Origin of the sequence: Photorhabdus laumondii subsp. laumondii (genome assembly GCF_003343245.1) — a bacterium.
Classification (GTDB): Bacteria; Pseudomonadota; Gammaproteobacteria; order Enterobacterales; family Enterobacteriaceae; genus Photorhabdus; species Photorhabdus laumondii.
Genome location: NZ_CP024901.1, coordinates 5,247,408 through 5,305,078 on the forward strand (window position 1 = coordinate 5,247,408; position 57,671 = coordinate 5,305,078).

Sequence of the window (57,671 nt, forward strand, 5' to 3'; positions counted from 1 at the left end):
GCAGCCAACAAAGAGGCAACTTGAAAGATGACGGATATAGATATTCTTTTAACTATAAAATACCCTATACTTATTAATATTGAAAATAAATATTAATCTTGGATTTAATTGTTTATAAATCAGTTCAATTTTAATAATTAATCCTTTAGGCATTAAATAATTTATTAAACTTTAAATGACAATTTTAAATCCTATATTATCCATTAATTTTAAATATAAAACAGATACTTACTCTATTACCTATTTTACAATCCCCCAATAATTACACTAAAAAAACAAAAAAGTATGAAGTGTAAATAGCTGCTGAAAACCCTCTACCAACCATTTAACCTAACTTAAATTTCAACATTAACAATATACCCTATGCCAATGTTTCTGCCTCATTTCTGCAATAAAGTCAGAGCAGTCTGTCATAAATACCTCCAGCCAGACACAACAGACACTAAACCCGAAGTTACAATTCTACCAGTAGAGGAAACATGATGACTATTTGGACATTGAAACAAATTGTTGCACTAGCACAAGCAAATTCATCGCCTTACAGAGAACTTTACGCTGGTCTAAGTCCTGAAAGCGCCACTCTGTTGGATCTGCCGGTCCTTTCTCATGAAAGATTAATGGAAATTGTTCACAACAAAGATGCCATCCGTTTCTTTAATACCGATACGAGTGCAGGCATTATCTATCAATCCTCTGCCACAACCTGTCTTTCCTACACAAATATTTTAACCCGCCCCCGCGTTATTGAACTTTTCCCTCATAGATTGATCTCAATAAAAAACACGACTTGAGGTAATCTTTATGTTTTCAACCAGCGCCGAACAATGGGCAAATGACACGTTTCAACATGCGGAATTAGGTGATAAACGCCGTACCAACCGCCTGGTGAAAGTGGCCTGTTCGTTGGCTAACCATATAGGACAATCGCTCGTGCAATCTCTTGACTCTCCTGCCGATGTTGAAGCGGCCTACCGACTGACCCGAAATTCCGCCATTGCGCCTCAGGCCATCGCCGAAGCCGGATTTACCGCCACCGTCGCTCACGCTCAACGTTATCATTGCCTGTTAGCGCTGGAAGACACGACAACCCTGTCATTTTCCCATGCGTCGGTCGCCGATGAACTCGGCTATACCACCTCAAAGGAAAAATCCCGGGGCATGCAGGCACACTCGGTGTTGTTATTTGCGCCTGAAGAACAACAGGTCGTGGGGTTGATAGAGCAACAGCGCTGGTGTCGAGATGTCAGTGATTATGGCAAAAGCCGACAACGCGATACACGCCCTTATGAAGGGAAAGAGAGTTATAAGTGGGAACGGGCCTCACAAGCCGTCGACAGCCGGTTAGGGGAGCAGATGGCCAACGTGATTTCTGTCTGTGACCGTGAAGCCGATATCATCGAATATCTGCGTTATAAAACGAGCCAAAAACAACGTTTCGTCATCCGTTCGATGCAAAACCGGCGTATAGAGGAAAGTCAGGATAAACTTTATGACTTTATTAGCCGGTTACAGAGTGCTGGAGAACGATTAGTTCAGGTCAGACAGAAAGGCGGGCGTCAGGCGCGTGTCGCGCATTGTGATATCAGTTATGCCGAAGTGACGTTGAAAATCCCCGAAGGAAAAAGCGGTGAGGCGGTGCGGATATTTTATGTCGGTTGCTACGAAAAAGGTCCGGAGGATGGGCTTTGCTGGCATCTTCTGACCTCCGAACCCGTCAACAGTCAGGAAGACGCCCATAAAATATTCAGTTATTACGAGCGCCGCTGGCTGATAGAAGAATTTCACAAAGCGTGGAAAACGGGCGGCACGCAGGTAGAAGCGCTGCGTATGCAAAGCAAAGATAATCTGGAGCGCATGATAGTGCTGCTGGCCTTTATTGCGGTACGAATACACCAGCTGCGTTTTATGGGTCTGAACAAAGAAGAGGCAGAGAAAGAGAGCTGTGAGACAGTATTAAGCCCCCTGGCGTGGAAATTACTGTGGTCAAAACAAGAAAAACGCCGTGTGCCGAAAAAAGCCCCGAGTTTGCATTGGGCCTTCATCAATCTGGGAAAACTGGCCGGCTGGTACGATTCCAAACGCACGGGTCGAGTCGGATGGGAACGACTTTGGGAAGGCTGGTTTCGGCTGCAAACCCTGATAGACGGCTATTTGCTGGCTAAATCAGTTGATTTGGAGATCTGATCAAGAGACAGGCCACAACGGGGAAGCCTAAAGCTTACGCTAGTACCTTATATCACGCCTACCTTGCTTATATGAAAGGCAATAACCTGAATAAACCGATTTCTGTAACCCGTTTATGGATATGCCGGGTGCATTGGCAGAGTACGATCAGCATTACCTGCGCAAGATATAGGTTATCAAAAGTAGATGTGTTATGAAAATAACATACTTGATCCAATAAAATACAATAGTACTGTAAAGGCAATTCTTAGTTTTCTTTCTGGAAGAGTATTGGCTAATTTTGCTCCTAACAATGCTCCTGGTATTGTTGGTATTATGAATAACCATAGATAATTATAATTTAAAAAACCTATATTTCCAGGTGGTAAGTTATTTTTATTTAGGCCGAGTGATATCATAAATATTAGTACAAATACAGAATACAACCAGACTACAACAGTTGTTGTCCCTATTGATTTTTTAATATCTAAGCCAATGCTCTCATAATAAGGAACAACAAATGAAGCTGCCCCGGACAAAGTTGATATTAATCCTAGTAAAAAACAGCCAATATAACGAAATGACCAGCCAAGATCTCTATTTGTATTATTTTGTTGGGTATTAGAAATTAATTTTTGTGTTGACCTAATCGCCAAAATTAGTGTTGCTAAAGAGAAGACATATATAACCGATCGGCTTGAAACAACAGTCATGGTAAAACAACCTAGTATTGAACCAATTATAATTAGTGGAGCAGACCATTTTAGAACATTCCAATCAATATGGTTGTATTTGTGATGTTTAACAATAGCAACTAGACCAGATATCATTAGAGAAGCTATCATCGTTGTGATGCTAGTTTGCATGATATAACTAGAATTTGGGTTAGCATAAGATAAAAATAAATAAATTGTAGGAGTAAAAATCAAACCCGCTCCCCCACCAAAAAGCCCAGATAGTATACTTCCAGCAAATGCAGATATTATAATTAATATATCTATATACATACACGCACCTTACATTAACCCGAATTCTGGATAAGAAATTGACGAAAAACCTGTTCCAAGAGCAAAGTTTTGGTACACACCAAAAACAGCTCCGAGGTGGAATGGGCTATGGACAACTTAGTTGAAATTTTCTGTGATGTCGATGATTTTTTTCCATTTTTTCATCTCTCGATGAGAACAATTTTATCTCGATAGCGGGCATCGTTTACGCCTCCGACAAGATCACATGTATCCCAGTGAAATCATGACCATTTTGATCCTTTTTCTGTCACATTACCGTGATTTTAAAAATTTTTATCTAGAACACATTTGGAAATATCGCCACGCAGCAGAAGTTGCAGCGTCTTGATTTTAGAGATTTGATTACACCCTTCTGTAGCGAAATCAATTCCACCTTCTATGAAGGCAGATTTTTACTATAGGATAAGCCAATCTCTGCACGAAATAGCTCTACTAAATATTGAATTATCATTTATAACATCTAGCATAGAATAGCTATTTTGTATCAATTCAAGCCTTACTAATTCTGGATCTGTTTTATCTTGAAATAACCTAGTTGCAGTGTGAAATCCTCGATTTATACCAAGACCATGTCTAAAGTCTGTGCTAGCTAAACTATCTCCGACAGCGCAAGCTGTTACTGAAGAAATTTGATTATGTAATGAATTATTATCATTCGAAAAGATAAGATTAATTTTTGTTGTTACTTTATTTGTTGATAACCATCTCTCGGCTCTAGATGGTATAAAAATAACTCTAATTTTCATTAAATCTAAAAAGTTTTCTTCAAGATTAGCATATGTGTTTTCTATAGTTACTCTTTTATTTATTATCCTACGAACGACTAAAGCAAGACTGTCTGCCTCTGACCAATTGAAACCTTGCAAGTGATTAATGAATTCTAATCCATTAATACCAGAAAGTTTATTTCTTCTAATCATATTGAATAAGTCAACTGCTCTTTTATATAGAAAATGATCTTTCTTAAGAGATGTTATTTTTTCTAAGAATGGTGGTAATTTTATTGAAAAAGGTGTTGTATCAAATTTTAGAAATGGTAATTTGGTACTCCTGTGATTTATAGAATACCCACATTCTTCAAAAAATTCACTAAATTTATCAGACGGATATGAGAATTCAGCTACAGATGAGTTTCCTTCGCTAAAAAAGATTGTATTTTCATGACAGTCATGAAATTCAGTTTTTTTATTTTCAACATGAGACATTTCATGTTCTGGCCAGGTCATTTTTAGAGCTGAACCGTATTCATGCTCACTTTCGAATTGAATGCCTATTGTTTTATTCATTAAGATGGAATGGTATCCAGTTGCATCTACAATTAATTCCGGGTTTAAATTTTTTAAAATACTATTATCATCAAAGTGCTCTGTAAAAATAGAAATTGAAACAATATCCTTGTCAAAGGACATATCTTTTAATCCTACCATGAAAAAACGATTTTTATAAAATTTTTCCATATTTTCTAGAATAGTGGATTGTATGTTTTTTATACTCATGTGATCTAAATCACTATACTTCTTCCGATTATCTTCATAATCTTCTTTAAGTACTCCATAAGGACACTTTTTCACTATTTTTGGAAGATAAGAGAGAGAAAAAAGCTTTCGATGAAATTGTACAACCATTGATCTTTCCGCCCAGCCTTTAAAGGTGTAAGCAGAAATAAATCGCTTATCTAAGATCAATACATTTTCCGCAAAATTATTTTCTAATATTTTAAAAGCAGAAAATAGACCTATTGGGCCAGCCCCTAAGACAATAACCGTTTCGTATTTATTATTCATATATACCCACTTATTCCATAAAGGCCCGTTGCTGTTCCGCATTGAACTTGTGTGGTACGCCGGTCGGTTTTTTATAACTAAATCCATTGTGTGGTGCTCATGCCGGGAACGGTGTAATTGATATCCCACCACGCTTCGACAAGACGGATAACAGCCTGTGTGGTGGGCAGAAGATTCGCGGTCAGATAAGCGATAAGTTCCTGAGTCTGTGTTTCGCTGAGATAGCCCTGAGAATCGCCATTGTCGGGCTTGAGTTTGCGGTGATTAAGGTAATCGCTGATATGACAATTAACGGTCGTTTCATGAAGACGCAGAGCCTGAGCGATCATCACTGAACTCCAGCCCTCAGAGGCCAGCAGGATCGCTTTGATACGATCACATTCCCTCTTATCACGGCAGGTGTGATGGAAGTGTTCAAGTTCGGCTTTTTGTTCATCGGTAATGAATATTTTCATGACTGATACCATGAGCCTTAGATACGTTTCTTAGTACTTTTTAAAAACTCTTGAATTTTATATAACTCAATTAGAGCATTCTTTAATCTCCCTTGGATCCACATTATAAGATTAAATACTGAACTCACCATGCTCTCCATTTAAAAATAATATCATGGGTAAATCGATTTTCTTTTTGAAATAGCACCCATTTATAGAAAATGGCGTGTTCATAAGTAGATTTTTTTATATATTAAAAAACATGCCTTCATTTTAAATCATTTCAAAAAAAATTAATACTGTTTTTATATGAATTTGCTTTTTTAATTTCAAGTATTTATTTTTCATTTTATTAATTATGCCAATTTATTATTAACTTTTAATATATTTACAGAAAATTAATATTTTTAATTATTAACCGTCATTCCGCACCTAATTCCTAATTTAAAATAAGTATTTCTCGACCAACTAGCCGGCTTTCATGGGACATACAGCTGCCTTTCTGTACTTCAAAATGAAATTTCACTATTCTGTGCTAACTCACACTCTCTGCGGTGATATGGCTTTCTGATATTCCTTGGTAGATTGTCCTGTCAGGAGGAGATTGGGAACAATTTGTAGTACTGAATCACCGGCGCTTTATCTGGATAAACGAGGTACCACCGCCTAAAATGGAAGACGTGTCGATTCTTAACAATATTCTGGAGGATGAATACAGAAAGTTGTCACTAAAATGTATTCATACAAAACACTATGACCCAAGATCATAAACTACAAGTCGAAGCTATTAGATGCGGTACGGTGATTGACCATATCCCGGCTCAGGTCGGCTTCAAACTACTCTCTCTGTTTAAGCTAACTGAAACCGATCAACGCATTACCATCGGCCTGAATTTACCTTCCAATCGACTAGGTAAAAAAGATCTCATCAAAATCGAAAATACATTCCTGACAGAGCAGCAAGCTAACCAACTTGCTATGTATGCACCGAATGCTACGGTGAACTGTATTGAAAACTATGAAGTTGTGAAGAAACTTCCCATTAACTTGCCTAAGTGTATCGATAACGTATTAGTCTGCCCTAACAGCAACTGCATCAGCCACAATGAACCCGTAGAAAGCAGTTTTCGAGTCAAAGTGACAGTGGAAGATGTGGTGCTAACCTGCAAATACTGCGAGAAAGAATTTGACCGCAATGTGGTGATTCTCAACGATTGAACGATCTATACCCGTTATCTTTCAAGTTGCCTCTTTGTTGGCTGCACTCGCTCACCCCGGTCACATAGTTCGCTATGCTCCCGGGGACTCGCTCCCTTGCCGTCGCGATGCATCTTGAAATCCATAGGGTATATGTCAGTTGCTGAGGCAGAAGCGGGCACTATAATAGTACCCTTGATGAAATATTTATTCAGTTATCACATTAACAGGAGAACCTATGTCATACGAGATTAATACCAATAAAGCCCCAGCGGCAATTGGTCCATATGTTCAGGGGGTTGATCTAGGCAATATGGTCATCACTTCCGGCCAGATCCCAGTCAATCCAGAAACAGGTGATGTCGCAGAAGATATCGCCGCTCAAGCTCGTCAATCACTGGAAAATGTTAAAGCTATCGTTGAAAGAGCAGGTCTCACTGTAGGTGACATTGTTAAAACAACTGTCTTCGTTAAAGACCTGAATGACTTCGGTACCGTTAACGCAACTTATGAAGCATTCTTCAAAGAACACAATGCATCTTTCCCAGCCCGTTCTTGTGTTGAAGTAGCCCGTCTGCCAAAAGACGTTAAAATCGAAATCGAAGCTATCGCGATTCGTAAATAATCCCTGCCCTGTTTTCTACAACCCCTTGGTTAGTTACTGACCAAGGGGTTGTACTTTTCACTGAACCTTAAAATATTAAGTCTCCATTCTTTGTTTCAGATCAAATGAGATCGTGATTATCCCACTCAAAATTACTATATATTGTGTTTAAATATAAAAATAAGACTATATATAGCAACATCTATCTTCAAACTGGATATCAAAACGAGAATAGTTTGCCCTTCGGATAACATTCTCAAGGAGTCATATTGTGAAAACTGTTGTGATAAAACGGGATGGTCGCCAGGTACCATTTGATGAAACACGTATCAGAGATGCCGTAAAACGGGCCACTTCTGCCGTTGGCATGACGGATGATGAGTATTGTATCCAAGTTGCATCCGCAGTAACGCAATCAATGGCTGACTACAGGCAAGTTGATGTACAAGATATTCAGAACGCAGTAGAACATCAATTGATAGCAAACAAGCATGATCACCTTGTCCACCGCTATATTCAATATCGTCACGATAGGGATACTGTCCGAGAATTACACAGCCGACTTAATCAAGAAATCCGTGGCTTAGTTGAACAGAGTAACGTTTCCCTACTCAATGAGAACGCCAATAAAGACAGCAAAGTGATTCCAACTCAACGGGATCTGCTGGCCGGGATTGTTGCTAAAAATTATGCCAAACAATATATTCTGCCGCGTAATGTGGTATTAGCCCACGAAAAAGGCGAAATCCACTATCATGATCTCGATTATTCCCCCTTTTTCCCAATGTTTAATTGTATGTTGATCGATCTGAAAGGCATGCTAACTCATGGGTTCAAAATGGGTAATGCTGAAATAGAACCACCAAAATCCATTTCAACCGCAACGGCGGTAACGGCTCAAATTATCGCTCAGGTTGCCAGCCATATTTATGGCGGTACCACCATCAATCGTATAGATGAAGCATTGGCCCCCTTCGTTAAAGCCAGCTATGAAAAACATTTGGCGATTGCCGAAGAGTGGGATATCACTGATAAAAAATCTTATGCCGAAGTACGAACAGAAAAAGAGTGTTATGACGCTTTTCAATCACTGGAATATGAAGTTAATACACTGCATACCGCCAATGGGCAGACTCCTTTTGTCACTTTTGGCTTTGGTCTGGGTACATCAAAAGAATCCCGTCTAATCCAACAATCTATTCTGCGTAACCGCATTGCTGGTTTGGGTAAGAACCACAAAACAGCGGTGTTCCCCAAACTGGTATTTGCTATCCGTGATGGCCTGAATCACAAACTCGGTGATCCTAACTATGATATCAAGCAACTGGCTCTCAAATGTGCCAGTAAGCGCATGTACCCAGATATTCTTAACTATGATCAAGTGGTTAAGGTCACAGGCTCCTTTAAAACCCCAATGGGTTGTCGCAGTTTCCTCGGTGTTTATGAGGAAAGGGGGGAACAAATTCATGAAGGACGCAATAACTTAGGGGTTATCAGTTTGAACCTGCCTCGGATAGCTATCGAAGCCAAAGGAGATGAAAAACATTTCTGGCAATTACTAAACAAACGTCTGGCACTGGCAAAGCAAGCACTAATGACCCGTATTACCCGCTTGGAAAGTGTCAAAGCACGAGTTGCACCCATCCTTTATATGGAAGGTGCCTGCGGGGTTCGCTTGAAAGCCGATGATAATATCGCTGAAATCTTTAAGCATGGCCGGGCCTCTATCTCCCTAGGCTATATTGGTATTCATGAGACCATTAATGCATTGTATGGCAATCAAGTTCATCTATTTGATGATCAACAATTACGTGTAAAAGCACTCTCAATTGTTGATCATCTGCGAAAAGCCACTGATCAATGGAAAAAAGAGACAGGTTATGGTTTCAGTTTGTACAGCACACCAAGTGAAAATCTATGTGACCGTTTCTGCCGCCTTGACACCGCTGAGTTTGGCGTGATTGAAGGAGTGACAGACAAAGGTTATTACACCAACAGTTTCCATCTTGACGTTGAAAAGAAGGTCAATCCTTATGACAAATTGGATTTTGAAGCGCCTTATCCATCACTAACAAATGGTGGCTTTATCTGTTACGGCGAATATCCTAATCTGCAACATAATCTAAAAGCACTGGAAGATGTCTGGGATTACAGCTACTCACGTGTCCCTTATTACGGTACCAATACCCCCATCGACGAATGCTATGAATGTGGATTCACCGGTGAATTCTCCTGTACCAGTAAAGGGTTTACCTGCCCACGCTGTGGCAATCATGAACCTTCCAGAGTATCAGTCATCCGCCGCGTCTGTGGTTATCTGGGAAGCCCTGATGCCCGCCCATTCAATGCAGGTAAACAAGAAGAGGTGAAACGCAGAGTAAAGCATCTGACAAATGGGCAATTAGGCTAATTTAAGGCAGGCTGATAACGTGAATTACCACCAATACTACTCTGTTGATGTGGTCAACGGCCCCGGAACCCGCTGCACACTATTTGTCGCGGGGTGCGAACATCAATGCCCCGGTTGTTATAACAAAAGTACCTGGCGGGTGAACTCCGGCCAACCATTTACGCAGGAAATGGAAGACCGTGTAATTTTTGATTTACAGGACAAACGTATTAAACGACAAGGGCTATCTTTATCTGGCGGAGATCCCCTACATCCACACAACACATCCGCAATCCTGCAATTGGTAAAACGGGTTAAAACAGAGTGCCCAGACAAGGACATTTGGCTTTGGACAGGTTATCGGCTAAAGGAACTTAGCGAAATTCAACAGGAAATTGTCAGCTATATTAATGTGCTAGTGGATGGCAAGTTTATACAAGAGCTTTATGAGCCCGGTTTACTATGGCGTGGTAGCTACAACCAGATTATTTATAGATTAAGATAATTTTATCGCTGCCAGCAGATTTTTTTACCAAATCCAAGCGTATTATCAGTCATCTTTATTTCATTGAGATTCAGTTGCCAAATAGGTGTTTTAACAGCAATTGACACAGGAAAACGGCGGCAATAACGTGCTCTGGCCACTTTATCTTTTTCACCCTCAAGACGAATGACTTCTCCTTTGAACTGAATACCTTTTATCTGTGCAATATGACGAATCTGCCCGGCAATGGTACCTGCAACTTGTGGATTTACCTGCATCATTTCACCGTGGCGAGTATGAAGTTCAGTCATAAACCAAAAGGCTATTTCATCGGCATTGAAAACATAGAAACAATTTGCGCACCAAACATCATCACCGGTTGCTGTACAAAGCGTTAGGACATGCTGTCTTGCGAGGTATCTGTGGATAATCTGAAAGTTTTCAGTCGCGTTCACTCTCTCTCCAATAGCAGGATTGTATCTGCCTCGAAGCCCAGAACCACGCCGGGATAAACATCATCCTACGGCGTGTTCTGATATCTCCTGACAGGGACAGGGTTCAGTATGCTCTACTATAAATTAGTTATAGATCTCAGCAACACCTGATAATTGATTCTTACCGCTGGCAGAGATAATACGGAAAGAAGATGCACCTGCTTTGTCAGCTTTTTTGGATAATTCGGCACTTAGGGTTTCCAAAGTATCAGCCCCCGTTACAGAAACTACACCAATTTTAGGGGAAGAAGAAGTTTGAACTTCTGTTGCCGCTATACTACCAAAAGAGATAGCACTTAAAGCTAAAGCAACAGCGATATATTTTACGTTTTTCATACTATGATCCTTGATCAATTTTTAGTGGAATGAGTTACTCTCTGTGATGTGGATCATAGTATGCTCTAAAGGCCGGAATAAAAATTAGCAATTATTGCTATTTTATTTCAATTTTTTTGAATAAATAATGCGACGTATAGCAAATTGATATGTAACAGGTTTTATAAAACTGTTATATTGTAATAACTTAAACTAAATTATTCAGAAAAATGATATAGAAAAACGTTCGAGTAAAATATAAATATCAAAAATAGAAAATTCAGAAAAAAATTATATGGCTGAAAATCAATGGGTTCTTTACTTACTGAAAACAAAATCAGGCATGCTTTATACCGGGATAACAACAAATATTCACCGCCGTTTTGCACAACATGAAAACGGGAAAGGAGCCAAATCACTGAGGGGGAAAGGGCCGTTACAGCTAGTTTTCAGTAGTTATGCCGGAGACCGCTCCAATGCCTCACAACTGGAATATCAAGTAAAACAATTAAGTAAACAGCAAAAAGAGAGGCTGGTTATTTGCCAGCCCGTCTGTATAGCAGAATATTTAGCATCAATTAGAAACGGTCAAAGTGTGAGGAGTAAGTAACCAACCCCTTATGGTCAGCCAAGGAACTATCAGCTAATTCATATACCTGAAAATAAGATTCACACGTTGACCACTGGCAATGCAACTGATGCTCACTGGCAAGCGTAAAACCAAACCGGCAATAGTAGTGTGGATCACCCAAAACAACGACGACGCCATAGCCAAATTCATTCAGGCTATCCAAACCTTCATACACCAGCTTTTCACCAATCCCCTGCCGACGATATTCTTCAGCAACCGCTAACGGTGCCAAACCAACCCATTGGTGATCTTCACCATTAATATCCACCGGACTAAAAGCCACATAACCGATTACCTGGCCTTCGTCATCTGTAGCAACCACACCTAACGTCAATAATCCATCTTCCCGCAATTGTTGGACCAATTCCGCTTCTGCCGGGGTATCAAAAGATTTCCGTAATAATTGATCTATTCCCGCTGCATCTACTGGAATTTCTACTCTGATCAACATGATAATTGCGCAAGATCGTGCTGATCCGCGCCCTCCGGCAAACTCGCTTTTATACACTCAGCCAATTGGAACAAACCCGCACAAAGAACAGCAAGCATGAACTTTAGCGCTAACGTATCTACCAAATTTTTAACACACAACCCTAATTCTGTACGAATAACCATTAGAATCAGATAATTGGCTTCGTCGCTGAAACTAACCTCTTCCTGCTTATACTGGTTGATAACTAAATGACTATCACGAACAGTAATAAACCAGTGCAGAGTAAGATTGTGGATTTTTCCTAACACAGCTCAGACTCCTTACTTGATAAAGTAACGTAGCTATTTAGCCAAAATATATCGGCATTCGCCCGATCCTACATCAAGAATCCAATACAGACCTAACTGTAAATTTTACCTTTTAATTATTAGGGTAATATCTGACTATAAACTGCGCTAAATCAAAACATCCCACCACTAATTCAATTACAATTACTAATCATTTATTACTTTATTCCGGTATTTTATATGGAGTAACTTTGCCCCACAAAAAATTTATTTACGTGACACAGTTGTCGTCGATAACGAAGAAGAACTTATCTATATCTGTCTGAAATATGATATTAAAGCCCATGATTCTTTAATCCAAATGGAAACAAAAGCATCTCATAAACATACAGTTATAGAAAAAAATGTAAACATAAGTTGCATGCTGAAATTAAAATTTACACATACTGATTATAGCCGATTGCAAATTTTTGGCTTAATGTATGGCATCAGTCCATATGTATTTCTTAAATTATTGAGAGAGATAATGCGAAAAAGTACGCATAGGATTTATTAAGATTTGCTTCTTTATTGATTATCCTTGGGCTGAATTGTCACAAATGTATATAGTTTAATCCTTATACAATAAATAGGAACAGTGTATGGAAAGCCAAGATATTTATTCAAAATTCATTGGTAAGAGGATAAAGCTATGGATGGATGAGCGTTTCCCGCTACAAAATGCGCCGCTTTTCTTTATCTTTTATATCATTAGCTATTCCGTAGCTTTTTATTCAATAGGGGAAAAGCCCATTTTGTCATGGGAGATCCTGCTCGGTTGCCTGATGTCCTTCTCCTATTTTTTACTATTACGGATATTCGATGAGCATAAAGATTACCAACTGGATTGTGAACATCATCCACAGCGAATTTTACAGCGCGGTATTATTACGCTGAAAAATCTACGGGTACTTGGTATCTGTTGTATCGCATTACAATTAGGTGGAAGTCTATTTCTAGATCGGGGAATTGGCTCAGTTACTTTTGCCTGGCTGTTGGTCTTTATCTGGACCTGTCTTATGGGGAAAGAATTCTTTATCGGTGAATGGCTAAATCAACACCTTACTTGGTATGCCATTTCCCATATGCTGGTAATGCCACTCATTATCTGGTGGTTAAGCAATATCGCCAGTCCTAACCTCACACTCAATTTCCCAATATGGGTTTTGATGGGATTGTGCTTTTTCTCTGGATTCAGTTTTGAAATTACACGCAAGTGTAAAGGCCCAGATGAAGAACGTCTTGAAATACCGACCTATTCATCTATTTTCGGCAGAAAAGGAGCTGTCGCTATTATCGCGGCATTGCTCACTGTAATGCTGATATTACAGATTTGGCTAATCCGTATCACCACTGATGGTATAGCGTTATGGGCGTTAATTACCTTGGTCGTTTGTTATGCATTGTGTCTATGGCAATTAGGCAAATTCCTCCATAACCCTACCATCCAAAATCGCAAACGCGATGAAGCTATCGTGGGAATATTCATGGTGCTAGGTTATTCAGTTTGCACTGCTAGCATCTTAATAAAGCTTGGGTTTGCTTAGGCATTAAAGGAAATACAGTTATGTTGCAAAAAAATCTCCAATCATATGTATGTGATGTTTCAGATAATACCACTGCACACACAGAAAACTGTGCGCGAAGTTCTATTCTAGAATTATCACACGATACATTTAGCCTTAAACACCAAGAAGCAACCCAAGTAGAATTACTGCCACGCCGCCACCTCTATACTTATACAGAGAAAGCCCGGCAAAAACGTCTGGATTATTTAGCAAAACATACCGGACATACATTGAAACATGTAGCAGATACCCATCTGGATGCAACGCAATTAACAAAAACCATTGAAGGGTTTATCGGTTCAATAGAAATCCCTGTGGGAATTGCTGGCCCTATCTTGATAAAGGGGCAATATGCTCAAGGGGTATATTATGCGCCACTTGCCACCACAGAAGGCGCTTTAATTGCGTCAATATCCCGTGGCTCCTCAGCCATTATGCAATCAGGGGGTACAACTGCGCGTGTACTTGGACAACGAATGATACGTGCCCCTCGTTTTGAATTTTGCAGCGTTTCGCACAGCATTATGTTCAGTGATTGGATCAACGAACATATCAGCGAACTACGGTATGAAATTGGACGCCATTCTAAGCATGCACAATTGGTGGAAGTAAAGCCACAAATCATCGGGCGCAGCGTCCATCTGCAATTCATCTATAATACAGCCGCAGCGGCAGGTCAAAATATGACCACCATCTGCACCTGGTATGCATGTCAGTGGATCCAACAACAGTTAGCCAAAATGGCGTTTATACCACTGCGTCACTTTATAATCGATGGTAATACTTCGGGCGATAAAAAAGTCTCTTATCAATCTTTCATCGAAGGACGTGGAACACGTGTAGTAGCTGAAGTTTATCTAGAAGCTGAATCCTGTCAGCAAATATTACGGGTCACTCCACAGCAACTCGTCACGGCTTATCACCATGTCTGCGAGGGCGCTATCGCCTCAGGGATGGTCGGCATAAATATTAATGCCGCGAATGTTATCGCCGGGATGTTTACCGCCTTAGGGCAGGACATCGCCTGTGTACATGAATCTTCCGTCGCGCATTTACACATGACATTGACTGCCGATAACCGTGTCTATTGCAGTATCACACTGCCCTCTCTAATTGTCGGTACCATTGGTGGCGGAACCAATTTACCACACCAACGTGAATGCCTGAACATGTTGGGCTGCACTGATGAAAACGGCACCGCTCGTCTGGCCGAAATCATCGCTAGTTATTGCCTGGCTCTTGATATTTCAACACTGTCAGCGGTTGCTGCGGATGAATTTGCGCAATCACATGAAAAACTTGGCCGCTATCGCCCTGTCACCACTAACAATATCACTGCGCACACCCCACAAGAGCTTGATTTGCCCTTCTTCCAGCAAGCAAATTTTAACCCTGTGTTACAAGGGGCCCATTTAACGACAATCAAACCTAAATTTTCGGGTGATGATGGGTACAGCATGCTGACACATCTAAGTTCAAATTATGCGGAACGTTTAATTGGCTTATTTCCTTTTTCTATGACGACATCCGCACAGAACAATTTATCCGTGATGCTGAAATTGAAGCCTCTGGGGAGTGAGGTCGTGAATATGGTACTGGATATCGCTAAACACTGCTCTTCTGAGTTGTTTGCCGTTTTCCAGGATTTTGAACATCAGCTTGAATTTAACCAAAGCCATAGCCGTGAGCTGGCTATTATGAATCAGCAAGATCCACGGTTGATGCGCTATATTCCCGTTATCTATGGTGTGATTGAAAACGAAGCAACTGGAACTTATGCCCTGATTGAAGAATTGCTCCACGATATGGTGTTAATGAACAATATTAACCTGGAAACACCTTGGGAGCAGCACCACCTTGAAGCCGCCATCCGGGGAGTAGCCGATATTCACTCTATCTGGTTGGGACGGGAAGAAGAGCTCACGTGGAAATTCTCGCAACTGCAAATTCCGAATGCCGATACAGTTTCACAGATGAATCCCCTGTGGCAAAAACTGGGCAATTTTATCCACCAAACGTTTCCTGAGTTGTTCACTGCCGAACAACATGAAGATTTCCAGCACTGGGTGGATAATGCCGCCACTTGGTGGAAAGAGATCGAACAGATGCCCAGGACATTGATCCACGGTGATTTCAACCCACGCAATATTGCCTTCCGGCAACAGGAAACCGGCTTGCATTTATGTGCTTGGGATTGGGAATTGTCTACTTTGCATCTCCCCCAGCGCGACCTGGCAGAACTTCTGGCCTTTAGCTTAGACCCACAAAGTGATGCAGATAAGGTGGCTTATTATATTGAACTACACCGGGTTGAACTTGAGCAAAAATCGGGGCTCTCCCTCGACCCCATAATTTGGCGTCGTGGCTATGAATTAGCGCTGCATGATTTATGGATGAGAAGAATTCCGTTTTATATGATGGCACATAATGTTGTTGGCTACCCATTTATGGAGCGCACAATGAAAACGCTCCGCTGGCTTATTTCATTAACACGGAATTAATAATCAACCAAATAAACTATTTAATTGACTCTTCCTCTAAAATAAGGGTGCAGCAATAGCTTGTAATATATTCATATCTTATTGATCTATTCACGCCAAAAATATTACGTGCAAATAAGAGCATGATGTAAGCAAGATATACTATTGCTGCATTGGTGGAACAATATGAAATATCTCTACACGCAAGATAACGCTATTGAATTGGCGGAACATTCCTTAGGTGGAAAAGCGGCTAATTTATTATGGCTTACGCAAAACGGTTTTCCTGTACCTAATTATTGGGTCATCAGCAGCGAGGTGCTTAATAACCTACTCATCAACGATACGTTTGCAAGCAACATCATAGAGCAGTTGGCTACCGTACCACATGATATTAGCCAGGAAAAACTCGATGCTATTGCTGCGCCATTGCGTCAGTGGCTACAGTCGATTCCATTGCCTGCTAAATTAGAAGAAGAATTAGCTCTCTTGTCAGAGAATCACCCAGATGAATTTTTCGCTGTTCGCTCATCAGCCATTGGTGAAGATGCCGCCAATGCTTCTTTCGCCGGGCAGATGGACAGCTACCTATTTCAGCGGGGTAAATCAGCGCTTGCCAATAGCTTACGTGCCGTGATGGCCTCAGCTTTTAACACGCGTGCATTACAATATCGCCTACACAAACGGCTACCGATGGGCAATATCAGTAGTGCTGTCATCATTCAGAACATGGTTGCCGGTGAAGTTTCTGGTGTCATGTTTACTGCACACCCTGTTACGGGTAGCAGGCAACATTGCCTAATCTCATCCGCCTGGGGCACCGGAGAAGGTGTAGTTTCCGGCGAATGCGATACCGATGAATTTTCAGTTCATCTCACCTCACCTGAGATCGAACGTCATATCACACAAAAAGAGACAGCAACTGTTTTCAATACTACCAACGGCAGCGGTACAGTAACCATACCCGTCGCGAAAGAAAAACAGTCGGAACCGACCTTACTCGATAATAAAATCTATGCACTACGAGATATTGGCAAAGAAATTGCGGCAGCACGGGGGTGTCCACAAGATATCGAATGGACGATTCAAAACCACCAAATCTTTATTCTACAGACCCGGCCAATAACCCGATTGCCACGTCTGGATGATAAAAGCGAACATCATATTATTTTCGATAATTCCAATATTCAGGAATCTTATTGTGGAATAACAACACCACTGACTTTCTCTTTTGCCCGGGCAGGTTATGCCACCGTTTATGAACAGACAATACGTGCTTTAGGTTGCTCAGATAAACAAGTTAATCAGCATCGTTCCATGCTGGAAAATATGCTCGGCTTAGTTAAAGGTAGGATCTATTACAACATCAACAATTGGTACAAAGGACTACTATTACTTCCCTCTTTCCAAACCAATAAAAAAGATATGGAAAGAATGATGGGGCTGGAAGATCCGGTTGATTTTATTGAGGATAAAACACTTTCACTGGGCGATAAAATAAAGAAATTGCCAAAAATGGGGTGGGCACTCCTGCGCTTGCTATATGCCTTTAGGACTATGGATCAACGGGTAGAACTATTCTTAGAGCAGTTTAAATGGCATGCCGCCGCCATAAAACAATCAGAGTTGCATACTTGCAACAGTGGCCAACTGATCGAAAAATTAAAATATCTGGATGAACATCTGCTACGACGCTGGACGACGCCGATCCTGAACGACTTTTACGTGATGATGTTTAATGGCCGGGTACATCGAGGGCTGGTTGCTGCCGGTATTGAGAATTCATCTGCACTATTAGGCGATCTCCTCTCCGGAGATGAAGATATTGAAAGTACCCAACCGACCAAAGTGCTGTTAAAGATGTGCCAATATGCACGCCAGCACCCTGAGTTGTGCAACCTGTTGACCCTCGGTGATGCGCGTACCCTGCTGACCCAAGTACGCCCACTCGATGAATCATTCCACCAGCAGTGCATTGATTATATTAAAAAATATGGCGATCGCACGATGGGTGAATTGAAGCTGGAAACCATCACACTAAAACAAGATCCCAGTTTTTTATTTCTGATACTAAAAAACTACCTTGCTATCGATACCCTCACACCAGAGACGTTATCCAGCCGGGAAAGAAAGTTGCGTACTCAGGCCGAAAATACCGCATTTCAGCAAATACAGCAGCGACTTGGCTCCAAGCGGATGAACACCTTTAAAAAGAATTTGCAGAAATTACGCCAAGCGATACGTCACCGGGAAAATATGCGTTTTACCCGAACTCGTATGTTTGGGCTGTATCGAGATATCTTCCTACAACTTGGTCAGGCATATGCATTAGAAGGAATACTCGCTGAACCCCGCGATATTTTTTATCTCACGTTAGAGGAGATCTACAGCGGCTACGAAGGAACAGCAATACAGACCCAACTTGAGCCTTTAGTTGCTATGCGCAAGCAAGAATATGCCAACTACGAAACAGAGGATGAACCAGCTCATCACTTTTTCATTAGAGGCTCACTGTATCAACAGCAAGATTACAGCTATCCCTATCAGGAACAACAAGCCCCAACCGATAGCAGCATGCTACAGGGTATAGGTTGCTACCCAGGGCAAGTTGAAACAACTATCCGATTAATTAAAAACCCACAGGATGAAATGTCACTAGCAGGGCAAATCCTGTGTACCGTACGTACCGATCCCGGTTGGGCACCATTATTCCCTACAGCAGGCGGATTACTCATTGAGCGCGGTTCCACACTTTCACATTCCGCCGTTGTTGCTCGTGAACTGGGGATCCCCGCCATTGTCGGCATTCCCGCCGTCACACAAATTTTAAAAGATGGCGATCGGGTACGCATGGATGGAGCAACTGGGACTGTTGTCCGCTTGCACGACACCACTGTAGAAGAGCTGACATCAAGGAGTGAACATGCCTAATATTTTCATGGGAGAATGGTCTCCGGCCAATCCACTACCTGAAGGTTTTCTTGACCTTCCACCCAGTATTTATCGCGATTGGCCGCTATGGCCTGGTGAAGACCGGGAAAAAGTACAACAGCAGTTTAGCCCGAAGAATTCTTGGTTTGATCACAGTAAAGCCTGGATTGGCTGCATTCCAGGGAAAGCCCGTCTTGTCGGCTTTTTAGTACCTCATAGCGTTGATGGCCAATCTGCCGCATTTTTCGGCTTTTGGGAAACTGATAATGACATAGCAAGCAACACCATGTTGTTTAGCGCTCTAGAACAATGGGCCAAGGAAAATGGTGCGTGCAATCTCTACGGGCCGATTAATTTTTCAACTTTCGGACACTACCGCGTTCGACTTGATCATTTTGATGTGCCTCCCTTTGAGCATGAGCCTTATAACCCTCCTTACTACCCCCTTTTGTTAAAAGAGTTAGGATTTGATATCCGCTATCGCTATACCTCAATATTCGACGATACCCAAGCAACAGAAGACAACTTTCAGCAGGCTCATCAACGTGCGCAAAGACTTCCTGAGGTTCAAGCGACATTATTGCCGCTAACGCCAGAATTATGGATGCAAGAACAGGTTAAACTCTATTCTTTTATCGACTCGGTGTTTGGTGAGAATTTCGCTTATGCCACGCCATCTTGGCCCGCATTTCAGCAGCATTGCGGTGAGGAGTTTATCAAACCTTTTTGCCATTACCCTGCGTCATTTCTGGCTAAAACTCCTAGTGGCGAAATTGCCGGGATAATTTTGAGTCTGTCAGTCCTGCAAAACGGTCAGCCCACCATTGGGTTGCTGAAAACCGTGGCAGTCGCACCGCAATACCGGGGCAGCCGGCTGTACAACATGCTGTACCACTCATTTGAACAGAGTGCCAGACGTATTCACCCTCGTCTAGGAGGGGCCATGATGCGTGAAGATAATACATCGCTCAAAACTGCCAAACGGCTTTTCAATACACCTGCTGCCACCAAGCATCAATATGCGCTTTATTACAGGAGGATCGCATGACAAATATTTGTCAGCCAATTGTCGATGCAGCCCAAAAATATCCTGAGCATTTAGCCCTGCAAGCGCCACATTCACGGGATCATAGTAGCGGTTTAAGCTTTCAGACGTTTTTTTCTCATGCCTCCCATTTCCAGCATCAGTTAACTCAAGCTGGGTTCGTCGCTGGCGATCGCTTGTTAGTGATTATCCAACCAGGCTTAGTACTTTATCCATTGCTTATTGCCATTCTGGGGCTAGGGCTAGTTCCCGTTATGCTTGAACGCGGGCTTGCCAAAAAGCAACTGAGGGAGATACTGCGCCACAGTCAATTATCGGCGGTGATCACTCAACCTACGTTAGGAAAATTCTGGTTTCTGCTCCCTGAACTCTGGCGACTGCGACGTTTTGTCATCGGGCAACGTATCTTGGGCATGAAAGTACTAGAAACACCCAATCAACATTTACCATTGAGTAGCTTTATCTGCCGGGATTTACCGCCGGATACAACTGGGTTAATTACCTTTACCTCGGGTTCTACCGGCACCCCCAAAGGCGCAAACCGCACTCATGACAGCTTACTAGCACAACTTTATGCCATAACAGCACTTTTTGCCGAGGGGAAGAATGAGATAGATCTACACAGTTTCCCCGTTATGGTGCTGCACTCATTATGCTGCGGCAACAGCAGTATTTTGCCTGATTTTGACTTTTCCCATCCCGCAACCGTCGATCCACAGCAGATCGTCAAGCAAGTGCAAGGCGAAGGTATTACATGCCTCAGCGGCGCTCCCGCCTATATGAGCAAAATCACCGATTATGCTAAGAACAAAGGGTTGTCATTCCCTAACGTGCGAACAGTCATCGTAGGTGGTGCGCCTGCCAATAAGGCTCTGCTTGAAAACTGCCTGACAGTCTTTCCACATGCTCGGCATTTAGTAGTCTATGGTTCCACCGAGGTTGAACCGATCAGTACCGTTGAAATGACGACTCAATTAAACCACTGGGCAACTCATGATGGTTATCTAGTCGGAAAACCCGTTACACAAGCAGAAATATGTATCCGGGAAATAACGGCTAACCCCCAACAAATTACTCCACTCGCCACCGGTAATGTCGGTGAAATCTTAGTTGCCGGGCCCCATGTGCTCAAAGACTATATTGATAACCCTCAAGCAACGAAAGAAAACAAACTCCCACGTAAACAAGGAGGTATTTGGCACTGTACCGGTGACGTCGGCTATCTGGACACGACAGGACAGCTCTGGCTACTTGGGCGGGTAAAAGACAAAGTGGTGTTAGATGATGGTCGTATCATCCATCCCTACGTACTGGAAAAAAGGATCAATGAACTGCCTGGGGTCACTCAAAGCGCATTCGTGTTACATCCTTTAGGCGGAGCCGCCCTGATACTGGAAAGCGCTACACTACCGACAGATTTACCCGCTATTTTAGACGAGCTGGATCTCACGCTGGTTACTCGTATTTATTGTGCTAATCCTATCCCTGTTGACATTCGCCACAACAGCAAAATAAACCGCATTGCGCTGATCAATATGCTTAGGAAAGGCCAATTGTCCTCCGTTCCATACAAGGAAAAATTATGAATAATAATCATTTCATCATTCATCTAAACAGAGCAGACTATATTACTATCGTTGGGGCGGTATTTAGCGCTCTTGCCGTGGCTGCCGCGTTACAACATTGGCATTACTTAGCGATTGCATTTTTGTATCTTGCCATGCTTGGCGACGCACTTGATGGTATTCTAGCCAGAAATTTAAATATTGTCCGCCCGTTTGGCCGCTATCTTGATGGATTTATGGATCAACTTATTTACTTGATCTCTCCGGCCATTATCCTCTACCTTTCCGGTTATCAATCTTGGTATTCCCTGTTTATCATTTTAATGATCATTAGCGGCTGTCTGCGATTATCCGTATTTAATGAAGTTGGGAATATTCAGAATGAAAACCAGCTCTCCTATCTTGGTATGCCCGTATTCTGGAGCTTATTTATTATCAGTGGTTACGCTTTGGTAAGCTTGGTAGCCGAGCCGTGGTTAAGCCATCTCTTACTGACATTAGCGCTCCTTACATTCAGTATCGCCATGCTATGGGACCGCCCGTTTTATAAATTCAAGAGTCTCAATACTATTATCAGTACAACACTTGCAGGGTTCGTCTTATTTACTGGTCTTCATTTCTGGAGTCTTTATGCTCAATAGTTTTTATCACGGATGGATTTTAATGATCCCCGTCATCCTTGGTGGTTGTTTACATATGGTGATTGTGACGAAAAACTATTTTTCCCGCTGGGCTATTCCAGTACATCAACGTTATTTTGGTCGCAACAAGACCTGGCGCGGTTTTATTGTTGTACCCATTATTACCGCGCTATTTTCACTATTATGGTTAGTTCCCAGCACCGGAACACAGGACACGGTTATTCCGCAGACGATTTCCTCCTGCTTATTTGCCGGTTTTCTGGCGGGCTTAGGCTATGTCCTTTTCGAATTACCAAACTCTTGGCTAAAAAGGAGACTCGGCGCACCACCGGGGCAACACCCGGAACAAAATAAGCGACTGTTTATTTTATTCGATCAACTTGATTCCGCTATTGGCGTCACAATAGCCTATTTTATTTATCTTAATCTGACTTACATCGATGCATTTTTCGTTTTCCTCTGTTTTTTAATCAGCGCCTTCGTTGTTAAAAATATATTGTTTTTATTTTCGCTGAAAAAAACGAGATTTTAAGCGAGGAAATCAGATAGAAATATTGCAGGAAAATGGCTTCCTTTAACGGAAGCCTCTTAGAACAAGTAGATCTTAAGTATCACCACCAACAGAACACACATTCTGTAGTATTACTTCGCAGTTAAAGATAACTCAACACCACATGCAGCAGCATAACGTTTAAGTGTGTGCCAACTAGCTTTCGTTACATTCTTCTCAATACGGGTAACCGCAGACGGATTAATTCCCATCCGTTTAGCTATATCTATTTTCTTTAGACCCGCCTTTTCCCGCCACTCAGTGAGTTGTTCCAGCAGCTCATATTCTTCTGTAGCCTCAACATAGGCTTGTATAGCTTCCGGTGTATTAAGAAGTCGCTTTCTCACTTCTGAATGTGAGATAGGAGTTACTTTAGCCATATGTCATATCCTCCAATCGTTTCAGTGCTAACTCTATTTCAGATGGTGGTGTTTTATCTGTTTTCTTCACAAAGCATCGTAAAATGTAAACCTGCTTCCCTTGTGAAAAAAGATAATGAATAGATACTTATCTCAGAAGGGATTAAATCAATAAGTTAATGGTGAAATATTTATAAAAACCTAGAAAATGTAACCTCGCAACCTAAAAGAAAGAAACCATCGACAAAACACAATTCAGCGATACATTGATAGAATTGACTTAGACTATATAGAAACATAAATCATCACTTAAACACCCTACGCAAATAATAGGTTATTTTCCTGAATTCACCATTACGCACCATACCTATCAAAATTCCTAGCAGAGTATAAATCACACCAAGAACCAGCATCATAGCGATATCTCCCAATACATTCTGTACTGGCAATCCCATCTGGTTAACACCGGCAATCGCTTTTGTTGCCCAAGTAGACGGTAAAGCAGAAGAAATTGCTCTCACCCAATCAGGCATTGCCTGCACCGGCCAGACTGTGCCGGAAATATAGAACACAGGCGTGGTAAGCAAGGCGATCGTTAAATAGATCATTTCTACACTTCGCATACATTCCGTTACCAATTTCCCTAATCCGAGTACTGCCAACATAAATAGGAACGTCAGCATTAATAACAACGGAATAGACGCCTCCTGCCGGTATCCCAATACCCACGGCCAAAGTACAAAAAAGATGATGGAGAGAAAAAGCCAAATCGGTAATAACGCCGACAACGCTCCCAAATAGACAGGTAATGGGGGTTTACCTTTCGGTGTACCACGTATTGTAATACTGACCCGTACACAAGATATCAATAACGAGTGTTGTAATAACATCACCAACAAACCGGGAAAAACAATTGCGGCAAAACTGACACCAGGGTTAAATAATCCAATAGTTTCACTACGAATCGGCATCAGTAATAATTCTGTCTGCTCAGGGCTAAAACCATATTTTAATAATAATTTGCTGTTATATTCGTTTAGCAATTGCCGGTGAGCAGAGGTCAACTCTTGCTGAATTTGTCCATTGGCAAGACGACTGGTTGCATCGCCATAAATCGGCAAGGTGATATTTTTTCCATTAAGGATATTTTTCTCCAAGTCCGCAGGGATAATAATAATCGCAAAGATTTCACGTAGCAGTAGATCGTGACGAGCATCAGCCAAATTATCATAGCTATGGACAGCAATTTTAGCCGTAGAATTAAGCTGGCGTATCAAAGCTCGACTAGCAGAGCTGTGATCCTGGTCGATCACAGCAACCGGTAGATCCCATACTGTTGGCCGGACATATACCAAACTCATCATACACAAGGAAACCAGCATCAACATCCACATGGGCTTTTCCAACATTCCCATTAATACCCGGCGAAAAGTTTGCCAATACATCTGCATTATTCATTACCCTGTGGCAAGCCAAGCCGTTTAAATAACCGGTTTCGTACTAACAGAAAGCAAACGACTGGATAAATAAGTAATAAAGCACAAACAGATAAAATACCCAGTAAAGAAACCTCACGCAAAAAAATATCAAACATCGCATTTAAAGCATGTGTTAAAGGCTCAATATTGGCAATTATCCGCGCTGGCAATATCATTGATAATTCTGGCACCGACATACCTGAAAAAGTCGTCGCAATACTGACTAGCACTCCGATTAAACTGTAAGCCGTCAGTGCACTATTAGTGAAAGTAAACAGCAACAGGCCAATACTTTGAGCGGCAATGACGTAGAAGAAACCCACTATCACCATATATATTGGGTTACCATTCACTTTTGCATCAAATACACCAATCAGAGCAGCCAATTCGACAATCAACAACAGAGTAAAAAACAGGGTATAAGGTGCCAATTTTCCCAACAGAGCGAAAGTAAACGGTTTCATTGTCATCAGTGTCTTGCTGCGTGCCATGCTATAAATCGTGCAGGTTACAACAAAAAGCTGTAACAAATGGATTGTGGCCGCAAACTGCTGATAATAGATATAACTACCGCTGGCATTAAAAAGGCTGTCATAAACGAGCGTAACATTGGCTAATGGAGGTAACTGATGACCCATTTCTGTCGCCAATATAGAACGGTACTTCGCATTAATCTCTGCCATTAATCCACTGAGATCTTGAATAGAATAACTTCCGGCACCATAAAATAACGCGTTGTAATACATACGCACGGTTGGCTGGTCTCCTTTGAGTGCATTAGCTTCAAAATCATGCGGGATATAAAGTAAGGAGTAATCCTTAGCACTGCCAAGCCGTTCAAGAGATTCCTGCAATCCGCCATCATAAGATTTAATCTGCGCATGAGAAGCCGCGTCCAAGTTACGTATTAGATGACGTGACAGCGGGCTCTGATCATTATCAACCACCGATACTGGCAGATTGAGTAATGTCCCTTCTGAAAAATTAGCGCTGATCAGCACAAATAGCATCAAAGGAAATAACCAGCCTAACCAGTGAAAAACCGGACTACGAATCACAGCCCGGATTTCTTGGCTAAAAGCGCGTTCGAAACCACGCCATGCAACCTTGCTCCGCATCAGTCACCTACTCATCCCAACGCCACAAGGCACTCATACCAGGACGTAAACCTTCAATAGCCTGTAAAGGATACAAGCGCACTTCAAAGGTTCTTAAATCGAAATCACCGGTGGCACGAGTTGCACGTTTAGTCGCATAATTACCCATCGGAGAGATATAACGAATTTCGGCTTCGATCTCTTTGTCACCTAGCGCAGGAAGACGAAGTTTGACTTTATCCCCTTTTTGCACCTTTGCCAGAATGTCTTCCCGCAGGTTATAAATAAAATAAGCTTCTGGTACACGGATTAATGTCACCAAAGGACTATTAGCATTAAATAACTCACCAACTTCTGCCGGAATCGGCCCAACTTCCCCCGCGACAGGTGCTTTGACCTGCAAATCATGACTCTGAGTTTGTAACTCAATCAGTTGCTGTTCAGCCTGACGCAAAGCTGCTGCATATTTCTGGCGAAGCTCAATCCTGTCACCATGCATACCTTCATCCAATGCCGCTTTTGCACTCTGCATTTTCTGATAGGCAACATCCCTACTTCTATGGGCATTATCTAGATCGTTGCGTGAAACATAACCTTTAGACGCTACGCTCTGAATACGATCATATTCACGTACCGCATTATCATATTCGGCCTGAGCTTGTGCCAAACCCGCTTCCAGATTCCGAATACTTTCTTCGCGTGTTCCATGCAGAGATTGCTCCAACTGCGCTTTGGCTTGATCACGAGCAGCTTCTAGTGAAGCAACCTGGGCCAGCAATTCCGGGCTTTCGAGTGTAATCAGCAACTGTCCTGCCTTAACATCATCTCCCCGTTCAACATGACGTTTGATCACTCGTCCCTTAGCTTTAGATGCCACAATCACTTCCGGTGCATCAACTTCACCTTGCAACAACAAATATTGGTTATGGGAACGAAATAACACAGCCATTGCTGTAAGCAAAATCACCAGTAAAATCGTAAAAAGTGTTCTTTTTTTCATGATGTCTTACACATCCAAAATTACCCGACCCGAAACTAACGCTATAGCTTCTCATTGTTCTACGGAAAATTTCTTATATGTTTGTGCGTATAATCACTGACAGAAAGGAAAACGCTTCATAATAGTGTAGTGGTTTATGATTCTTGTCAAATATTAACCTACTTAAACTAAACTTTTAATAATATTATTAGCTGTTTCTGTAAACTAATAACATTCACAAATCCTCCCGGAAAGTCTATGTACGAATTTAATCTTGTGTTGTTATTACTACAACAGATGTGTGTTTATTTGGTTATCGCCTGGCTACTAAGTAAAACACCACTATTTATTCCGCTGTTACAAGTCACTGTGCGTTTACCTCATAAGCTGCTGTGTTATGTCGCTTTTTCCATTTTCTGTATTATGGGAACCTATTTTGGTCTGCATGTAGGTGATTCCATTGCCAATACTCGTGCTATTGGAGCGGTCCTTGGCGGCCTTCTAGGTGGGCCAGGTGTCGGTGCGCTGGTGGGATTAACCGGTGGACTGCACCGCTACTCCCTTGGTGGGATGACCGCTTTTAGTTGCATGATATCGACCATTATTGAAGGTTTAATCGGTGGCATTATCCACAGCTATCTGACAAAACGTGGTCAGATAAACCGACTGATTAATCCCTGGACAGCCGCTATCGTCACGTTTTGCGCTGAAATAATACAGATGGGCATTTTACTACTGCTCGCCCGTCCATACAGTGAAGCATTAGCATTGGTCAAAAATATTGCAGCCCCTATGATCGTCACCAATAGTATCGGCTCAGCAATGTTTATACGTATCCTACTTGATCGGCGAGCGATATTTGAAAAATATACTAGGTTATGTCCCTCAATTAAATTATGGCCTTAAGAAATAAGCGGATACAACCTAATTTCACCATAGCGATATAATTTCTTGCTGTCTTTTCATAACGGGTGGCGATGCGACGATGCTCTTTGAGTCGACCAAAACATCTTTCTACAACATTTCTTCTTCGATACGTTTCATGGTCGAATTTAACCCGTCCATCTGACCGCGCTTTTTCATTTGATTTATAGGGAATTATCACTTTTATTCCCTGACTTTTTAACCGGTTACGTAATGCGTGGCTGGCATAACCTTTATCAGCAATCACCGCTTTTGAACGACGTTTCATAAAACCGTTTTTACGCTGAATACCCAGACCATCCAGCAGGCGCACTGCATATTGACTTTCATGACATTGACCTGCACTGAGTACCACATTCAGTGGATAGCCTTTTCCATCGACCGCCAGATGGATTTTGGAGCCATAACCACCCTGAGAGCGACCCAGGCCATGATTTTCGGTGACATCGGGATGTTTTTTTTGGCGCCCGCCGCACAATGTGCCGCACGAATGTTACTGCCATCCAGAGATATAGCTGACCAATCAACTAAACCTTGTTCATCCAGTATTGACAATAACTTATTGAAAATGAGGTTAATGAGCCCCGATTTTGCCCACCGATTAAAGCGATTATAGACGGTTTTCCAGGAACCATAACGTTCGGGTAAATCCCGCCAGGGGGCACCGGAACAGAGTATCCAAAACATGCCGTTGATAACCCGGCGGTGTTCAACATAAGGATGTCCCGCCCGTTGAGAATGTTCAGGGGGCAATAAGGGGAGCAGTAACTCCCATGCTTCATCAGGAAGGTCGTAACGAGCCATAACATGTTTTTTCCGAAAGTCAGAGCCACATAGATTATTCTATCTCAGCCTATTGCGGGACACACCCTAGTGCATTTTCTGCTCAGGCACTGAAAATCGCTGTCTATACGGAGGGTATTCTGCGAAAAGGATTTAATGAAAATAACAGTATGCGAGTAGCAAAAGTTATTTATCAACAACTGGAAATCGGCGCAGTTGCTATTACAGACAGAGAAAAACTCTTGGCATTTATTGGTATCGGTTCAGATCATCACCTTCCTGGAACACCTATTTCTTCGGAACAATCCCGTCGAGCAATTGAAAATAATGAAGTGGTTTATGCTGATGGCAATGAAATACCTTACCGTTGTTCAATCAACCCAATCTGCAAATTGGGTTCCACCTTAGTTATTCCGCTACAGGGAGAAAATCAGCAAGTTATTGGCGCAATCAAACTTTATGAAGCCAAAAACCGTCTGTTCAGCTCAATCAACCGCCCCCTAGGGGAAGGTATTGCCAGCCTGTTATCTGCCCAAATCCTCACAGGACAATATGAACGTAACAAACAATCACTGCTCCAATCAGAGATTAAGCTGCTTCATGCGCAAGTGAATCCTCACTTTTTATTTAATGCCTTAAATACCCTGCAAGCAGTGATCCGACAGGACAGCGATCAAGCAAGTCAATTAGTACAATATCTCTCAACCTTTTTCCGTAAAAACTTGAAACGGTCAGAAGAGATTGTCACGCTGTCTGATGAAATAGAGCATGTGAATGCTTACTTACAAATTGAGAAGGCGCGTTTCCGTGAGCATCTGCAAATAAACATTGAACTACCGGAATCTCTGCTTCACACCAAATTACCCGCTTTTTCTCTCCAACCAGTAGTAGAAAATGCGATCAAACACGGCACATCACAGTTATTAGAAACCGGTAGGGTTACTATTCGTGCTCATCAGCAGAATCAATTGTTAATACTGGAAGTGGAAGATAATGCCGGTCTTTATAAATCGGCCTCTATGGGGGATGGATTAGGAATGAGTCTGGTAGATAAACGACTACGACTTCGCTATGGTGAAAATTATGGTGTGCAAATAGATTGCCAGCCAGAAAAATTTACCCGCGTAATTTTACACTTGCCACTCATTAAAGAGGCTAATAAAACTGTGTGAATATGAATATATTAATTGTTGATGACGAACCGCTCGCACGAGAAAACCTACGTTGTTTGCTAGAAGAAGAACATGATATTCAAATTATTGGCGAATGCGCCAATGCCGTTGAAGCCATTGGTGCCATATATCATCTAAAACCCGATGTTGTATTTTTGGATATCCAAATGCCACGTATCACTGGATTAGAAATGGTTGGTATGCTCGATCCAGAACATCGTCCCTACATTGTTTTTCTGACCGCATTTGATGAATATGCAATACAAGCGTTTGAAGAACACGCATTTGACTATTTATTAAAACCACTAGAAAAAAATCGTCTAACCAAAACGTTACAACGATTACGGCAAGGGCATCAAAAACAAGATATTTCTATCCTGAAAACAGAAGAACCACTGAAATATATCCCATGCACCGGCCACAGCCGAATCTGGCTTGTGCAACTGGATGAAATACTTTATGTCACCTCCCGTCCAAGTGGAGTTTATGTTATGTGTACCAATGGGCAGGAAGGATTTACTGAACTGACACTCCGTACACTGGAAACCCGCACACCATTGATGAGAAATCATCGTCAATATTTGGTCAATATGACCCATCTGCGCGAAATTCTATTTGGTGATCACGGACAGGCCGAACTGATCCTACGTAATGGTGAAACTATTCCTGTCAGCCGCCGTTATTTGAAACCATTGAAAGAAGCATTAGGATTGAAGTAACCGTGATATTCATCACCTTTTTAGCAGGTTAGTCAGTTCTTACTCACCGCTCACCTGCTGAATCTGACCACTTAACCCGCCATACAACCACTCACTCAGACACTCCCTTATAGCTTCCTTTACCTATGACAAGATACGAGTAAAAATTTATAACTCTCAGGAGAAGAGAAATGCAACACGCTCTCACATTTGTCATTGCAACGTTGTGTATTCTGGTTATCTGCTACCGCTTGTACGGCGTATTCTTTGTTAAAAAGGTACTGAAAGCAGATGACAGCGAGGTTACACCTTCCCATTTATTGGAAGACGGTAAAGATTATGTACCCACGAAAAAATGGGTCAATTTTGGTAGCCACTTCGCCGCAATCGCAGCCGCAGGACCGCTGGTTGGCCCTGTGTTAGCAGCCCAATACGGTTATTTGCCAAGTATGTTATGGTTATTAATCGGCTGTGTTATCGGCGGGGCCGTGCATGATACGGTTGTTTTATTCGCCTCAATGAAACATAGCGGTAAGTCCCTGTCAGAAGTTGCCAAAACAGAACTTGGCCCAATTGCTGGTTGGTGCACCGGCCTTGCAATGCTGTTCATCATTACTATTACTATGGCAGGTCTGTCCATGGTGGTTGTTCACGCGCTAGAGCGTAACCCTTGGGGGACATTTGCAGTATTTATGACCATTCCAGTCGCAATCGGTGTCGGTCTATGGGAGCGCTTCACAGGTAATATGCGCGGAGCAACATGGGTAGGTATTATTACCATTATGGCTTGTGTGATTGTCGGCCCTTACATTCAAGCATCCGCCTTCGGTGAATGGCTGAGCCTGCGTACATCAACTGTCAGCTTGGCACTGCCAATCTATGCATTTTTTGCAACCGCTCTGCCAGTATGGATGCTACTGACTCCCCGTGGTTATCTTTCTAGTTTTATGAAAATCGGCGTATTCGGCGCGCTAGTTGTGGGAGTCATCTTTATTAACCCGGAGATCCAGTTCCCGGCAGTCACTGAATTTATTCATGGCAATGGCCCTGTACTGGCTGGTCCGGTGTGGCCTTTTATCTCCATCACCATTGCGTGTGGTGCTATTTCTGGTTTTCATGCATTTATCGGCTCTGGCACAACACCAAAACAGATCGATAAGTGGAGTGATATTCTGCCAGTGGGTTTCGGTGCAATGCTGGCAGAATGTGTCGTTGGTGTCATGGCGTTGATCGCTGCCACTTCCCTATATCCTGCTGACTATTTCGCTATTAACTCCTCCCCAGAGGTCTTTGCTACATTGGGTATGGATGTTATCCATCTACCAAAACTGAGTCAGGAAATTGGTTTGGATCTGTATGGCCGTACCGGTGGTGCAGTCACATTGGCGGTTGGTATGGCAGATATCTTCACCCGCATCCCTTGGTTCAGCCAGCTAGCATCCTACTTTTTCCAGTTCGTCGTCATGTTTGAAGCCGTATTTATCCTGACAGCAGTTGATTCCGGTACGCGTGTTGCCCGCTACCTACTGCAAGATTTCCTGGGCGATATATGGGCACCTCTGAAACGTATCGACTGGTTACCGGGTTCCATTGGTTGCAGTATCGTTGCCTGTTTACTGTGGGGCTACCTACTGAATTCCGGCGATATCAATTCAGTCTGGGCACTATTCGGGGTATCCAATCAACTGATGGCCTCCATCGGCCTGATGATTGGTGCAACAATTATCCTACGTCTGTCTGAAAAACGCTGGTATATGCTGACCTGCCTGATACCACTCGCTTACCTGTACGTTACTGTGAACTACGCAGCTTACTGGATGGTGAAGAATGTTTACTTCAACTCCGCAACAAAAGGTTTCAATATCTTCAACGGAACAATCTCCATTGTGATGGTTATCCTCGGCATTGTGATTATGGTCTCTTCCATTATTCAATGGCTGAAACTGTGGCGTGTCCGCAGTACAAGTAATTCAGTTGAAGTACTAACTAACTGATCTCTTTCTGCATATCAAAAGCTGCCTTTTGTATAAAGAACAGCTTTTTTATTATAAAAATATTAAATCAATTAACTGATAACAAAAACGGCTCCTGTAAAAAGAGCCGCTTTATTATTTAAATATCAGTTCAGATGATTACTGTGCGTTACTATTGTTATAACGACGGCGTGGAGCAGATGAACCATGATCATCACCACGACCACGGAAATTGCTACGGCTCTGACCTTCACCACGACCTTCTCCACCGCGGCGTTCACCATTGAAGCGACGGCCACCACCATTGAAATTCTCACGATCACGGCGAGGGCCACTACCACTACTATTACCGTTACCATTGCCGTTACGCCCACCACCACGACGTTCACGGCGCTCAAATGGCTGTGCATCACCCATTAACTGCATATTCATTGGCTTATTCAGAATGCGGGTACGGGTAAAGTGGGATAACAAATCACCTGGCATGCCTTTTGGCAATTCAATCGTGGAATGCGTTGCAAACAATTTGATGTTGCCAATATAACGGCTGCTGATATCACCTTCATTAGCAATCGCACCAACGATATGACGAACTTCAACACCATCATCGCGGCCCACTTCAATACGGTACAACTCCATTTCACCAACATCACGGCGTTCACGACGAGGACGATCACTACGTTCGCCACGATCATCAAAACCATTACGACGACGATCATCACGTTCGTTGAATTCGCGGCGAGGACGACGAACCGGGTCCGGAGGCAGAATCAACGGGCGCTCACCCTGTGCCATTTTCAATAATGCAGCCGCCAGCGTTTCTATATCCAGATCTTCCGCAGGTTGCAGTTTAGACAACAGAGTACGGTACTGATCTAGATCGCTACTTTCCAATTGCTGCTGTACATTAGCGGCAAATCTTTCCAGACGACGCTGACTCAATAATTCAGCATTTGGCAGTTCAACTTCCGGGATAGTCAGCTTCATTGTACGTTCAACGTTACGTAACAAGCGACGTTCACGGTTTTCTACAAACAACAATGCACGACCTGCACGACCTGCACGGCCAGTACGGCCAATACGGTGAACATAAGATTCCGCATCCATTGGAATGTCATAGTTAACAACCAGACTGATGCGCTCAACATCCAAGCCACGCGCTGCAACATCAGTTGCAATCAAAATATCCAAACGGCCATCTTTCAGACGTTCCAATGTCTGCTCACGCAGTGCCTGGTTCATATCACCGTTTAGCGCCGCACTGTTGTAGCCATTACGCTCCAGTGCTTCTGCTACTTCCAACGTTGCATTTTTGGTACGCACAAAAATAATCGCAGCATCAAAATCCTCAGCTTCAAGGAAACGCACCAAAGCTTCATTTTTACGCATACCGTAAACAGACCAGTAGCTCTGGCTGATGTCAGGACGAGTCGTTACACTCGCTTGGATACGCACTTCTTGCGGATCGTTCATAAAACGACGAGTAATGCGACGGATAGCTTCTGGCATAGTTGCAGAGAACAGTGCAGTCTGATGTTCAGCAGGAATCTGGCTCATGATGTTTTCAACATCTTCGATAAAGCCCATACGCAGCATTTCGTCTGCTTCATCCAAAACTAAACCGCTCAGGTTAGACAGATCCAACGTACCACGCTTCAGATGGTCCAGAAGACGCCCTGGTGTACCCACAACAATTTGTGGCCCTTGACGTAAAGCGCGTAACTGAACGTCATAACGTTGCCCACCATACAGTGCAACAACATTCACGTTACGCATATGTTTAGAAAAATCTGCGCACGCTTCGGCTACCTGTACCGCCAGTTCACGGGTCGGTGCCAACACAAGGATCTGCGGAGCTTTCAACTCAGCATTGATATTATGTAGTAAAGGCAGACTGAATGCCGCTGTTTTACCACTCCCCGTCTGTGCCATACCCAGTACGTCACGGCCATTTAATAAATGGGGAATACATTGTTGCTGAATTGGAGATGGCTTTTCATAGCCAAGATCTTCCAGCGCAGAAAGGATAGGTGCTGATAAACCCAGATCAGCAAAAGAGATTTCAGTCTCAGTGGTCATGTAATGGTGCCTCATTAGTTATGGCGGCCAGTCTACATAACGCATCGAAAAAAATTTCGGTCATTTTCATTTAAAATGTGAACTGGCTCAAATTATTTAATTAAACGAACAAATAAGCCCTCATCGGTCAAGATGATGGACTTTGTTAATCGATCTCGAAATGTTCGTCAGCTATTGCTGGTCCGATTCTGATAGGTCATCTTGTTCCTGGCCTAACAGCGCCAATTCCAACAATGCATAGCGGTGCTCAACAAAGTTATGTGCGTTGTTAGCTACCGTCAGCTTGAATAACGCAGATGCGCTATCCTTGTCCCCCAGACTTAGGTAATGTTTACCTAAATAGAAGTCAGTTTCACTGAGATGCTCAGCGAGCGAAGTGTTATCCGTTGCATTCTCTTTCAAGCGATTCATCAATGTATATTCACTAATTTTGCCTAAATAGAATTCAACTATATTCCAGCCCCATTGCCCCCGGTTCGCTTTTTCGTAGTGTTGCGACAAGTTCAACATCGCTCCTTTAGGATAAAATTCTTTTTCCACCAGGTACAACCACAACGAACGGAAAGGATCATTTGGATCGTCTTGATAAAACGCCTGCAGATCATCCTGCGCTAACTTATACCGACCACCGTAATACAACGCGATGCCACGGTTAAGACGCGCGTAATTGTAAGTTGGATCAAGCTCTAATACAGAATCAAACGCTTCATAGGCAGCATCAAAATTGCTAGCCTGTGTGAAGTAAATTCCCAGATAATTAAAAATCTCTGGAATATTAGGCCGAATAGATAAGGCAACAGAAAAATCATTCCGTGCCAAAGCCCTCAGCCCGAGACTATCATACAGCACACCTCTCTCATATAAAAGCTGCGCGTACTCATCTTCTGTCAATGACCGACTCGCAAGAATCTGTTCCATGCGAGCCAGAATGACTTCTTGTTGCAATGAAGGTTGTAACGGAATAGCAAAAACTTCGTTTTTACGCCAATCCTTGCTGCTGCATCCTGCCAAAAGAAGTATTGCTACAGCATAACACCAGCGCAGAAAAAGATTCATTTCCTACTCCCGAAAGTCAGACATTGATTAAGAATGCCCTATCACCCATATTGCATTTATTGGGCCTCCTGCCCTGAGTCTATAAACGGCGCTTTTTTACAAACGCCGTTTATACCCGTTATCTTTCAAGTTGCCTCTTTGTTGGCTGTACTCGCTCACCCCGGTCACATAGTTATCTATGCTCCAGAGGACTCACTCCCTTACCGTCGCGATGCATCTTGAAATCCATAGGGTATATACATCAAATTTATTCTGCTGATTGTGGTGCCACTGGTGTATCCTCGACAATTACTCCGACTGTCGCTTCTTTAATACTCAGACGAACACGACCCTGGCGATCAATTTCCAGAACTTTAACTGAGACTTCCTGACCAACCTGCAAATAGTCAGCCACTTTCTCAACACGCTTATCAGCAATCTGAGAAATATGTACCAGACCTTCTTTACCACCACCGATAGCAACAAACGCGCCAAAATCAACGATACGGGTTACTTTACCAGTGTAAATGCGAGCTACTTCGATCTCAGCAGTTATTTCTTCAATGCGACTGATGGCATGTTTTGCTTTTTCACCATCAGTTGCAGCAATTTTCACTGTGCCATCATCTTCAATTTCAATGGTGGTACCGGTTTCTTCTGTCAGTGCACGGATAACTGAACCACCTTTACCGATAACATCTTTGATCTTATCAGGATTGATCTTAATAGTGTGAATACGTGGTGCAAATTCAGAAATATCATTACGTGGGCTATTAATTGCCTGTTCCATTACACTCAGGATATGCAAACGCGCACCTTTTGCCTGATTCAGAGCAATTTGCATAATTTCACGGGTAATGCCTTCAATTTTGATGTCCATTTGCAGCGCGCTGATACCTTCACAGCTACCCGCTACTTTAAAGTCCATGTCTCCCAAATGATCTTCATCACCCAAGATGTCAGACAGAACAACAAAATTATCGTCTTCTTTCACTAATCCCATTGCAATACCAGCAACAGCAGCTTTAATCGGCACACCTGCATCCATCAACGCAAGAGATGCACCACAAACAGATGCCATTGAAGACGAGCCGTTTGATTCCGTGATTTCAGAAACGACCCGAACGGTATATGGGAATTCGTTAGCTTTTGGCATAACTGCCGCCACACCACGTTTGGCCAAACGACCATGACCAATTTCACGACGTTTTGGTGAACCCATCATACCTGTTTCACCAACAGAATATGGCGGGAAGTTGTAGTGCAGTAGGAAACGATCTGTGCGCTCTCCCATCAACTCGTCAATGATCTGTGCATCACGTTCTGTACCCAAAGTCGCAGTAACCAAAGCCTGAGTTTCACCACGGGTAAACAGCGCAGAGCCATGAGTTCGAGGCAGAACACCAGTACGTACATCCAATGCACGCACCATATCTTTTTCACGACCATCAATACGTGGTTCACCACGCAAGACGCGGCTACGAACAACTTTTTTCTCTAAGCTACCCAGAATTTCATGGATTTCAGCTTCCTCTAAAGCTTCATCCTGTTCCAGCAGTGCTGCCGTAACTTCCTCTTTGATAGCATCAACCTGAGCATAACGCTCCTGTTTTTCAGTGATACGATAAGCATCACCCAAACGGTCTTCTGCCAATCCAGCTACACGGTCATGCAACGCTTGATTAACAGATTCTGGCACCCAATTCCATTTTTCTTTGCCTGCTTCCGCAGCCAACGCATTAATGTTATCAATAACCACCTGTTGTTGTTCATGACCGAATACTACCGCACCTAACATTTGCTCTTCAGTTAGAATGTCTGCTTCAGACTCAACCATCAGAACAGCACCAGCAGTACCTGAAACCACCAGATCTAAACGGCTATTTTTTAGCTCATCACTGGTTGGGTTCAGCACATACTGATCATTAATATAACCAACGCGAGCAGCACCAATTGGACCATTGAACGGGATACCAGATAGTGCCAGCACAGCAGAAGCACCGATCATTGCAACAATATCTGGATTAACTTGCGGGTTAACAGAAACAACTGTTGCTACAATCTGCACCTCGTTCAGGAAACCGTCCGGGAACAGAGGACGCAGAGGACGATCAATCAAACGAGCGACTAACGTTTCTCCTTCACCTGGACGACCTTCACGACGAAAGAAACTGCCAGGAACACGACCAGCAGCATAAGTACGCTCCTGATAGTTAACAGTCAGAGGAAAGAAATCCTGACCTTCTTTTACTTTCTTTTGACCAACAACAGTGACAAATACAGCCGTGTCATCCATATTGACCATGACAGCAGCTGTGGCCTGGCGTGCCATCATACCTGTTTCGATAGCAACGGTATGTTGGCCATATTGAAATTTACGAACAATCGGATTAAGCAAAATAATATCCTTTCGTTAACATTGCCTTTTATATTCAGCAGACAACAATGAATGATCTCTCCATGCCACATCCTCGCGACTAACGACAGGTCTTACTCCCTTAAGCACTCTCATTAGCCGCGCGAACCTCTGTAACTGAAGAGCCTAAACAAAAACCACCACCAGCATTTTTGTGCTGTTATCTATGATGGCTTCTCAGAAGAAAAGGGGCCCTATATGGCCCCTTTCCACTGAAACTTGCTTGATTAGCGACGCAGGCCAAGACGCCCAATCAGCGCAGTGTAACTTGTTACATTTTTACGCTTCAGATAGTCCAGAAGTTTACGACGCTGAGAAACCATGCGCAGCAGACCACGACGGCTGTGGTGATCTTTTTTGTGCTCTGAAAAATGGCCTTGCAAGTGGTTAATCTGTGCAGTTAGCAAAGCAATCTGTACTTCACTAGAGCCACTGTCATTCACATCACGACCAAATTCAGCAATAATTTGCGCTTTTGCTTCAGTACTTAGAGACATATTACAACTCCAAAAACATATAAAATAAAATTACAGGTGCCGATCTCTAATTCAGCCACCCAACATATAACTGCGCCATTCTACGCTGCAAATAAGTTAAGCGCAAGATAACCCAAAATACCCTAATCCCGGCTTTCGACAACTAAACGGCGGGGAGCAACAAGCCCATCATCATTGATAACAGCAATGCCAATGAATTTCCGTTCATCACCTTCAGTCACACGTACCATACTTTCAACTAAAGCTGGGGATTTGGCACTGCGCACCGCCTGACCTTGTTTAAAATAAGCCGCAACTACTGGAATCAAATTAACCTCTGGGAAATGAGCAATTGCACTATCCATTGGTAATAGTAATGAATCAATTAATTCGCCCACAGGTATTTCTTGATCTTTGGCCTGCTTTTGTAATTCATATAATTGCTCAAGTGTCACCATGCGATCATTTGGATAATTCGCTACCTGTAAACGTCTTAAATAAATAACGTGAGCACCACAGCCTAATAATTCACCTAAGTCATCAATAATAGTGCGAATATAAGTGCCTTTCGAACAGTGTATTTCCAATTCCAGTTCATCATTTTCCCAACGGATAAACTGTAATTCATAGACTGTAATTGGTCGTGCTTCGCGTTCTACCTCAATACCCTGACGAGCATACTCATACAATGGTTTTCCCTGATATTTCAGTGCAGAATACATGGAAGGAATTTGCATGGTATCACCACGGAATTTATCCAAAGCTGCATCAAGTTGAACCTGACTTAGCTGGATTGCCCTTTCACTGATGATTTGCCCGTGTGAATCTGATGTGTCAGTTCGCTGACCAAGACGAGCTATCACTCGATAACGCTTGTCAGAATCAAGTAAGAACTGGGAAAACTTCGTCGCTTCACCAAGGCAAACCGGTAGCATACCGGTTGCCAGTGGATCCAACGCGCCAGTGTGACCAGCTTTGCTAGCGTTGAAAATACGTTTTACTTTTTGTAACGCATCATTAGAAGAAATATCCTGCGGCTTATCCAGTAACAACACACCATGTATATCACGACCGCGACGATGACGCCCCATTACTTCTCCTCTTTGTGATCCGTAGAAGCCCGGCGCTGTTCATCATTCTTTACAACATTAGTAACCAGATTGGACATCCTCATCCCCTCTACCAAGGAATTATCGTAGGAGAAAGTCAGTTCCGGTACGACACGCAAACGCATTGCTTTACCTAGCAGAGAGCGAATAAAACCAGAAGCTTCATTCAATGCCTTAATACCATTCTTTACCACATCAGAATCATGTTCTTCAGTCAACACATTCAGAAAGGTGACGAATACTTTGGCATAAGCCAAATCACGAGAAACTTCAACGCCAGAAACAGTTGCCATACCAATTCGGGGATCTTTCACTTCTCGCTGTAAAATGATGGCAATCTCTTTTTGCATTTCCTGTGCAACGCGCTGAGTACGGCTGAATTCTCTTGCCATTGTCATATCTCCTGACATTTGGGGGGCAAAAGCCCCCCAATAATGAAATTAACCAGTGGTAGGAATTAAGCGATAGATCGTTTAACTTCAATAATTTCAAATACTTCGATCATGTCACCAACACGAACATCGTTGTAGTTCTTAACACCGATACCACATTCCATGCCATTACGGACTTCGTTAACGTCATCTTTAAAGCGGCGAAGGGATTCCAATTCACCTTCATAAATCACTACGTTATCACGCAACACGCGAATTGGATTATTACGTTTAATAGTACCTTCGGTCACCATACAACCCGCAATCGCACCAAATTTCGGTGATTTAAACACATCGCGAACTTCTGCTAGTCCCATGATCTGCTGTTTATATTCAGGTGCCAGCATACCACTCATTGCCTGTTTAACCTCATCAATCAGGCTATAGATAACAGAGTAATAACGCAGATCCAAACTTTCATTTTCAACAACCCGGCGTGCAGAAGCATCGGCGCGAACATTGAAGCCCAGAATAATTGCATTAGAAGCAGCAGCCAGTGTTGCATCAGTTTCAGTAATACCACCTACGCCAGAGCCGATGATTTTCACTTTCACTTCATCAGTAGACAATTGTTCCAATGCTTCGCGGATCGCTTCACATGATCCCTGAACGTCAGATTTCAGAACAATATTCAATTCAGAAACTTCACCTTCTTCCATGTTAGCAAACATGTTTTCCAGTTTAGATTTCTGCTGGCGAGCCAGTTTGACCTCACGGAATTTACCCTGACGATACAGAGCAACTTCACGAGCTTTCTTCTCATCACGTACAACAGTTGCTTCATCACCAGCCGCAGGTACGTTGGATAGGCCAAGGATTTCCACTGGAATAGATGGCCCCGCGGAGAACACTTCACGACCTAGCTCGTCACGCATTGCACGAACTCGTCCATATTCAAAGCCACAAAGTACTATATCACCTTTGTTCAAAGTACCTTCCTGAACCAGCACTGTCGCAACCGGGCCACGGCCTTTATCCAAGAATGATTCGATAACAACGCCGCTTGCCATACCAGAACGGACTGCTTTTAGTTCAAGAACTTCAGCTTGAAGTAAGATTGCGTCCAGCAATTCATCAATACCAATACCCGCTTTAGCGGATACATTGATAAACTGAGTTTCACCACCCCACTCTTCAGGCTGAACACCGTGCTGAGAAAGCTCACTCTTCACGCGATCCGGATCAGCTTCTGGTTTGTCGATCTTGTTAACCGCAACAACTACAGGCACACTCGCTGCTTTTGCATGCTGAATAGCTTCGATAGTCTGAGGCATCACACCATCATCAGCAGCAACAACCAGGACTACGATGTCGGTAGCTTTTGCACCGCGTGCACGCATTGAAGTAAATGCCGCATGCCCTGGGGTATCCAAGAAAGTAATCATGCCACTGTCAGTTTCAACATGGTAAGCACCGATATGCTGGGTAATACCACCCGCCTCACCAGAAGCAACTTTCGTAGAACGAATATAATCCAGCAGAGAAGTTTTACCGTGGTCAACGTGACCCATGATGGTCACAACCGGCGCACGCGGTTCAGCAACAGCTTCACCTGTATCGCGGTCGCTCATCAGCGCTTCTTCCAGCTCATTCTCACGACGCAGGATAACTTTATGGCCCATTTCTTCAGCAACCAGCTGTGCAGTTTCCTGATCGATCACCTGATTAATGGTTGCCATTGCACCCATTTTCATCATGGCTTTGATGACCTGAGAACCTTTGACAGCCATTTTATTCGCCAATTCAGCAACAGTAATAGTTTCACCTATCACAACATCACGGTTAACAGCAGCTACAGGCTTATTGAAACTTTGTTGCAATGTACTGGTTTTACGTTGCTTGCCTTTTGTACGACCAACTGCACGGGCTTCTTCACGATCTGCTTTAGATTCAGAATGTTTATTATTTTTCTTCTGGCGAGTAGCCTTACCACTACGACCGCGGGCACGACGATCACCTTCAACTTTAGCATCATTTTCGTCTTCTGCTGCACGGGCATGACGGGAGGTAGTGACATGATAATCGTCGCTATCAATGGAATCTGAATCACTTGACCACTTATCCTGATTCTCTTCAGCCATACGACGAGCTTCCTCAGCAACGCGTTTAGCTTCTTCCTCTACCTTACGACGCATCTCTTCTTCTGCTTTACGCTTAAGATCGGCAGCTTCTGCTTCACGGCGTGCTTTTTCACTTTGAATTGTTTTATCAGTCTGTGCTGGTTTCTGTTTATGTTCGGTATGTTGATTGGTCACTTTTTCACTTTCCGCTGCCTGGCGCTTAGCTTTTTCAGCTGCTTCACGTTTGGCCTTTTCTTCTGCCTCACGTTTAGCCTGCTCTTCAACGAGTTTCTTCGCTGCTGCTTCGGCTTCGCGTTGCGCTTTTTCTTCTGCTTCGCGCCGTGCTTGCTCTTCCGCTTCACGCTTCGCCTGCTCTTCCGCTTTAGCCTGTTCAACTGCATCACGGTTCACATATGTACGCTTTTTGCGGACCTCAACGGCTACCGGTTTGCTTTTACCATCGGTGCCTGAAACATTCAGCGTACTACGTGTCTTACGCTGCAATGTCAATTTATCGGGTTTACCAGCTGAACCACCTTGCTCGCGGTTCAAATGCGCCAGTAAAGCTTCTTTTTCTTTCTGGGAGACAAAATCAGTTTCGGTTTTTTTAATCCCTGCATCAGCAAATTGCTGTACCAAGCGATCAACCGAAGTCTGTATCTCTTCTGCCAGTGATTTTACGGTTACATCTGTCATGCTGTTCCTTCCTGCTACGGTTTATTACGCATCATCGCCAAACCAACAGATATTTCGGGCAGCCATGATGAGCTCGCCTGTTTTCTCATCATTCAAACCTTCAATATCAGATAGGTCGTCGATACCCTGCTCGGCAAGATCTTCCAGCGTACAGATGCCACGGGCAGCTAGGTCAAATGCCAGAGTACGATTCATACCAGTCAGATTTAACAACTCTTCAGTTGGTTGTTTATCACTGAGGCTTTCTTTCTGAGCCAGTTCCAGAGTAGTTAAAGCAGCTTTCGCACGTTCACGCAGGACTTCGATAGTTTCCTCATCAAGGCCTTCAATTTCTAGAAGTTCCTTAATTGGTACATAGGCCAATTCTTCCAGAGTTGAGAACCCTTCTTCGACTAGAACAGTAGCAAATTCTTCATCAATATCGAGATGCTTAGTGAATGTATCAATAGAAGCATGAGCTTCTGCCTGATGTTTTGCTTGTAACTCTTCAGCAGTCATGACATTTAATTCCCATTTGTCATCACCACGATGTTTTTTCAACAACTGCGCAGCCAGGCGCACATTTTGACCATTACGGCCGATAGCCTGCGCTAAGTTGTTGCTTTCAACGGCAACATCCATCGTACACTTGTCTTCGTCGACAACAATAGATGCAACATCAGCCGGAGCCATAGCATTAATGACAAACTGAGCAGGATTATCATCCCACAGTACGATATCGATTCGTTCGCCGCCCAGTTCACTGGAAACAGCCTGTACTCGCGCGCCACGCATGCCAACGCAAGCACCTACCGGATCGATACGCTTGTCATTCGTTTTTACTGCAATCTTAGCGCGAGATCCCGGATCGCGGGCAGCAGCTTTAATTTCAATCAGCTCCTCACCAATTTCCGGAACCTCAATACGGAACAGTTCAACCAGCATTTCCGGGCGGGAACGACTGACAAACAGTTGCGCACCTCGTGCTTCAGGGCGAACATCATACAGTACACCACGCACGCGGTCACCTGGGCGAAAATTTTCCCTTGGTAACATATCTTCGCGAAGGATAACGGCCTCAGCATTATTGCCTAAATCAAGAGTGATATTCTCACGATTGACTTTCTTAACCACACTGGTGATGATCTCACCTTGCTGTTCGCGGAACTGATCAACAACCATAGCGCGCTCAGCCTCACGTACTTTTTGTACAATAACCTGTTTAGCGGTTTGCGTTGTAATACGATCAAACGTTACTGATTCAATTTGATCTTCGGTATAGCTACCCAAATCGATTTCAGGCTCTTCAAATCTAGCCGCTTCTAGCGTAATTTCACGAGTCGGCTGAGTCACTTCTTCAACAACTAACCAACGACGGAAAGTGTCAAAATCACCAGATTTACGGTCAATGCTGACACGAACATCGATATCTTGTTCATATTTTTTCTTGGTGGCTGTGGCCAATGCTGTTTCCAGCGCCTCGAAGATCTTTTCGCGTGGAAGGGATTTTTCGTTGGAAACCGCTTCCACAACAGCCAGAATTTCTTTATTCATCCTAGTTGCCTCATCCGAACTTTAAAAGTGGGGTACCAGGTTCGCTTTCTGGATGTTGCTCAGTGCGAACACTTCATCTTTTCCATCCACCGTAACCGTGATCATTTCGCCGTCGACAGTTTTAATAATGCCCAGCCATTTCCGACGGTTTTGCATTGCTATACGTAAAACCAGACTGACTTCCTCACCAATAAAACGCTGGTAATGTTCAGTCGTGAACAATGGGCGTTCTAAGCCAGGTGAAGAAATTTCCAGGTTATAAAGCACTGAGATAGGATCTTCGACATCCAATACCGCACTGACCTGGTGGCTAACATCAGCACAATCATCAACAGTGATACCATTCTCACTATCAATATAAATCCGCAGTGTAGAAACACGTGCACGAATAAACTCCAAGCCGACTAACTCAAAGCCTAAAGCTTCAACTGGTGCTGAAATCATCGCTGTTAATTTTTGCTCTAATGTGGACAAGCCCACCCCCAAGACATAAAAAAAGGGCTAATTAGCCCAGTAGTTCTGTTGTCAAATAACAAAAAACCCCGAAATTCGGGGCTTTATGCAACTGGACCCTATTTGCTGCCAGTGGCTTCAACCACTCACTTCATGCCCCTTTAAATCAGAATCAATATTTCAAATATTGCTGAATTATTTCGTTCAAAAAGGTGCATCTCAATTTAAGAAGTGGTTGCGGGAGCCGGATTTGAACCGACGACCTTCGGGTTATGAGCCCGACGAGCTACCATGCTGCTCCATCCCGCGTTCGAAAACGTGGCAAATATTACGCCGATAGCTGCAAAAACGCAAGCTATCCGAATAATGGTACCGAGGACGGGACTTGAACCCGTAAGCCCTAGTGTGGGCACTACCACCTCAAGGTAGCGTGTCTACCAATTTCACCACCTCGGCACTACATGAAGCTATCACTGATTAAACAGCCTCATCTTAATTCTTTCCTGTGACGACTACTGAGGAATATCACTATTTGGTGCTGCTGGTGCCGTCGGAATCTCCGTTGACTTCTCGACTTTAGCAGGCTCGCCAATGTTTTCCCACTTACTGCTTGCACCAGTCTGGTTACTGGTCATATTGCCAAGCACCAAACTAATAATGAAAAACAGAGTGGCGAAAAGTGCGGTCATACGAGTCATAAAGTTACCAGAGCCCGATGAACCAAACAGCGTCGCAGAGGCACCCGCACCAAAGGAAGCACCCATATCAGCACCTTTACCCTGCTGTAGCATAACCAAGGCAATTAGCCCGATAGCAACTAGCAAGAAAACAACTAAAAGAGCTCCATACATATGTCGTACCTATGTCCTCGTGGGGTTTACCACGGTTTACGTGGCTACCTTATACCGCATCACCCACTCAAACAGGCTAATCACCTGACCGAGTGGGTCTGAATACTAACCAAACCACATCTGATACGCAAGGTTAATTTCAATAATCAGAATCACTTGAGGAAAAAAACAACAAATTAGCCCGCATGTTTCACCGCATCAGCAATACGATGAGCCAAGGCCGTGACTTGCACATCATCTTCACCTTCTACCATGACACGAATCAATGGCTCAGTACCAGATTTACGTAATAATACCCGTCCACGACCATTTAATTCAGTTTCAACAGATTTAGTAATATTAATTACATTTTCCGATTTAAGTGGATCGTGTGAACCGGAGAAACGAACATTTACCAGTACCTGTGGCAAAAGTTTCATACCACTACACAGATCGTGCAAACTCATATGGTTACGTACCATAGCACTCAGAATCTGAAGGCCAGCAACAATGCCGTCACCTGTAGTTGTTTTATCCAGTAAGATAACATGACCAGAGTTTTCGGCCCCTAAACGCCAGCCTTCTTCCTGCAATTTTTCCAGCACATAACGGTCACCCACTTTAGCACGCAAAAATGGGATACCAAGCTGCTTCAATGCTAACTCCAATCCCATATTACTCATCAGCGTACCAACAACGCCACCACGCAGTTGTCCTTGTCTCAATGCTTCACGGGCAATAATATAAAGGATCTGGTCGCCATCAACTTTCTGTCCCAAATGGTCAACCATAATAACGCGATCACCATCACCATCAAATGCCAAACCAACATCTGCTTTCTCTTCTACAACACGTTGCTGCAACAAACGAACATCGGTAGCACCACACTTTTCATTAATATTGATACCGTTTGGTTCACAGCCAATCGTCACAACATCAGCCCCTAGTTCTCTGAGTACATTTGGAGCAATGTGGTAAGTCGCACCGTTAGCGCAATCAAGTACAATTTTCAATCCATTAAGACTTTGCTCACTTGGAAATGTACCTTTACAGAATTCGATATAACGACCAGCAGCATCAACAATACGATTTGCACGCCCCAACTCTGCGGATTCCACACAAGTCAGTGGCTTTTCCATTTCAGCTTCAATCGCTTCTTCCACATCATCCGGCAGTTTCGTACCATCAATAGAGAAAAATTTAATACCGTTATCATAATAAGGATTATGAGAAGCAGAGATAACAATTCCAGCTTCAGCACGGAAAGTTCGGGTCAGATAAGCAACAGCAGGTGTTGGCATAGGACCAGTGAACGAAGCAGATAAACCAGCCGCAGCTAAACCTGCTTCTAAAGAAGATTCCAGCATATAGCCAGAAATACGGGTATCTTTACCGATAATGATCTTACGAGAACCATGACGAGCCAGTACCTTACCCGCAGCCCAACCAAGCTTTAACACAAAATCTGGCGTAATTGGGCTATCTCCCACTTTGCCACGGATACCATCGGTACCAAAGTATTTGCGGTTACTCATAATTTCTTTTCTTCCTTTGCTGAAAGTGTTGCTCCGACAATGTGCATTGCCTGCACGGTTTCTTTGACATCATGTACCCGAATAATTTGCGCTCCTTGCATAGCAGCGATAACTGCGCAAGCTACACTACCGATAACCCTTTCTTGTGGCGGCACATGAAGCAACTGACCTATCATAGATTTACGTGACATTCCTGCTAGCACAGGTAAACCAAATTGATGAAATTGATTTAAATGCGCCAGTAACTGATAGTTATGCTTCAAGTTCTTGCCAAAACCGAAGCCAGGATCAAGAACAAGTTTATCTTTTGTTATCCCTGCCATCGCACAACGTTCAATTTGCTCAGTAAAAAATTGGTTCACTTCTATTAACAAATTTTCATAATGTGGAGCATCCTGCATAGTACGTGGTTGGCCTTTCATATGCATCAAGCAAACGGATAAGCCAGATTTAGCTACGCTTTCCAAAGCACCAGGCTCTTGTAATGCACGAATATCGTTAATCAAATGGGCACCAGCTTTTGCTGACTCACTCATCACCAATGCTTTCGAAGTATCAACAGAAATCCAGATATTAAATCGTTGAGCTAAAGCCTCAACAACCGGAACAACACGATCCACTTCTTCCTGCTCACTAACTTCATCAGCTCCCGGACGGGTAGATTCCCCACCGATATCAATGATCGCAGCGCCTTCATTAATCATCTTCTCAGCATGTTGTAAGGCCATATTCAGGGTATTATGAGCCCCACCATCAGAAAATGAATCTGGAGTCACATTCAAAATACCCATTACTTGTGGACGGGAAAGATCGAGAACATTGTCTCTGGCTCTGAGTTTCATGTTAGGCTACCTTCAATGTCAAAACCCCAGGGCTTACCTGGGGTTTCATGAATATCAATCAGACTACGAAACCATAGAACAATTACTGATCTTTATTTCCTGACTGCCCTACTTGCTCACCACCTTGCGCCAATGTATTGATATCATCAGTTGGTTTTGCAGCTTGTGGAGGAGGTGTATTACCTGTTGGGCGACTGTTATTACTGCTGCCGTTATCACTTTCCCATCCTGCTGGTGGACGAACATTTGTACGATTCATTAAGTCATCAATCTGGGGAGCATCAATAGTTTCGTACTTCATCAATGCATCTTTCATCGAATGCAGAACATCAAGGTTGTCCATCAGAATCTGACGAGCACGTTGATAGTTATGATCGATAATTGCCTTAACTTCCTGATCAATAAGACGAGCAGTTTCATCAGACATGTGCTTAGCTTTAGCAACTGAACGGCCAAGGAACACTTCCCCTTCTTCCTCTGCATAGAGTAATGGGCCAAGTTTTTCCGAGAAACCCCACTGCGTTACCATGTTACGGGCAATTGATGTCGCCACTTTGATATCATTAGATGCACCAGTAGAAACACTGTCTGGGCCATAAATAATCTCTTCCGCCAGACGACCTCCATATAAGGTTGAAATCTGGCTTTCCAACTTCTGGCGACTAGCGCTGATCTGATCGCCTTCCGGTAGGAAAAAAGTCACCCCCAAAGCGCGACCACGCGGAATAATGGTAACTTTATGAACAGGATCATGCTCAGGAACCAGACGGCCAATAATAGCATGGCCTGCTTCATGATAAGCAGTTGATTCTTTCTGCTCTTCCGTCATCACCATAGAGCGGCGTTCAGCGCCCATCATGATTTTGTCTTTCGCTTTTTCGAATTCAACCATAGAAACTACGCGTCTGTTACCACGGGCAGCAAACAAAGCAGCTTCATTCACCAAGTTAGCCAAATCAGCACCAGAGAATCCCGGAGTACCGCGAGCAATGACAGAAGCATCAACATCTGTATCCAGAGGAACCCGGCGCATATGAACTTTCAGAATCTGCTCGCGGCCACGTACGTCTGGCAAACCAACAACAACCTGACGGTCAAAACGACCTGGACGCAACAACGCAGGATCAAGTACGTCGGGACGGTTAGTCGCGGCAATAACGATAATACCTTCGTTGCCTTCAAAACCATCCATCTCAACCAACATCTGGTTTAGAGTCTGCTCACGTTCATCGTGACCGCCACCCAAACCAGCGCCACGCTGACGGCCCACCGCATCAATTTCATCAATAAAGATGATACAAGGTGCTGCTTTCTTCGCCTGCTCGAACATATCACGAACACGGGATGCACCAACACCAACAAACATTTCAACAAAATCAGAACCAGAGATAGTAAAGAACGGCACTTTCGCTTCACCAGCAATTGCTTTTGCCAGTAAAGTCTTACCCGTACCCGGAGGCCCAACCATCAGAATACCTTTCGGAATTTTTCCACCCAACTTCTGGAAGCGGCCTGGCTCGCGCAGATATTCCACCAGTTCACCAACTTCTTCTTTCGCTTCGTCGCAACCAGCAACATCAGCAAAAGTGGTTTTAATCTGATCTTCTGTCAGCATACGGGCCTTGCTTTTACCAAAAGACATTGCCCCTTTACCGCCACCACCCTGCATCTGACGCATAAAGAAAATCCAGACCCCAATAAGCAGCAACATCGGGAACCAGGAAATGAAAATAGAAGTTAGCAGACTTGGTTCCTCTGGGGGTTCACCAACCACTTTTACGTTTTTATTCAGTAACGTATCTAGCAGTTTTTCATCCTGTACTGGTAGGTAAGTGGTGTATCTGCTGTTATCTTTCCTACTAACGTTAATTTCACGACCTGTGATACGAACTTCGCGCACCTGATCCTGGGCTAATTCATTGATGAAGGTAGAATAATCCACCCTACGACTATTGGAATCGCTGGGACCAAAACTCTGGAATAACGACATCAGCACAACTGCGATAACTAACCAGAGAATCAGGTTTTTCGCCATGTCACTCAAGGGATTAACCTCATATTACAACTGTGTTAACAAATAGCATTCAGGGTACTATAGTTTCCGCCCTGTCGCTACAATGTATACTTCACGCGATCGGGCCCGCGAAGCGTCTGGCTTACGAATTTTCACGTTCGTAAATAGGGAGCGAATTTCCCTCAGGTATTCATCAAAGCCCTCTCCCTGAAACACTTTGACAATAAAACTCCCCTCGGGGGCCAGCACATCACGACACATATCTAACGCCAATTCAACCAGATACATGGATCGAGGAATATCGACCGCAGGTGTTCCGCTCATATTGGGTGCCATATCCGACATGACGACCTGGACTTTGTTATCACCAACTCGCTCAAGCAATGTTTTCAATACAAGTTCATCACGAAAATCACCCTGAAGGAAATCGACGCCAACAATGGGATCCATCGGTAAAAGATCACAGGCAATCACTCGCCCATTATCACTAATTTGACTCACTGCGTACTGAGACCATCCACCAGGAGCTGCGCCTAAATCGACAACGGTCATGCCAGGCTTAAAAATTTTGTCACTTTGTTGAATTTCATCAAGTTTAAACCAAGCGCGAGAACGAAGCCCTTTTTTCTGTGCTTGTAGAACATATTTATCACTAAAGTGTTCTTGTAACCAGCGACTGGAGCTTGCCGAACGTTTTTTATTGGCCATTGTCCTTTCCAACTATACAACGAATAAAGAGCCAGATATCTATTGCTCCGTACATCAAAACCACAACACACTATTTATGGTGATAGAGATGAGATGGCGGTAGAATGTCTCGTTTTCAATCCTAACTAAGCAAAAAAACAATGGCCCTTAACAAAAAACAAGTACAACACCTGAAAAGTCTCGCTCACCCGCTAAAACCTGTTGTCATGATTGGTAATAACGGCCTGACCGAGGGTGTGTTGGCCGAAATTGAACAAACGCTGTCACACCATGAGCTTATCAAAGTCAAAATCGCAGGCGAAGATCGTGAAACCAAAAATTTGATCGCCGATGCAATTGTCCGCGAGACCGGTGCATATAATGTGCAAGTTATCGGTAAAACTCTAGTTCTTTACCGCCAATCGGAAGAACGCAAAATTATTTTACCTAAATAATCAAACCACATTTATATAAAATGCGGTGCGCATATTATGATAAAAAAGGCCATATTCGGCCTTTTTTACTTTTCCACGATCCTTATGCAACTTTACCTAACGTAAATCAATAGCAACAGGACAATCCCGAAGTTAAATATATTCAACTTTCAGGATCTCATATTCAACTTCACCGCCTGGTGTTTTGATAATAACAACGTCATCAACTTCTTTACCTATCAAACCGCGGGCAATTGGTGAATTCACTGAGATTAAATTTTCTTTAATATCAGCCTCATCATCACCCACAATCCGGTAAGTCTGCTCTTCATCAGTATTAACATTCAAAACCGTAACTGTAGTCCCAAAAATAACACGTCCACCCTTGGGCATTTTTGTGACATCAATCACTTGTGCATTAGAAAGCTTAGCTTCGATTTCCTGAATACGGCCTTCGCAGAAACCTTGTTGTTCACGAGCAGCATGATACTCAGCGTTTTCTTTCAGATCACCATGTTCACGCGCTTCAGCAATGTCTGAAATAATTTTTGGACGACGTACGTTCTTTAGATAATCTAGCTCTTCGCGCAACTTATCCGCGCCACGTACCGTCATTGGAATCTGTTTCATTTATTAATCCTCTAAATCTTTCCTGAGCAAAAAACCAACATCATCCTGATGTTTTCAGATAACAGCACAATGAGCACACCTTGTCGGGCGGGCTTACAGACAATAAACAATAGTGCAAACCATAGGACTACCCAGAGTTCACAATCATATTTTACATATTAATATATCATTCTAACGTAGACTTGGTGATGGGTCATCGTTTACTTTTCCCCACTTTGCGCCTTAGTATTGTGGTATGTCTACATCCATATGCGAAATTTATGTCCTTCTTTAAAATTGCCGGCAGATTAATTTGCGTTACCGCTCTGTATTTAACTATACCCAACGCAAACGCCACACCTGTTGAGGAATATACGCAATATCTGCCTGATGGTACTAATCTGGCGTTAATCGCTCAAAAAGCGGGCAGCAGTACCCCGTTAATTGATTATCACGGGCAGCAAATGGCTCTACCAGCCAGTACGCTGAAAGTTGTCACAGCTCTTGCAGCATTGTTACAACTGGGTAAAGATTATCGCTTTATCACCACACTGGAAAGTCACGGAAAAATTTCAAACGGCATCCTGAGAGGGAATTTGATTGCTCGTTTTGTCGGAGATCCGACACTGACCCGTCAACAACTTCGCAATATGGTCACAGTTCTGAAACAATCTGGCGTGGAAAAAATTGACGGTGATCTTTTGATAGATGTTTCCGCCTTTGCCAGCCACGATAAAGCTCCCGGTTGGGTATGGAATGACATGACCCAATGTTTCAGCGCTCCCCCTGCTGCTGCAATTGTAGATCGAAATTGTTTTTCAGTTTCGCTATATAGTGCTGAACACCCCGGTGATACTGCATTTATCCGCGTAGCATCCTTTTATCCCGTAAATATGTTCAGCGAAGTTAAAACGTTGGCAAAAGGCTCTCCTGAAAGCCAGTACTGCGAACTGGACGTCGTTCCCGGAGAGCTGAACCGTTTTACTCTTACCGGATGCCTTACTCAACGCAGTGAACCGTTGCCACTGGCTTTCGCGATTCAAAATGGTACCAGCTATGCGGGTGCAATTCTCAAAAATGAATTGCAAATTGCAGGAATTGAAATCACAGGTAATCTTAAACGCCAAAGTTTACCAACTGAACCGGGAAAAGTTCTGGCTCAAAATCAATCAGCACCATTACATGATCTGCTAAAAGTCATGCTAAAAAAATCTGACAATATGATTGCTGATACCGTATTTCGGACAATAGGCCGACAACACTTTGATATACCAGGAACCTGGCGTTCAGGTTCTGATGCGGTAAGGCAAGTATTAAAACAAAAAGCAGGTATCGATCTAGGAAATACCGTGATGGTAGATGGCTCAGGATTATCCCGCCATAATCTAATTACTCCAGCAACCATGATGGAAGTATTACAGTTTATTGCTCAGCATGATCAAGAATTAGATTTTATTTCCATGCTGCCATTAGCGGGTCATGATGGCACATTAAGATACCGGGGAGGGCTGGATGAAGCAGGAGTAAACGGAAAAGTTTCGGCTAAAACCGGTGCCCTGCAAGGAGTTTATAACCTAGCTGGCTTTATAACCACTGCTAGCGGTCAACAAGTTGCTTTCGTGCAATTTATTTCTGCTTACGCCGTACCGCCAAAAGAGCATCGCAACCGTCGGGCCCCTTTGATTCGATTCGAAAGCAGGCTATACAAAGATTTATACCAACACAACTGATAAAATTGGCGCCACAAAGATGGCGCCCTTAATTATGATGAGAAAGTATGATGAGAAAGTGAAAAAATCAGCGTTTGTAAATAACTTCAATGCCTTCATCGTCATCTTCGTCCCAATCGTCATCCCAGTCATCGTCTACTTCCGAAACCTGTTCCAATTGCTTCTTATGGTAGTCATCCCACATGAATTCAACTTTCTCAGGCTGAGTTTCACCTTCTGTTCTGCTCATATTACGAGGCTGAGTTTTCATAAACTCCATAATATCCCAGCAAAGCGCTTTAACACCCTGACGATTTATCGCTGAGATCATATAAAAGTCGCCTTCCCAACCCAATTCATCAGCAATAGCTTGGGCACGCTGTCTAGCTTCTTCTGGCTCCAACAGATCAACTTTATTGAACACCAACCTGCGTGGTTTTTCTGCCAATTTTTCACTGTATTGCTGTAGCTCGTTGACAATAATCCGGGCATTTTCAACAGGATCTGATCCATCAACAGGACAAATATCGATTAAGTGCAGCAATACCCGACAACGTTCCAAATGTTTCAAGAAGCGAATACCCAAGCCAGCACCATCGGAAGCACCTTTAATGAGCCCTGGGATATCAGCAACAACGAAACTTTGTTCGTTATCCATCCTTACTACACCCAAGCTTGGTACCAGAGTGGTAAATGGATAATCTGCAACTTTTGGTTTAGCGGCAGAAACAGCACGGATAAAGGTGGATTTGCCCGCATTTGGCATCCCTAGCATACCAACATCCGCCAACAGCATCAGTTCCAGCATCAATTCACGGGTTTCACCTGAGGTCCCCATCGTTCTTTGGCGAGGAGCCCGGTTGACCGAAGATTTAAAACGAGTATTACCAAGCCCGTGGAATCCACCTTTCGCTACCATTAAACGCTGTTCATGACGAATCATATCGCCTAGAACCTCACCGGTTACTGCATCACGGACACGCGTCCCAACAGGGACTTTAATCGTGGTATCCTGACCACGCCTGCCTGTACAATCACGGCTTTGACCATTTTGTCCACGTTCTGCCCGAAAGGATTTTTCAAAACGATAGTCAATCAGTGTATTGAGATTTTCATCTGCTAGCAGATAAACATCCCCACCATCCCCACCATCCCCACCGTCTGGCCCACCTTTCGGAATATATTTTTCACGGCGGAAGCTGACACAACCATTGCCACCATCCCCCGCAACAACCAGTATCCTGGCTTCATCTACAAATTTCATATTTTTTCTCCGTATGATAGCCATTACAGTGCTGGACGGCCGTGTTACCCAGAGATGGCGTATTTTAGAATATAAAAAGCCCCGCAACACATGCAGGGCTTCTGATTCGGTTTATACCCGTTATCTTTCAAGTTGCCTCTTTGTTGGCTGCACTCACTCACCTCAGTCACATAGTTATCTATGCTCCCGGGGATTCGCTCCCTTGCCGTCGCGATGCATCTTGAAATCCATAGGGTTTATAACTCGAAAAACTTATTCAGCTTCGATGCTGATAAATTTGCGGTTTTTCGGGCCTTTAACTTCGAATTTAACTTTCCCGTCAGCTAATGCGAACAGGGTGTGGTCACGACCACAACCAACGTTATTGCCAGCATGGAATTTAGTGCCACGTTGACGAACAATGATGCTGCCTGCTAATACAGACTCGCCACCAAAACGTTTTACACCCAGACGTTTGCTTTCAGAATCGCGGCCATTACGAGTTGAGCCGCCAGCCTTTTTGTGTGCCATTAATCTGCTCTCCTAAATCTTAAGCGATGCCAGTGATTTTAACATCGGTGAACCACTGACGGTGGCCTTGCTGCTTACGGCTGTGTTTACGACGACGAAACTTAACGATTTTAATTTTCTCGCCACGACCGTGGGCAACCACTTCAGCTTTGATTTTAACGCCTTCAACGACAGGAGCGCCGATTTTGATGTCATCACCATTAGCGACCATCAGAACCTGGTCAAACTCAACAGTTTCACCCGTTGCGATGTCCAGCTTTTCCAGGCGAATTGTTTGACCTTCGCTGACTCGGTGTTGTTTACCACCACTTTGGAAAACCGCGTACATATAAACTCCGCTTTCCGCACGCCCCCTTAAATATCATTCCAGAGCGCGCTATAAATATTCATAATAGGGCGCGAATTCTACGCAAAAAAGCCTAAGAAGACAAGAGCAGAATTAGAGCAGATGATAAAAAAACATAGTTGCTGAATTGTCATTTATTTAGACTGTTTTTCGAGTACAATCAAGACACAGCAATAACTATTTTAATGTTAATATGAACACAGCTCTGCATTAAAACCCATAGCCGAAAAAATATGAATTTAGAAACCATTATCAAGCTAACCGCTGATGATATGGCAGCGGTAAATGAAACCATTCTTAGTCAGTTGAATTCTGACGTTACTCTTATCAATCAGTTGGGCTACTACATAATCAGTGGTGGTGGAAAACGCATTCGCCCAATCATTGCCATCCTGGCTAGCAGAGTATTGGGTTATCAGGGTGATAAGCATATTACTGTTGCTGCATTAATTGAATTTATCCACACAGCGACTCTGTTACATGATGATGTAGTAGATGAATCAGACATGCGACGTGGCAAAGCGACTGCCAATGCCATGTTTGGTAATGCAGCAAGCGTGCTGGTTGGTGACTTTATATACACACGCTCTTTCCAGATGATGACAGCGCTTAACTCCATGCGAGTGCTTAAATTAATGTCAGAGGCAACCAATGTTATCGCTGAAGGCGAAGTTTTACAGTTGATGAACTGCAATGATCCAAATATTTCTGAAGATGATTATATGCGGGTGATTTACAGTAAAACAGCCCGGCTGTTTGAAGTCGCCGCGCACTCTTCCGCAATTCTTTCTAACGCCACCCCAGAGCAAGAAATGGCTTTACAAAATTACGGACGTTATTTAGGCACTGCATTCCAGTTAATTGATGATTTGCTGGATTATAATGCTGATAGCGATACATTAGGCAAAAACACTGGTGATGATCTTAACGAAGGTAAACCGACATTGCCCTTGCTACACGCTATGAATCATGGCACTCCAGAACAATCAGCACTTATCCGTGAAGCAATTGAAAAGGGTAATGGCCGTCATTTACTCGAAACCGTACTGACAACCATGAAACAGTGCGGTTCACTGGAATATACCCGTAAACGAGCAGAGGAAGAAGCAGATAAAGCAATAGCTGCTTTGCAGGCGCTGGAAAACTCCCCATACAAGCAAGCACTCGTGGGGTTAGCCCATATCGCCGTACAACGCCTTTCTTAATCGATAGAACGAAACCTGGGGTTAATCTGACTCCAGGTTTTTCTCTGCGTCTTCAACACCTACATCAATATAACCAATAAGTTTTGCGAGCCCCTCCCGAAGAATAAATTTCACAATTTTTTCCCGCTCAACTTTAGTTAATTGATAGTAAGCCTCAATCCAAATTAAGAATGGGTCTTGTCGTTTGTTTGTATAATCAATAGTGCTTTCCCCTACGGATAGCACATTAAGTACATCTTCAGGCAAACTATTTATATGATATTCAAGAGCCTTGCCCTGAACACCCCGTTTACGTCTATATTCCCATCCTTCCCGCCTTGCCATCAGATTTATTCCCTGTGGCGAAGAAGGAAGTCCGGCAATACCAACCAGCTCTTTAGCTGAGTACCATTCTTTTTTCATACTTTTCTTCTCACTTTGCACCGGGATAATGAAGAAGAATCCAAGTTAGTTGGCATTTCCAATTTCCAAAAATGGGTTAAATAACAGAAAGTTTTTCTAAAAAACTTCTGATACCATCCCGTAAAATCATGGCTATCACAGCCTGTTTCTCAGATTCTGATAACTGATGAAAAGCACCAACCCAAATCGACAAAGGATCTTGCTTCTGTACCTGATACTCAGAAGATGATTCATGAAGCTCCAATGCTACAATGGTCGTTTCCGGGAAACAGGAGTAGTGATACTCGACTGCTTTACCTTGTACACCTTGTCTTTTCTGACGTAACCACTCCTCTCGTTTTGCTCTGGCATTAACTCCTTGTGGTGATCCAGGTAACTCACCCACGCCGATTAACTCCTTGGCCGAATACCACTCTTTTTTCATCACGTTTCTCTATTTTTGTAACCAAGTTCAAAAAAGAAGTTTTTAAG

52 protein-coding genes, 2 tRNA genes and 4 pseudogenes are annotated in these 57,671 nt (G+C 43.2%); 22 read left to right on the forward strand and 36 right to left on the reverse strand.

The genetic code is table 11. From position 1 onward, the window contains the following. The first annotated feature begins 479 nt into the window (after positions 1-479). On the forward strand, positions 480-791 hold the full coding sequence (locus PluTT01m_RS23020) for a hypothetical protein (RefSeq protein ID WP_011148574.1): 312 nt from the start codon (positions 480-482) through the stop codon (positions 789-791). A gap of 10 nt (positions 792-801) precedes the next feature. After that, positions 802-2,184 (forward strand): IS4-like element ISPlu9 family transposase, encoded by a 1,383-nt coding sequence (locus PluTT01m_RS23025; protein WP_011144727.1) that lies wholly within the window; start codon positions 802-804, stop codon positions 2,182-2,184. A gap of 191 nt (positions 2,185-2,375) precedes the next feature. On the opposite strand, the gene PluTT01m_RS23030 is transcribed toward PluTT01m_RS23025, so the two are convergent. Further along, complete coding sequence (locus PluTT01m_RS23030; RefSeq protein WP_011148575.1) at positions 2,376-3,170, reverse strand: sulfite exporter TauE/SafE family protein; 795 nt, start codon at positions 3,168-3,170, stop codon at positions 2,376-2,378. A gap of 108 nt (positions 3,171-3,278) precedes the next feature. Here PluTT01m_RS23030 and PluTT01m_RS23035 point away from each other — a divergent pair. After that, positions 3,279-3,495, forward strand: a pseudogene (locus PluTT01m_RS23035) (IS982 family transposase); the annotation flags it as partial. A 91-nt stretch (positions 3,496-3,586) separates the two neighbouring features. Here the strand turns inward: PluTT01m_RS23035 and PluTT01m_RS23040 are convergent. Further along, the gene (locus PluTT01m_RS23040; RefSeq protein WP_041380415.1) at positions 3,587-4,975 is read right to left on the reverse strand and encodes a hypothetical protein; all 1,389 of its coding nucleotides are present in this window, start codon (positions 4,973-4,975) and stop codon (positions 3,587-3,589) included. Between the two features lie 13 nt (positions 4,976-4,988). Beyond that, a pseudogene (locus PluTT01m_RS23045) lies at positions 4,989-5,430 on the reverse strand (helix-turn-helix domain-containing protein); the annotation flags it as partial. A gap of 732 nt (positions 5,431-6,162) precedes the next feature. On the opposite strand from PluTT01m_RS23045, the gene pyrI reads away from it, so the two are divergent. The 4 genes from pyrI to nrdG all read left to right on the forward strand — a co-directional run bounded on the left by pyrI (position 6,163) and on the right by nrdG (position 10,104). Next, positions 6,163-6,627 (forward strand): aspartate carbamoyltransferase regulatory subunit, encoded by a 465-nt coding sequence (gene pyrI / locus PluTT01m_RS23050; protein WP_011148577.1) that lies wholly within the window; start codon positions 6,163-6,165, stop codon positions 6,625-6,627. Between the two features lie 217 nt (positions 6,628-6,844). Further along, positions 6,845-7,231: a 2-iminobutanoate/2-iminopropanoate deaminase gene (gene ridA, locus PluTT01m_RS23055; protein ID WP_011148578.1), complete on the forward strand. Its 387-nt coding sequence runs from the start codon at positions 6,845-6,847 to the stop codon at positions 7,229-7,231. Positions 7,232-7,481: 250 nt separating this feature from the next. Then, entirely contained in the window at positions 7,482-9,620 is a 2,139-nt protein-coding gene (gene nrdD / locus PluTT01m_RS23060) for an anaerobic ribonucleoside-triphosphate reductase (RefSeq protein ID WP_011148579.1), read from the forward strand. 19 nt (positions 9,621-9,639) lie between these two features. Next, positions 9,640-10,104 (forward strand): anaerobic ribonucleoside-triphosphate reductase-activating protein, encoded by a 465-nt coding sequence (gene nrdG, locus PluTT01m_RS23065; protein WP_011148580.1) that lies wholly within the window; start codon positions 9,640-9,642, stop codon positions 10,102-10,104. A 2-nt stretch (positions 10,105-10,106) separates the two neighbouring features. On the opposite strand, the gene PluTT01m_RS23070 is transcribed toward nrdG, so the two are convergent. Both PluTT01m_RS23070 and bhsA read right to left on the reverse strand, forming a co-directional pair. Beyond that, positions 10,107-10,538, reverse strand: a complete 432-nt coding sequence (locus PluTT01m_RS23070; protein ID WP_011148581.1) for a YhbP family protein — start codon at positions 10,536-10,538, stop codon at positions 10,107-10,109. 123 nt (positions 10,539-10,661) lie between these two features. Next, complete coding sequence (gene bhsA / locus PluTT01m_RS23075; RefSeq protein ID WP_011148582.1) at positions 10,662-10,913, reverse strand: multiple stress resistance protein BhsA; 252 nt, start codon at positions 10,911-10,913, stop codon at positions 10,662-10,664. A gap of 274 nt (positions 10,914-11,187) precedes the next feature. On the opposite strand from bhsA, the gene PluTT01m_RS23080 reads away from it, so the two are divergent. Further along, positions 11,188-11,502 carry a GIY-YIG nuclease family protein gene (locus tag PluTT01m_RS23080; RefSeq protein WP_011148583.1) on the forward strand — a complete coding sequence of 105 codons (315 nt, stop codon included), beginning with the start codon at positions 11,188-11,190 and terminating at the stop codon, positions 11,500-11,502. On the opposite strand, the gene PluTT01m_RS23085 is transcribed toward PluTT01m_RS23080, so the two are convergent. Together PluTT01m_RS23085 and PluTT01m_RS23090 are read right to left on the reverse strand one after the other, a co-directional pair. After that, the gene (locus PluTT01m_RS23085) at positions 11,471-11,974 is read right to left on the reverse strand and encodes a GNAT family N-acetyltransferase (RefSeq protein ID WP_011148584.1); all 504 of its coding nucleotides are present in this window, start codon (positions 11,972-11,974) and stop codon (positions 11,471-11,473) included. The genes PluTT01m_RS23080 and PluTT01m_RS23085 overlap by 32 nt on opposite strands. Continuing rightward, positions 11,968-12,264, reverse strand: coding sequence for a hypothetical protein (locus PluTT01m_RS23090; protein ID WP_058589573.1), 297 nt, complete (start codon positions 12,262-12,264; stop codon positions 11,968-11,970). The genes PluTT01m_RS23085 and PluTT01m_RS23090 overlap by 7 nt, the downstream gene beginning before the upstream one ends. 620 nt (positions 12,265-12,884) lie before the next feature. On the opposite strand from PluTT01m_RS23090, the gene PluTT01m_RS23095 reads away from it, so the two are divergent. From PluTT01m_RS23095 to PluTT01m_RS23125, 7 genes are all read left to right on the forward strand, one after another. Then, positions 12,885-13,829: a prenyltransferase gene (locus PluTT01m_RS23095; protein ID WP_041380416.1), complete on the forward strand. Its 945-nt coding sequence runs from the start codon at positions 12,885-12,887 to the stop codon at positions 13,827-13,829. A gap of 20 nt (positions 13,830-13,849) precedes the next feature. Beyond that, the gene (locus tag PluTT01m_RS23100) at positions 13,850-16,351 is read left to right on the forward strand and encodes a phosphotransferase (protein WP_011148587.1); all 2,502 of its coding nucleotides are present in this window, start codon (positions 13,850-13,852) and stop codon (positions 16,349-16,351) included. 165 nt (positions 16,352-16,516) lie between these two features. Beyond that, positions 16,517-19,261, forward strand: a complete 2,745-nt coding sequence (locus PluTT01m_RS23105; RefSeq protein ID WP_049789807.1) for a phosphoenolpyruvate synthase — start codon at positions 16,517-16,519, stop codon at positions 19,259-19,261. Beyond that, positions 19,254-20,309 carry a hypothetical protein gene (locus PluTT01m_RS23110; RefSeq protein WP_011148589.1) on the forward strand — a complete coding sequence of 352 codons (1,056 nt, stop codon included), beginning with the start codon at positions 19,254-19,256 and terminating at the stop codon, positions 20,307-20,309. The genes PluTT01m_RS23105 and PluTT01m_RS23110 overlap by 8 nt, the downstream gene beginning before the upstream one ends. Then, a complete protein-coding gene (locus tag PluTT01m_RS23115) occupies positions 20,306-21,892 on the forward strand; it encodes a fatty acid CoA ligase family protein (protein WP_011148590.1) in 1,587 nt (528 codons plus the stop codon). Before PluTT01m_RS23110 ends, PluTT01m_RS23115 begins: the two co-directional genes overlap by 4 nt. Continuing rightward, complete coding sequence (locus PluTT01m_RS23120) at positions 21,889-22,512, forward strand: CDP-alcohol phosphatidyltransferase family protein (protein WP_011148591.1); 624 nt, start codon at positions 21,889-21,891, stop codon at positions 22,510-22,512. Before PluTT01m_RS23115 ends, PluTT01m_RS23120 begins: the two co-directional genes overlap by 4 nt. Beyond that, positions 22,502-23,044, forward strand: a complete 543-nt coding sequence (locus tag PluTT01m_RS23125) for a CDP-archaeol synthase (protein ID WP_011148592.1) — start codon at positions 22,502-22,504, stop codon at positions 23,042-23,044. The genes PluTT01m_RS23120 and PluTT01m_RS23125 overlap by 11 nt, the downstream gene beginning before the upstream one ends. A gap of 110 nt (positions 23,045-23,154) precedes the next feature. Here the strand turns inward: PluTT01m_RS23125 and PluTT01m_RS23130 are convergent, their stop codons facing one another. The 5 genes from PluTT01m_RS23130 to PluTT01m_RS23150 form a co-directional block, all read right to left on the reverse strand. Beyond that, positions 23,155-23,442 carry a helix-turn-helix domain-containing protein gene (locus tag PluTT01m_RS23130; protein WP_011148593.1) on the reverse strand — a complete coding sequence of 96 codons (288 nt, stop codon included), beginning with the start codon at positions 23,440-23,442 and terminating at the stop codon, positions 23,155-23,157. Further along, positions 23,435-23,563: a type II toxin-antitoxin system RelE/ParE family toxin gene (locus PluTT01m_RS27995; RefSeq protein ID WP_082303157.1), complete on the reverse strand. Its 129-nt coding sequence runs from the start codon at positions 23,561-23,563 to the stop codon at positions 23,435-23,437. The genes PluTT01m_RS23130 and PluTT01m_RS27995 overlap by 8 nt, the downstream gene beginning before the upstream one ends. Positions 23,564-23,726: 163 nt before the next feature. Beyond that, entirely contained in the window at positions 23,727-24,872 is a 1,146-nt protein-coding gene (locus PluTT01m_RS23140) for an ABC transporter permease (RefSeq protein ID WP_011148594.1), read from the reverse strand. Continuing rightward, entirely contained in the window at positions 24,872-26,017 is a 1,146-nt protein-coding gene (locus PluTT01m_RS23145; protein ID WP_011148595.1) for an ABC transporter permease, read from the reverse strand. Before PluTT01m_RS23145 ends, PluTT01m_RS23140 begins: the two co-directional genes overlap by 1 nt. Positions 26,018-26,024: 7 nt before the next feature. Beyond that, the gene (locus PluTT01m_RS23150) at positions 26,025-26,996 is read right to left on the reverse strand and encodes an HlyD family secretion protein (protein WP_011148596.1); all 972 of its coding nucleotides are present in this window, start codon (positions 26,994-26,996) and stop codon (positions 26,025-26,027) included. A gap of 237 nt (positions 26,997-27,233) precedes the next feature. On the opposite strand from PluTT01m_RS23150, the pseudogene PluTT01m_RS23155 reads away from it, so the two are divergent. Then, positions 27,234-27,848, forward strand: a pseudogene (locus PluTT01m_RS23155) (LytS/YhcK type 5TM receptor domain-containing protein); the annotation flags it as partial. A gap of 16 nt (positions 27,849-27,864) precedes the next feature. Here the strand turns inward: PluTT01m_RS23155 and PluTT01m_RS23160 are convergent. Beyond that, a protein-coding gene (locus tag PluTT01m_RS23160; RefSeq protein ID WP_232507859.1) for an IS5 family transposase occupies positions 27,865-28,703 on the reverse strand; the annotation gives its coding sequence in 2 pieces (ribosomal slippage) (positions 27,865-28,364 and positions 28,364-28,703; 840 coding nt in all). 62 nt (positions 28,704-28,765) lie between these two features. On the opposite strand from PluTT01m_RS23160, the pseudogene PluTT01m_RS23165 reads away from it, so the two are divergent. The 3 genes and pseudogenes from PluTT01m_RS23165 to PluTT01m_RS23175 all read left to right on the forward strand — a co-directional run. Further along, positions 28,766-29,854 (forward strand): annotated as a pseudogene (locus PluTT01m_RS23165) (histidine kinase); the annotation flags it as partial. 2 nt (positions 29,855-29,856) lie between these two features. Next, complete coding sequence (gene btsR / locus PluTT01m_RS23170; protein WP_041380417.1) at positions 29,857-30,573, forward strand: two-component system response regulator BtsR; 717 nt, start codon at positions 29,857-29,859, stop codon at positions 30,571-30,573. A 170-nt stretch (positions 30,574-30,743) separates the two neighbouring features. Beyond that, positions 30,744-32,546 carry a carbon starvation CstA family protein gene (locus tag PluTT01m_RS23175; RefSeq protein WP_011148598.1) on the forward strand — a complete coding sequence of 601 codons (1,803 nt, stop codon included), beginning with the start codon at positions 30,744-30,746 and terminating at the stop codon, positions 32,544-32,546. Positions 32,547-32,684: 138 nt separating this feature from the next. Here the strand turns inward: PluTT01m_RS23175 and PluTT01m_RS23180 are convergent, their stop codons facing one another. From PluTT01m_RS23180 to rlmE, 17 genes are all read right to left on the reverse strand, one after another. Continuing rightward, a complete protein-coding gene (locus PluTT01m_RS23180; protein ID WP_011148599.1) occupies positions 32,685-34,604 on the reverse strand; it encodes a DEAD/DEAH family ATP-dependent RNA helicase in 1,920 nt (639 codons plus the stop codon). Continuing rightward, positions 34,594-34,674, reverse strand: coding sequence for a protein YrbN (gene yrbN / locus PluTT01m_RS28355; RefSeq protein ID WP_105394837.1), 81 nt, complete (start codon positions 34,672-34,674; stop codon positions 34,594-34,596). Before yrbN ends, PluTT01m_RS23180 begins: the two co-directional genes overlap by 11 nt. A 101-nt stretch (positions 34,675-34,775) precedes the next feature. Next, positions 34,776-35,660: a lipoprotein NlpI gene (gene nlpI, locus PluTT01m_RS23190; RefSeq protein ID WP_011148600.1), complete on the reverse strand. Its 885-nt coding sequence runs from the start codon at positions 35,658-35,660 to the stop codon at positions 34,776-34,778. 247 nt (positions 35,661-35,907) lie between these two features. After that, entirely contained in the window at positions 35,908-38,037 is a 2,130-nt protein-coding gene (pnp, locus tag PluTT01m_RS23200) for a polyribonucleotide nucleotidyltransferase (protein WP_011148601.1), read from the reverse strand. A gap of 245 nt (positions 38,038-38,282) precedes the next feature. Next, positions 38,283-38,552 (reverse strand): 30S ribosomal protein S15, encoded by a 270-nt coding sequence (gene rpsO / locus PluTT01m_RS23205; RefSeq protein ID WP_011148602.1) that lies wholly within the window; start codon positions 38,550-38,552, stop codon positions 38,283-38,285. Positions 38,553-38,674: 122 nt separating this feature from the next. Further along, the gene (truB, locus tag PluTT01m_RS23210) at positions 38,675-39,622 is read right to left on the reverse strand and encodes a tRNA pseudouridine(55) synthase TruB (protein ID WP_011148603.1); all 948 of its coding nucleotides are present in this window, start codon (positions 39,620-39,622) and stop codon (positions 38,675-38,677) included. Further along, positions 39,622-40,032 (reverse strand): 30S ribosome-binding factor RbfA, encoded by a 411-nt coding sequence (gene rbfA / locus PluTT01m_RS23215; protein WP_011148604.1) that lies wholly within the window; start codon positions 40,030-40,032, stop codon positions 39,622-39,624. The genes truB and rbfA overlap by 1 nt, the downstream gene beginning before the upstream one ends. 65 nt (positions 40,033-40,097) lie before the next feature. Further along, entirely contained in the window at positions 40,098-42,827 is a 2,730-nt protein-coding gene (infB, locus tag PluTT01m_RS23220; protein WP_011148605.1) for a translation initiation factor IF-2, read from the reverse strand. A gap of 24 nt (positions 42,828-42,851) precedes the next feature. Beyond that, the gene (gene nusA / locus PluTT01m_RS23225; RefSeq protein WP_011148606.1) at positions 42,852-44,360 is read right to left on the reverse strand and encodes a transcription termination factor NusA; all 1,509 of its coding nucleotides are present in this window, start codon (positions 44,358-44,360) and stop codon (positions 42,852-42,854) included. Positions 44,361-44,381: 21 nt separating this feature from the next. Then, positions 44,382-44,834, reverse strand: a complete 453-nt coding sequence (rimP, locus tag PluTT01m_RS23230) for a ribosome maturation factor RimP (RefSeq protein ID WP_011148607.1) — start codon at positions 44,832-44,834, stop codon at positions 44,382-44,384. A 211-nt stretch (positions 44,835-45,045) separates the two neighbouring features. Beyond that, positions 45,046-45,122: transfer RNA gene (locus PluTT01m_RS23235), tRNA-Met, on the reverse strand. A 58-nt stretch (positions 45,123-45,180) separates the two neighbouring features. Continuing rightward, positions 45,181-45,269, reverse strand: a tRNA-Leu gene (locus PluTT01m_RS23240). Positions 45,270-45,325: 56 nt separating this feature from the next. Then, positions 45,326-45,664, reverse strand: coding sequence for a preprotein translocase subunit SecG (secG, locus tag PluTT01m_RS23245; protein ID WP_011148608.1), 339 nt, complete (start codon positions 45,662-45,664; stop codon positions 45,326-45,328). 176 nt (positions 45,665-45,840) lie between these two features. Next, positions 45,841-47,178, reverse strand: coding sequence for a phosphoglucosamine mutase (gene glmM / locus PluTT01m_RS23250; protein WP_011148609.1), 1,338 nt, complete (start codon positions 47,176-47,178; stop codon positions 45,841-45,843). After that, the gene (folP, locus tag PluTT01m_RS23255) at positions 47,175-48,020 is read right to left on the reverse strand and encodes a dihydropteroate synthase (RefSeq protein ID WP_011148610.1); all 846 of its coding nucleotides are present in this window, start codon (positions 48,018-48,020) and stop codon (positions 47,175-47,177) included. Before folP ends, glmM begins: the two co-directional genes overlap by 4 nt. Positions 48,021-48,102: 82 nt before the next feature. Next, a complete protein-coding gene (gene ftsH, locus PluTT01m_RS23260) occupies positions 48,103-50,064 on the reverse strand; it encodes an ATP-dependent zinc metalloprotease FtsH (RefSeq protein ID WP_011148611.1) in 1,962 nt (653 codons plus the stop codon). Between the two features lie 48 nt (positions 50,065-50,112). Next, on the reverse strand, positions 50,113-50,742 hold the full coding sequence (gene rlmE / locus PluTT01m_RS23265) for a 23S rRNA (uridine(2552)-2'-O)-methyltransferase RlmE (RefSeq protein ID WP_011148612.1): 630 nt from the start codon (positions 50,740-50,742) through the stop codon (positions 50,113-50,115). 140 nt (positions 50,743-50,882) lie between these two features. Between rlmE and yhbY the strand changes: the two genes are divergently transcribed. Continuing rightward, the gene (gene yhbY, locus PluTT01m_RS23270) at positions 50,883-51,176 is read left to right on the forward strand and encodes a ribosome assembly RNA-binding protein YhbY (RefSeq protein WP_011148613.1); all 294 of its coding nucleotides are present in this window, start codon (positions 50,883-50,885) and stop codon (positions 51,174-51,176) included. A 132-nt stretch (positions 51,177-51,308) separates the two neighbouring features. On the opposite strand, the gene greA is transcribed toward yhbY, so the two are convergent. Then, complete coding sequence (gene greA, locus PluTT01m_RS23275; RefSeq protein WP_011148614.1) at positions 51,309-51,785, reverse strand: transcription elongation factor GreA; 477 nt, start codon at positions 51,783-51,785, stop codon at positions 51,309-51,311. A gap of 260 nt (positions 51,786-52,045) precedes the next feature. Here greA and dacB point away from each other — a divergent pair, with 260 nt between their 5' ends. Continuing rightward, positions 52,046-53,494, forward strand: coding sequence for a serine-type D-Ala-D-Ala carboxypeptidase (gene dacB, locus PluTT01m_RS23280; protein WP_011148615.1), 1,449 nt, complete (start codon positions 52,046-52,048; stop codon positions 53,492-53,494). 67 nt (positions 53,495-53,561) lie between these two features. On the opposite strand, the gene cgtA is transcribed toward dacB, so the two are convergent. The 3 genes from cgtA to rplU form a co-directional block, all read right to left on the reverse strand. Beyond that, positions 53,562-54,737 carry an Obg family GTPase CgtA gene (gene cgtA, locus PluTT01m_RS23285; RefSeq protein WP_011148616.1) on the reverse strand — a complete coding sequence of 392 codons (1,176 nt, stop codon included), beginning with the start codon at positions 54,735-54,737 and terminating at the stop codon, positions 53,562-53,564. Between the two features lie 252 nt (positions 54,738-54,989). Continuing rightward, the gene (gene rpmA / locus PluTT01m_RS23290) at positions 54,990-55,247 is read right to left on the reverse strand and encodes a 50S ribosomal protein L27 (protein WP_011148617.1); all 258 of its coding nucleotides are present in this window, start codon (positions 55,245-55,247) and stop codon (positions 54,990-54,992) included. A 19-nt stretch (positions 55,248-55,266) separates the two neighbouring features. Beyond that, positions 55,267-55,575: a 50S ribosomal protein L21 gene (gene rplU, locus PluTT01m_RS23295; RefSeq protein WP_011148618.1), complete on the reverse strand. Its 309-nt coding sequence runs from the start codon at positions 55,573-55,575 to the stop codon at positions 55,267-55,269. A gap of 251 nt (positions 55,576-55,826) precedes the next feature. On the opposite strand from rplU, the gene ispB reads away from it, so the two are divergent. Beyond that, positions 55,827-56,798, forward strand: a complete 972-nt coding sequence (ispB, locus tag PluTT01m_RS23300) for an octaprenyl diphosphate synthase (protein WP_011148619.1) — start codon at positions 55,827-55,829, stop codon at positions 56,796-56,798. A 21-nt stretch (positions 56,799-56,819) separates the two neighbouring features. Here ispB and PluTT01m_RS23305 read toward each other — a convergent pair whose 3' ends face one another. Both PluTT01m_RS23305 and PluTT01m_RS23310 read right to left on the reverse strand, forming a co-directional pair. Beyond that, positions 56,820-57,200, reverse strand: coding sequence for a DNA-binding protein (locus PluTT01m_RS23305; RefSeq protein ID WP_041380418.1), 381 nt, complete (start codon positions 57,198-57,200; stop codon positions 56,820-56,822). A gap of 76 nt (positions 57,201-57,276) precedes the next feature. Further along, a complete protein-coding gene (locus PluTT01m_RS23310) occupies positions 57,277-57,624 on the reverse strand; it encodes a DNA-binding protein (RefSeq protein WP_041380419.1) in 348 nt (115 codons plus the stop codon). Positions 57,625-57,671 lie beyond the last annotated feature (47 nt).

What these genes read in the sequence shown, in the direction of transcription:
- PluTT01m_RS23020 (WP_011148574.1), top strand. Translation starts at nt 480, where the DNA reads ATGATGACTATTTGGACATTGAAACAAATTGTTGCACTAGCACAAGCA.
- PluTT01m_RS23025 (WP_011144727.1), top strand. Translation starts at nt 802, where the DNA reads ATGTTTTCAACCAGCGCCGAACAATGGGCAAATGACACGTTTCAACAT.
- PluTT01m_RS23030 (WP_011148575.1), bottom strand. Translation starts at nt 3,170, where the DNA reads ATGTATATAGATATATTAATTATAATATCTGCATTTGCTGGAAGTATA.
- PluTT01m_RS23040 (WP_041380415.1), bottom strand. Translation starts at nt 4,975, where the DNA reads ATGAATAATAAATACGAAACGGTTATTGTCTTAGGGGCTGGCCCAATA.
- pyrI (WP_011148577.1), top strand. Translation starts at nt 6,163, where the DNA reads ATGACCCAAGATCATAAACTACAAGTCGAAGCTATTAGATGCGGTACG.
- ridA (WP_011148578.1), top strand. Translation starts at nt 6,845, where the DNA reads ATGTCATACGAGATTAATACCAATAAAGCCCCAGCGGCAATTGGTCCA.
- bhsA (WP_011148582.1), bottom strand. Translation starts at nt 10,913, where the DNA reads ATGAAAAACGTAAAATATATCGCTGTTGCTTTAGCTTTAAGTGCTATC.
- PluTT01m_RS23080 (WP_011148583.1), top strand. Translation starts at nt 11,188, where the DNA reads ATGGCTGAAAATCAATGGGTTCTTTACTTACTGAAAACAAAATCAGGC.
- PluTT01m_RS23085 (WP_011148584.1), bottom strand. Translation starts at nt 11,974, where the DNA reads ATGTTGATCAGAGTAGAAATTCCAGTAGATGCAGCGGGAATAGATCAA.
- PluTT01m_RS23095 (WP_041380416.1), top strand. Translation starts at nt 12,885, where the DNA reads ATGGAAAGCCAAGATATTTATTCAAAATTCATTGGTAAGAGGATAAAG.
- PluTT01m_RS23100 (WP_011148587.1), top strand. Translation starts at nt 13,850, where the DNA reads ATGTTGCAAAAAAATCTCCAATCATATGTATGTGATGTTTCAGATAAT.
- PluTT01m_RS23105 (WP_049789807.1), top strand. Translation starts at nt 16,517, where the DNA reads ATGAAATATCTCTACACGCAAGATAACGCTATTGAATTGGCGGAACAT.
- PluTT01m_RS23110 (WP_011148589.1), top strand. Translation starts at nt 19,254, where the DNA reads ATGCCTAATATTTTCATGGGAGAATGGTCTCCGGCCAATCCACTACCT.
- PluTT01m_RS23115 (WP_011148590.1), top strand. Translation starts at nt 20,306, where the DNA reads ATGACAAATATTTGTCAGCCAATTGTCGATGCAGCCCAAAAATATCCT.
- PluTT01m_RS23120 (WP_011148591.1), top strand. Translation starts at nt 21,889, where the DNA reads ATGAATAATAATCATTTCATCATTCATCTAAACAGAGCAGACTATATT.
- PluTT01m_RS23125 (WP_011148592.1), top strand. Translation starts at nt 22,502, where the DNA reads ATGCTCAATAGTTTTTATCACGGATGGATTTTAATGATCCCCGTCATC.
- PluTT01m_RS23130 (WP_011148593.1), bottom strand. Translation starts at nt 23,442, where the DNA reads ATGGCTAAAGTAACTCCTATCTCACATTCAGAAGTGAGAAAGCGACTT.
- PluTT01m_RS23140 (WP_011148594.1), bottom strand. Translation starts at nt 24,872, where the DNA reads ATGCAGATGTATTGGCAAACTTTTCGCCGGGTATTAATGGGAATGTTG.
- PluTT01m_RS23145 (WP_011148595.1), bottom strand. Translation starts at nt 26,017, where the DNA reads ATGCGGAGCAAGGTTGCATGGCGTGGTTTCGAACGCGCTTTTAGCCAA.
- PluTT01m_RS23150 (WP_011148596.1), bottom strand. Translation starts at nt 26,996, where the DNA reads ATGAAAAAAAGAACACTTTTTACGATTTTACTGGTGATTTTGCTTACA.
- btsR (WP_041380417.1), top strand. Translation starts at nt 29,857, where the DNA reads ATGAATATATTAATTGTTGATGACGAACCGCTCGCACGAGAAAACCTA.
- PluTT01m_RS23175 (WP_011148598.1), top strand. Translation starts at nt 30,744, where the DNA reads ATGCAACACGCTCTCACATTTGTCATTGCAACGTTGTGTATTCTGGTT.
- PluTT01m_RS23180 (WP_011148599.1), bottom strand. Translation starts at nt 34,604, where the DNA reads ATGACCACTGAGACTGAAATCTCTTTTGCTGATCTGGGTTTATCAGCA.
- yrbN (WP_105394837.1), bottom strand. Translation starts at nt 34,674, where the DNA reads ATGAAAATGACCGAAATTTTTTTCGATGCGTTATGTAGACTGGCCGCC.
- nlpI (WP_011148600.1), bottom strand. Translation starts at nt 35,660, where the DNA reads ATGAATCTTTTTCTGCGCTGGTGTTATGCTGTAGCAATACTTCTTTTG.
- rpsO (WP_011148602.1), bottom strand. Translation starts at nt 38,552, where the DNA reads ATGTCTCTAAGTACTGAAGCAAAAGCGCAAATTATTGCTGAATTTGGT.
- truB (WP_011148603.1), bottom strand. Translation starts at nt 39,622, where the DNA reads ATGGGGCGTCATCGTCGCGGTCGTGATATACATGGTGTGTTGTTACTG.
- rbfA (WP_011148604.1), bottom strand. Translation starts at nt 40,032, where the DNA reads ATGGCAAGAGAATTCAGCCGTACTCAGCGCGTTGCACAGGAAATGCAA.
- infB (WP_011148605.1), bottom strand. Translation starts at nt 42,827, where the DNA reads ATGACAGATGTAACCGTAAAATCACTGGCAGAAGAGATACAGACTTCG.
- nusA (WP_011148606.1), bottom strand. Translation starts at nt 44,360, where the DNA reads ATGAATAAAGAAATTCTGGCTGTTGTGGAAGCGGTTTCCAACGAAAAA.
- secG (WP_011148608.1), bottom strand. Translation starts at nt 45,664, where the DNA reads ATGTATGGAGCTCTTTTAGTTGTTTTCTTGCTAGTTGCTATCGGGCTA.
- glmM (WP_011148609.1), bottom strand. Translation starts at nt 47,178, where the DNA reads ATGAGTAACCGCAAATACTTTGGTACCGATGGTATCCGTGGCAAAGTG.
- folP (WP_011148610.1), bottom strand. Translation starts at nt 48,020, where the DNA reads ATGAAACTCAGAGCCAGAGACAATGTTCTCGATCTTTCCCGTCCACAA.
- rlmE (WP_011148612.1), bottom strand. Translation starts at nt 50,742, where the DNA reads ATGGCCAATAAAAAACGTTCGGCAAGCTCCAGTCGCTGGTTACAAGAA.
- yhbY (WP_011148613.1), top strand. Translation starts at nt 50,883, where the DNA reads ATGGCCCTTAACAAAAAACAAGTACAACACCTGAAAAGTCTCGCTCAC.
- greA (WP_011148614.1), bottom strand. Translation starts at nt 51,785, where the DNA reads ATGAAACAGATTCCAATGACGGTACGTGGCGCGGATAAGTTGCGCGAA.
- dacB (WP_011148615.1), top strand. Translation starts at nt 52,046, where the DNA reads ATGTCCTTCTTTAAAATTGCCGGCAGATTAATTTGCGTTACCGCTCTG.
- cgtA (WP_011148616.1), bottom strand. Translation starts at nt 54,737, where the DNA reads ATGAAATTTGTAGATGAAGCCAGGATACTGGTTGTTGCGGGGGATGGT.
- rpmA (WP_011148617.1), bottom strand. Translation starts at nt 55,247, where the DNA reads ATGGCACACAAAAAGGCTGGCGGCTCAACTCGTAATGGCCGCGATTCT.
- rplU (WP_011148618.1), bottom strand. Translation starts at nt 55,575, where the DNA reads ATGTACGCGGTTTTCCAAAGTGGTGGTAAACAACACCGAGTCAGCGAA.
- ispB (WP_011148619.1), top strand. Translation starts at nt 55,827, where the DNA reads ATGAATTTAGAAACCATTATCAAGCTAACCGCTGATGATATGGCAGCG.
- PluTT01m_RS23305 (WP_041380418.1), bottom strand. Translation starts at nt 57,200, where the DNA reads ATGAAAAAAGAATGGTACTCAGCTAAAGAGCTGGTTGGTATTGCCGGA.
- PluTT01m_RS23310 (WP_041380419.1), bottom strand. Translation starts at nt 57,624, where the DNA reads ATGAAAAAAGAGTGGTATTCGGCCAAGGAGTTAATCGGCGTGGGTGAG.